The organism is Nocardia halotolerans, assembly GCF_042650145.1.
GTDB classification, from domain to species: domain Bacteria; phylum Actinomycetota; class Actinomycetes; order Mycobacteriales; family Mycobacteriaceae; genus Nocardia; species Nocardia halotolerans.
The window spans coordinates 114,868-170,202 of sequence record NZ_JBHSDL010000007.1 but is presented as its reverse complement, the minus strand read 5'-3'; the positions used below and the strand labels follow the sequence as shown (position 1 = coordinate 170,202).

Genomic DNA, 55,335 nt, shown 5'->3' with positions numbered 1-55,335 from the left:
CACCGCGATGCGAGGGTGGGTGGCGCGGGTGGTGTCGTCGCCCGGGACGACCTCGGCGGGCACCGGTTCGGCGCCGTTGCGGACCACGGCGATGCGGCCGCGATCCACGCCGAGTACCGACAGCTCCTCGGCCGAGGGCAGCGACACGGTGAGGTACTGGTTGTCGCGGTGCACGCGCGGCGACAAGGTGGACTCGATCCACCAGCCGATCCGCCCGACCAGACGCCCGGCCACCGGCCACTGCTCCCGGTGCCCGTGGTGCACCAGCACCACCGAGGGCACGCCCGTGGCGGTGGCGAAGAAGGGGATGCCGTTCTGGGTGTCGATCACGACGTCGGGTCGCAGTCCCTTCAGCGGGCCGAAACCGAGCCGACCTGCCACGATGGCGGCCAGCGCGCGCGGGTACACGGTGAAGCGCCCACCTGCGCGGCTGATGTCGATGCCGTCGATCCGCTCGCGCTCGGGCGCCCCGGGGTAACCGGCTGTCCGCAGGGTGACCTTGATGCCGCGCGCGGCCAACTGCGCGCCGACCTGCTCGAGGTACCGCTCGCTGCCCCCGCCCTGCGGGTGCCCGGTGTCACGCCAGCAGAGTAGGAGGACTTCACGCACGGTCGGGTCTCGCAATCGGTTCAGTGGCAGACAAACGTCGGCCCCCACACTAGCGGGTGTGTGCCACGCAACACGGACACATCGGCAGTGTCAGCCCAGATCAAGCGATCGGGGCAGCGCCGCGACGCCGATGCGAATGCCCCGGACGTCCCACTGTGAGCCCCCGCCCCACCAGCCACCAATACGAATGCACCGGCCGCACTGCGAGCCCCCACCAGCCACCAAATACGGACTCACCGGCCCAGTCGCACTGCGAGCTCCCACCACCACACGGACACACCGGCCCAGTCGCACTGTGAGCGCCCCCGCCCCACGAGCCACCCATGCGGACGCCCCCGGCCTCACTCGCACCGGTGGGCGCCCCAACCGAGACCCCGTCTTCCCACGCCCCCACCACCAGCGGCGTCCGAATAGGCAGCCCATAAACTCTGCGGCGTGCCGATCGCCACCCAGCCGAGAGCCGAGCAGCCCAGCGCCGAGCAGCCAGTCCGCCGACGTGACCGGTCCCGGTTCGCGCGCCGCGCCACGCTGCGCCGCTCGTTGCGCCTGCTCACCAGTTTCCGGTTCGAGCAGTCCGACCCGGCCCGCTTCTACGGTGGCATCGCCACCGACAGCGCCGAGCTGGTCGCCGACTTCTACGCCGACGTCACCGGCCGCGAGCTCACCGGCACCGTGGTCCTCGACGTGGGCGGTGGGCCCGGGTACTTCGCCGACGAGTTCAGCGCGGTGGGCGCCCGTTATGTCTCGGTGGAGCCTGACCCGTCGGAGATGCACGCGGCGGGCCTGCGGGTGTCGGGTTCGGTGCGCGGATCGGGCATGGCACTGCCCTTCCGCGACAACGCTTTCGACGTCTGTTTCTCCTCGAACGTCGCCGAGCACGTGCCGCAGCCGTGGCTGATGGCCGAGGAGATGGTGCGGGTGACCAGGCCCGGCGGCCTCATCGTGTACTCGTACACGGTGTGGCACGGGCCCTTCGGTGGTCACGAGACCGGTCTGTGGCACTACCTCGGTGGTGAGTTCGCGGCCCGCCGGTATCGGCGCAAGCACGGACGTGAACCGAAGAACAGGTTCGGCCGCTCATTGTTCGCGGTCACGGCGAAGGATGGTTTGCACTGGGCGGCAACGACTTCAGCCGATGTGCGGACCATCTTTCCCCGGTACCATCCACGCTGGGCGTGGTGGCTCGTCCGAATTCCGCTCGTCCGTGAGCTATTGGTGAGCAACCTGGTGGTGGTTGCCACCAAACAATGATCAGGCGAGCCAGCTCAGTCGTCGCGACCTGCGCACCGGTTCGGGTAACACCCTGTCCCACGGCGATTCCTGAATCGCCAAGCCGACAGTTTCCAGCGTGGTCAGGCCCACCTGGTCGGCGAGCGATCCGACCATCGCGACCGCCTCAGCGGCCTGGATGGCGGCAGTTGCCTGCTCGATCGTGAGTGTGCGGCCCGGCAGGAATGAGACAACCCATCCTCCGCTGCCCACACTTTTCGCTTGATGGTCGGTCTGGTCGCTGGTCATCAACGATCGGCCGATCACTTGCACAGCCATGAGTCGGTCTCCCCAATTCGCTGTTAAGGTCCGATGAATCGAGCGAGCTGATCAGTAGCTAAAGCATCCCCTTTTCAACAACAGAACGCAATAGTGCGTTTACCTGAAAAGCGAACCGACGAGTCGGAATTCATGCTGTTCACAGCTGTTGCGGGACAACGAATTAGAACGTGTTGCAGACAATCCGGTCGCAAAACTGTAACGTGTTCTCATGCATTACGACAGTCTGTTCATCGGCGGCAAGTGGACCACCCCGGCAGGTAGTGACCGCATTTCCGTGGTCTCACCGGCCTCAGAGGAGACCGTCGGCAGCGTGCCTGCGGTAACGAGGGCCGACGTCGACGCCGCGGTCGCCGCGGCCCGCGACGCCTTCGACAGCGGTCCGTGGCCGTCCACCCCACCACTGGAACGAGCCGAGGTGCTCACCAAGGCCGCCCGGTTGATCGAGCAACGCTCCCCCGAACTGCTCGCAGCGCTCACCGCGGAGATGGGCGTGCCGGTGTCAGCGGCCTTGACACTCAATCAGATTCCGGCCGTCGCCGCGCTCGACGCCCTGGCCACGCTCGCGAAGAGCTTCGCCTGGAACGAAACTCGGGTCGGCCTGTTCGGAACCACCCGTGTCTCACGGGAACCGCGCGGTGTGGTCGCGGCGATCACCGCCTGGAATGTCCCGTTGTTCCTCGCCGTCAACAAGCTCGGCCCCGCCCTGCTGGCCGGTTGCACGGTGGTACTCAAGCCCTCACCGCTGACCCCGCTCACCACCAACATCCTCGCCGACATCTTCACCGAGGCCGGCGTACCCGACGGCGTGCTGTCCGTCCTGCCCGCCGAGGCCGAGGCCAGCGAATACCTCGCGGGCCACCCCGGCGTCGACAAGGTGACCTTCACCGGCAGCACCCCGGTCGGCAAGCGGCTGGCCGCGCTGGCCGGCGAGCAGCTCAAGACGGTGTCGCTGGAACTCGGCGGTAAGTCGGCCGCGATCGTGCTGCCCGATGTCGACCTCGCGGCGTGCATTCCGGTGCTCGCGTTCTCCGGGTTGATGAACAGCGGGCAGGGCTGCGTCGCCCAGACCCGGATCCTCGCGCCGCGCAGCCGCTATGACGAGATCGTCGACGCGCTGGTCGCCCACGTGCGCACCATGCAGACCGGTGACCCGAACGATCCCGCGACCCAGCTCGGCCCGCTGATCAGCGCACAGCAACGCGACCGGGTGGAGGGCTACATCGCCAAGGGCAAGGCCGAGGGAGCGCGGCTGGTGCTCGGCGGCGGCCGGCCGGCCGGTCTGGAGCGCGGCTGGTACGTCGAGCCCACGATCTTCGCCGACGTCGACAACTCCAGCACCATCGCCCAGGAGGAGATCTTCGGCCCGGTGCTGTCGGTGATCCCCTACGACACCGAAGACGAGGCAGTGGCGATCGCCAACGACTCCGTGTACGGCCTGGCGGGCTCGGTCTGGACCACCGACGTCGAACACGGCGCCGAGATCGCGGCCCGCGTACGCACCGGCACCTACGCGATCAACTGGTACGCCTTCGACGCCACCGCGCCCTTCGGTGGCTACAAGAACTCCGGCATCGGCCGCGAGAACGGGCCCGAAGGACTCGACGCGTTCTGCGAACAGAAGTCGGTGCTGATGCCGATGGGCTGGACCGGCTAGTCCTGCGGCATCAGCACCCGCAGCACGGGTTGCGCAGCCACCTGCCCCTTGGCCGGGAGATCGACCACCTCGACTCGCCAGCCCGGGGGCAGGACGCTTTCCAGCCGCCCGGCCACGCGCTGCATGGGCGTGCTCGAACAGGCGTCGGGCTCGGATCGGGCCACCAGATCGGTCATGCGTCAGCCACCTCTCAGCGTCGATCACAACGGAGTTAGCTCGGGATGGTGCGACGTACAGAGAACCTGACTGGGAATATAGGTGACGGCGATTCTCATGTCCGAGCGACTCTCTGATCTTCATACAGAGGTACCCCGATCTCGTGCCCGGGAATCGCCGGATGTCGAAACGAAACCGCCCGCACCGGATTCGGTGCGGGCGGTTCCAGGTGTCCGTGTGGGTCAGCCCAGGCGCTGCTTGAGTGCCTCGAACTCGTCACGCACGCCGGCGGGGAGCTTGTCGCCGATGAACTCGAACCACTCCTCGATCGACGGGATCTCCTTGCGCCACTCCTCGGCGTTCACCGCGAGCGCCTCGTCGACATCGGCGGCCTCGACATCGAGGCCGGCCAGGTCGAGATCGGCGGCGCCGGGCACGTGGCCCACCGGGGTGGCCTCGGCGCCCGAACGACCCTCGATGCGGCCGACGATCCACTCCAGCACGCGGGAGTTCTCACCGAATCCGGGCCACAGGAAGCGGCCGTCCTCACCACGACGGAACCAGTTGACGTAGAAGATCTTCGGCAGCTTGGTCGAGTCGGCGTTCTTGCCCAGCTCGATCCAGTGGTTGAGGTAGTCGCCCACGTGGTAGCCCAGGAACGGCAGCATCGCCATCGGGTCGCGGCGCACGGTGCCGACCTTGCCCTCGGCGGCGGCGGTCTGCTCCGAGCCCATCGTGGCGCCCATGAAAACGCCGTGCTCCCAACCGAAGGACTCGGTCACCAGCGGAACGGTGGTCTTGCGGCGACCGCCGAACAGGATCGCCGAGATCGGCACACCCTGCGGGTCGTCCCACTCCGGAGCCAGGATGGGGCACTGCGACATCGGCGTGCAGTAACGCGAGTTCGGGTGCGCGGCCAGGGTTTCGCTCTCGCCGCGAACCCAGTCGTTGCCCTTCCAGTCGGTCAGGTGCTGCGGCTCGCCTTCCAGGCCCTCCCACCACACATCGTTGTCGTCGGTCTCGGCGACGTTGGTGTAGACGGTGTTGCCCGCGTCGATGGTGGCCATCGCGTTGGGGTTGGAGCTGTGGTTGGTGCCCGGCGCGACGCCGAAGAAACCGAACTCCGGGTTCACCGCGTAGAGGCGGCCGTCCTTGCCGAAACGCATCCAGGCGATGTCGTCGCCCAGGGTCTCGGCGCGCCAGCCGGGGATGGTCGGCTGGATCATCGCCAGGTTGGTCTTACCGCAGGCGCTGGGGAACGCCGCGGCGATGTAGTAGTTCTTGTTCTCGGGCGAGATCAGCTTGAGGATCAGCATGTGCTCGGCCAGCCAGCCCTCGTCGTGCGCCATCGCCGAGGCGATGCGCAGCGAGTAGCACTTCTTGCCGAGCAGCGCGTTGCCGCCGTAACCCGAACCGAAGGACCAGATCTCGCGGGCCTCGGGGAAGTGGGTGATGTACTTGGTGTCGTTGCACGGCCACGGCACGTCGGCCTGGCCCTCGGCCAGCGGGGCGCCCACGGAGTGCAGCGCCTTCACGAACGGGCGGTCGGTGCCCATCTTGTCCAGGGCGGCCTGACCCATACGGGTCATCACGCGCATGGAGACCACCACGTACTCGGAGTCGGTGAGCTCCACACCCAGCTTGGGGTCCTCGGCACCGAGCGGGCCCATGCAGAACGGCACCACATACATGGTGCGGCCCTTCATCGAGCCGCGGTACAGCTCGGTCATGGTGGCGCGCATCTCGGCGGGGTCGACCCAGTTGTTGGTGGGGCCCGCGTCCTCAGCGGTCTCGGAGCAGATGTAGGTGCGCGATTCGACGCGCGCCACATCGGAGGGGTCGGACAGGGCGAGGAAGGAGTTGGGCTTCTTCTTCTCGTCGAGCTTCTTGAAGGTGCCCGCCTCGACCAGCTGGGTCGTCAGGCGATCCCATTCCGCGTCGGAGCCGTCGGCCCAGACCACCCGGTCCGGCTGAGTGAGCTCTGCGACTTCCTGTACCCAGGCGAGCAGTTCACTGTGCTCGGTCGGCGCGGTGCCGTCGGATCCACGAAGACCAGGAATGGTCGCTGAGGTCATGAAAACTCTCCTGAGATGGGCGGTGTTCGATTTCTCGCGTCGGTCAGGCCGTCGACCAGCGCGAATCCATCGATCGCCACCGTGGCGGGAAGACGTCCACAACGACCGACCACCGCACAGCCCCTGATGGACGGCGAAGGAGGGCCGTACATGGACGGAGGCCGCGCGTCGACCGGCACGGAGCAGGACGCCCAGGTTCCTGCTGTCAAGGTTAACGCGATATGACGATCGATAAGGAATCGGGTTCGACCAAACTAGTACCCACCGGCGGGTCGGCCAATCGCGTGCGTCACATCCGGTCCAGCGTGTCGATATCGCGCTCGCACGCCGAGAGCTGCGCGGGCCGCTCGGCGACGATCCGCCGGGCCAGCGCGTCGAGTTCGGTCACGCGCCGGTCCACCGCCACCGCGCGCGCCGTCGATTCGGTCACCACATGCTCGGCCAGCTCGGCCTCCACATCCACCAGCACGGCCGCCACCCGCTGCTCGAGCTGGGCTTTCACATTGATCAGCGCCTCGCCGACCCACTGCGACATGTGGTTGCGTTCGGCGAGCTGGGCTCGCGCGCGCACCACCCAGTAGGCCGCGCCCGCACCGAGCAACAGCGTCACCGGGACGCTGGCCACGTCCAGGGTCGGCACCAGCGACAGCGGCGCGACGATCAACCGGCCGAGGCCGACACCGGCCGAGGCGCCGAGCGCGATCATGAGGTGATCTTCGACACCCCGGTGCCGCGGCGCCGGGTCGGGACCGAGCCCCGGGGCCGGATCGTGCCTGCGTACGACGGGTGCGCCGGTCCCGACGCGGCGGGCGGTCTCGGCGACGCGCTGCTCGATCGTGGCATCGACCACCACCGACAGTTCCCCGACGGCCTGCTGCAACCGTTGCGGGTAGGCGCGCAGTTCCGCGCGATCGCAGCGATCCAGTTCGGCGCGCGAACGGGTGTGCAGGGCGCGCACCATCGACCCCACCTCGGTGGTCAGGTCGACGCGCGCCAGCTGGACCTGGCTGCGTACCGCCGCCAACCCGGTCTGACGCCCGCCGTCGCGCCCGGCGAGCAACGCCACCCGCTCCTCCCGGATCCTGGCCGCCTCACCGCCCGCTCGCAGGGCGGTGACCTGCTCCTCGATCCGGGACCTGGTGTCGGCCAGGACCCGGGCGAGCACGGCGGCGCGACGTTCGGCGCCGTCGACCGGAGACTGGGCGGTGGCCGCGGCCAGGGCGGCGTGCAGACCGGCCAGCCCGGAACGGTCCAGCAACGCCGAATCGTCGGTGGCGCGGGCCGCGGCGGCCAGGCGCGCCGAGACCGCGAGCACCTCGAGGTCGGTGATGCCGCGGGCGGCGAGCAGGGCCAGGCTGCGTTCGCGGATCGCCCGCCAGTCCTGGTAGGCGTGGAAACCGTTCATGGCGAGCAGGACGGGTCGTCCGGCGGCGCGCAGGCGATCGATCAGGGCGAGCATGTCGGCGCCGATCACACTGCCCGCGTCGAACAGGATCAGCGACGCGGCGGCCTCGGGGGTGGCGGCGGGGTCGAGCAGGTCGACGCGTGGTTCGAAGCGAGCCAGCTCGGTGCGCACGAGCGTGGTGTTGGCGTCGTCGGCGGCGTAGAGCACCACCCCCGCCCCCGCGCCCGAGCCGGCCATCGCCCGCAACAACGCCTTGCCCTGCGGGTTCCACCGCGCGATGACGGCGTCGACCTCCGCGCGCAGTCCGTCGGCCTCCTCAGAGTCCGGCACTGCTCATCCGCTCCCAGGCTCTGATGTAACCGTTGTGCACCCGCAGGGCGGCACGGCGCGCGGCGGGTGGCATGTCACTGGACACCACGGCACGCCAGCGGGTAGCGCGGGACAGGGCCTCGTCGGCGTCGGCGGGTGCGGGCGCCGGGTAGCCGGCCGCCAGATGGGCCACCTCCGGGCAGGCCAGACCGGCACACAGTCCGGCCCACAGCGCTTCGTCACCGGCGAGGTAGTGCTCGATCAGGTCGCGGGCGCGCCCGCCGTCGCCGGGAATCGCGCGGGCCGCCAGCCGGACCAGCTCGTCGATCAGTTCGCCGCCGCGCACCGCCTCCACCTGCTCGTAGCGGCGATGCACCAGCCGGTGCAGGGGGTCGACCCCGCTGGCCGAGTGCAGGATCTGGATCAGCGCCGCCGAGCTCAGGTCCGGGTCGGCACGCAACGCGGTGAGCGCGCAGTCCACGCCGTAGAGGTCCCAGCGCGCGATCAGCCGCCTGCGCGCGTCCTGATCGGAACCGGCGCCGATGAACAGTTCGGCGGCCAGCAACGACGGCACATCCGGGCCGACGGCGAGCCGGCGCAGATCACTCAGATCGGCGGCGTCCACGGCGCCCGCCCGCGTCCGGGCCGCGAGCGCGGCGACCACCGGAACCACGGGCACCCGCAGCTCACGGGCATGCCGTTCCGCCGCGACCACCGCGTCACCCCAGCGCGCACCCACCGCGTCGGCCTTGTTGAGCACCACGATCGCCCGACCCGGCGGCAGCGTCGCGAGCACCCGCAGATCCGCGGCTTGGGGCGCACCGGCCAGCACGTACACCACCAGATCACCGTCGAGCACCGGGTCGGGCAGCTCCGGCTGGTCCACCGGCGCGGTCTCCTGCGCCGAGAGCAACGCCAGCGCGGCGAGCACGGTGGTGCGACCGCTCAGCGCGCGCCCGGCCACCTGGATGCGCAGTGGACGGCGACGCCGGGCGACCGCGGCCGCGAGCCGCTCGGCGACCGCCGGATCACCGCCCCGGCCAGCAGCGAGAGCCGAGATCAGCTGATCGAGCTGATCGGACGGCCGGGTCTGCGCGGTCACGGTGGCTGTCGGCATTACGTGCACCCCCTTTTCGGAGGGCATTCTGTCAGATCCGCGCCGGACGGGCCGTCGTCGAAGAATCCCGCCCGCCCGGGGCCAGACCCCGCCGCGACGCGCGGTTGGCCCCACCCGCTGTGACCGGCTGCGACGTAGCTGCGCGCATGCTGGACAATGGACGACGTGAACGACGCCGCCAACCACCCTGTCGAGCCGGTTTCCGGGCCGCCGTCCACCGCCCCGGGGCATTTGAAGCTCTCGGAGATGCCGAACGAGGCGGGCCGCCGCTCCACCACCGGCTCCCGGCTGTATCCGCGCGTCACGAGCTTCCGCTCCCGTCGCGGTGCGCTGACACCGAACCAGCGGGCCTCCTGGGAACGCACCTGGCCGGTGATCGGGCGTGACGTGTCCAACGAACCGCTCGACCCCGACACCTGGTTCGGGCGCAGTGCTCCGCTCGTCATCGAGATCGGCTGCGGCACCGGCACCGCCACCGCCGCCATGGCCACCGCCGAACCGCACCTGAACCTGATCGGTATCGAGGTCTACAAGCCCGGTCTCGCCCAGCTCGTCCAGCAGATCGAACGCGAACAGATCGACAACATCCGGCTGCTGCGCGGCGATGCCGTCGACGTGCTGGAGAACATGGTTGCCCCGGAGTCGCTGACCGGTGTGCGTGTGTTCTTCCCGGACCCGTGGCCCAAGGCGCGCCACCACAAGCGCCGGCTGCTGCAAGCGCCGACCTTCGCGTTGATCGCCAGCAGGCTGCGGCCGGGCGGTGTGCTGCACGTGGCCACCGACCATGCCGATTACGCCGAACACATTCTCGAAGTAGGCTCGGCGGAACCGCTGCTCACCGGCCTGAACGACACCACCGGTGGCGACAGCGCGGCCAACCGCGACACCGCGCCGATCGGGTTCGACCGGCCGGTCACCAAATTCGAAGACAAAGGTCTGCGTGCCGGAAGCGCGATCAACGAGTTCATATGGGGGAAGATCGACAGATGAGCGTGAGTGAGATCGCCCCCGAGATGCCGGATGCCGACCGATCAGGCGCCGGCGCCGAGGCGTTGACCAGTTCCGGGCCAGATGTCCGGCGCGTCCTGCTCGTCTGGGACGCGCCGAACCTCGACATGGGACTGGGCGCCATCCTCGGTGGGCGTCCCACCGCCGCTTACCGTCCCCGCTTCGACGCGCTCGGCCGCTGGCTGCTGGCCCGCACCGCCGAACTGTCGGTGGGCACCAAAGGCCGCGTCGAAGCCGAAGCCACCGTGTTCACCAACATCGCCCCCGGCACCGCCGACGTGGTCCGCCCGTGGGTCGAGGCGTTGCGCAATGTCGGTTTCGCCGTCTTCGCCAAACCCAAGATCGACGAAGACTCCGATGTCGACGCCGACATGCTCGCCCACATCGCCACGCGCGCCCGCGACGGCGGCCTGGCCGGCATCATGGTCGCCTCCGCCGACGGTCAAGCCTTCCGCGAACCGCTCGAAGCGATAGCGGCCAGAGGAATCCCCGCTCAGGTGCTCGGATTCCGTGAGCACGCGAGTTGGGCCGTCACTTCCGATACTCTCGAGTTCGTCGATCTCGAGGACATCCCGGGCGTATTCCGGGAGCCGCTGCCGCGGGTGAGCCTCGATTCGCTGCCCGACGAGGGCGCATGGCTGCAGCCGTTCCGGCCGCTGTCGGCGCTACTCACTTCTCGCCCTGGTCAAGGAGTCGCTTAAGTGTTCACCCGCTGGGGCGATCTGGTCTATCGGTTCCGCTTCGCCGTCATCGCGGTCGTCGGTGCCGCGATGTTGGCGCTGGGCGCCTACGGCACGGGCTTGGGCGATCGCCTGACCCAGAGCGGCTGGTTCGACCCCGGCTCCGAATCGGTGCAGGGCGCGGAGATCGCCGACGAGGCTTTCGGCCGTGACCACATGGCCGACGTCATCGTCATGTACAACGCGCCCGAGGGCAAGACGATCGATGACCCGGAGTTCCAGCAGAAGATCGTCGACAACCTGAGCACGGCCGTCGCCGAGCACCCGGACCACATCGACAAGATCAACGGCACCTACTGGAAGGTGGGCGACGCGCCCGCCGTGCCGTCGGTATTCGGGTCCAAGGACAAAAAGCACGCGTTCGCCTCGATCGCCATCGTCGGTGACAACGACACCGTCATCATGACCAACTACCGCGCCGTGCAGGATGCCTTCTACATCCCCGGTGTCGACGTGGAGGTCTCGGGCCTGCAGCCCCTCGCGGTCACCCTGACCGACACCATGGACCACGACTCCAAGCGGATGGAGATGCTGGCCTTCCCCGCGGTGGCGGTGCTGCTGTTCTTCATCTTCGGTGGCATCGTGGCTGCCGCGCTGCCGCTGATCATCGGTGGTCTCACGATCATCGGCGCCACCGGTCTGGTCATGGGGCTGACCAACTTCACCGAGGTCAACATCTTCGTCGGCGGTGTCGTGTCGATGATCGGTCTCGGTCTGGCGATCGACTACGGCCTGTTCATAGTCAGCCGTTTCCGCGAGGAGCTGGCCGAGGGTTACGACACCCGGGTCGCGGTGCGGCGATCGGTGATGACGGCTGGGCGAACAGTCGTGTTCTCCGCGACGATGATCATCGCCAGCCTCGGCGGCATCCTGATCTTCCCGCAGGGCTTCCTGCGGTCGGTCGCGTACGGCACCATCGCGGCCGTCTCCCTCGCGGCGCTGACCGCCATCACGATCCTGCCCGCGATGCTGGGCATCCTCGGCCCCCGCGTCGACATGCTCGGGCTCAAGCGGTTCCGCAAAACCAAGACCGCCGAACAGGTCGAGAACGGATTCTGGGGCAATACGACCCGCTGGGTCATGCGGCACCCGCTCAAGATCGCCATCCCGATCACCATCGGCCTGCTGCTACTGATCATCCCGGTCAAGAATCTCGCCTTCGGCGGCATCAACGAGAAGTACCTCCCGCCGGACAATTCGACCCGAACCTCACTCGAACACTTCTACGAAGTCTTCCCGCAGAAGAAGACCGACCCGATCCAGCTGGTCTTCGTGGGCGAGAACACGACCGCGATCGGTCAGATCCGGAAGGAAGCCAGCCAGGCGCCCGGACTGGCCGGCCCGTTCGACGTTCCCACCAACCCGCCGAACAACTCGGAGGTGTACCGCACCTCGGCGACCCTGATCGACCCGACCGGTGACGTGGGCCCGACCATCGATTACCTTCGCTCGATCGAAGTGCCCGACGGCATCACGATGTACGTCACCGGCCAGCCCGCCCTGATGGCCGACAGCATCAACACGTTGCTGGACCTGATGCCGTGGATGATCCTGCTGGTGCTCGTCACCACCACCGTGCTGATGTTCTTGACCTTCGGTTCGCTGGTGCTGCCGCTCAAGGCGGCGTTGATGAGCGCGCTCGGCCTCGGCTCGACCCTCGGCATCCTGACGTGGATCTTCGTCGACGGCAATGGTGCCGGGCTCCTGAACTTCACCCCACAGCCGATCAGCGCGCCGGTGTTGATGCTCATCATCGCGATCATCTACGGCTTGTCGACCGACTACGAGGTCTTCCTGCTCTCACGCATGGTGGAAGCACGTGCCCAAGGTGCGTCCACCACCGAAGCCGTGCGGATCGGCACCGCCCAGACCGGGCGCATCATCACCGCCGCCGCACTCATCCTGCTGGTGGTGACCGGCGCGTTCGCGTTCTCCGACATGGTGATGATGCAGTACATCGCCTACGGCATGATCGCGGCGCTGTTCCTCGACGCCACCATCCTGCGCATGCTCCTGGTCCCCGCCATCATGAAACTGCTCGGCGACGACTGCTGGTGGGCGCCGAAGTGGATGAAGCGCATCCAGGAGAAGATCGGCCTGGGCGAACCCATCCTCGACGACGAACGCCCGCAGCAGGGTGCCGTGGTCGACCTGGTGAAAACCACCCCGATCACCGATCCGCCGACCATGCAGATGACGGCGGTCCCCGACACCAAACTGGCCAAGACTCCGCGCCGCCCGCGCACCGTCGCCGAGATCGAGGCCGAAGCCCCGACCCAGCGCATCGACAAGGTCACCGAGCACACCGACACACCCGAACCGGTCCGTGCCCGCAAGCCCATGTCCCCGGACCCGACCCGGCCGCGCGCGTCGATGCTGTCCGGCGAGCCGACCCAGATCCTCCCGGTCGTCAAGCCCGGTGATCCCGAACCCGGTCAGGCGCAGCCTGATTCGGCGCCTGCCGATACGGGCGACAACGGCGAACAAACCCAGATCCTCCCGATCGTCAAACCGGGCACAGATCCCACGAAGTCCGCCCCCACTGATCCGACCTCGGACACATCCGAAGGCCCCGGGACATCGGCGGGGTCCGATTCCGAACCCCGTGCCCCCCACCGTCTTCCGCGCGATCCCGGCGGCCCGAACTCCGGCCTGGGCAGTCCCGGACCGAGCTCCGGCCCCGACAATCCCGGGGCGAGTTCGGGCCTCAGCAACCCCGGCGATCCGAACTCCAGCCTGGGCAACCCCGGACCGAACTCAAACCTCGGCAACCCCGACGGCGCAAGTTCCCCTCTGGGCGACCTCGGTACGAGTGGGCTCCGCGGTGACCCAAGTGGCTTCTCGCACAGTAACTCCGACGCTGGCCGCACACCCGACCTCGGCAGCGCGAGTTCCGACGCTGAGGGCCGCGGGATATCCGAAGCTCACGGTGATGCGAATATTCGCTTCGGCGGGGCGGGCGCTGCTTCCGTCGACGCTTCCGGCGACACCGGATTCAGTCTGCGCGATGCAGGTCCGGGTGCCGCGACCCCGAGCATCAGTGTGCCGGGCGACAACGGTTTCGGCGTGTCCCCCGCTCGTGGCGCCGACTCCGGTGGGTCCGAAGCGGTCCGGGGTCAGGGCTTCGTCTCGGACGGTGTGATCGGAGGCGGGTACAGCGCCGAGCCGACCGATGATGAAACCGGCGGCGCCGGTGCTGCACCACGGGGATCGGAGCGGGTGCAACCGCCTCCGGGTTATACGCCGCCCGCCCTCGGTGACGGCCCGGCCGCACCGCGAGTGTCGCCCCCGGTGGAGCCCGGCGGATTCGGCAGGGCCACAGACGAACCACGGCCCAGCATCGTGACGCCGACGCGGCCGAGCATCGTGAACACGCCACCGCCGAGCGTGGCGACCCCACCGCCCAGCATCGTCAACACCCCGCCCCCGACGCCACGTACGGCCGCGCCACAACCGCGACCGGCCGACTCCCCCGCCGGCGGAACCTTCAGCGGGTTCACCCCGCTGTCGACACCGACCGACGCACCACACGAATCCGGCAATGCGCCAATTCGCCCGTCCGGCGAGCCGCATCCCGACAACGCGCCACACGGATCCGGCGATTCGCCCATTCGCCAGTCCGGCGAGCCGTATCCCAACAGCCCGCCGCACGAATCCAGCGAGGCGCCGACTCGCCCATCCAGCGAGGCGTATCCCGGACCGCGGCAACCGGATTCACGTAGCAATGGTTCCGTGCCCCCGCGCACCGATCTCACCGCGACCCCCGGTGCCCATCGCGCCGACCTGCGCACAGACGCCACCCCAGATGTGGCATCCGCGTCAGGGTTGCCGGCCGAGTCGAACATCGCTCACCCGCGCTCCGGTTCGGATCCGTACTCGCCGAACGATGCGGGCGCCCACTCGCCGGGCGAGCCGGAAGCCACTTCGGCGCGAAGCGTTTTCGGCACTCCGGTTCCCGTCGAACCCCGTGATCCAGCGTGGAACAACCCGGTCGATCCGAACACACCGTCGGCCTTCGGCAACGGAACCGGCGACCCCAGCGCACCGACCGCCTTCACGGTCCCCGATGCCGATGGCCCTCGATTCACCCCGGTCATCCCGTCATCGGACAGCCCGACCACCGCGCCCGTGCCGCCCTCCGCCGGCCTGGGGCACGGCGAGTTCACACCGAACCCGCCTCTGCACGACGCGGATTCGCAAACGGACGCTGATACGGAACGCGGGGACGTCGCACCGAACCCGCCTCTGCACCACGCGGATTCACAAACGGGTGACGTCGCACCGAACCCGGCAGTGACGCCGCAGAGTCTGCACCCGCTCTCCGACACCGGTCGCGAGGAATCCACGGCGCCGCGACACCCGGCCAACACCGTGCGCCCCCAAGTCGCACCGCCCGGATTCACCGCAGTCACCGGCGACGAGACCGCCCAGCACCGCGACGCGGCGAGCCCGGTCGAATCGGCACCGGGTCAGGAGGAACGTCGATCCAGCACCGGACTCCCGGCCCACACGTCTGACCGCCCCGGCACCACCGATCCGGCGGGCCTGGCCGACCGGTCCGGCACGATGAGCGCCCCAGCTCCGCGCCCCAGCGCAGTGCACGATCCGAGTACGGCTGAGCAGAGCCGCACGATGGCCGACAGGGCCACATCCGGACAGAGCCACACCGCGGACGACGGAGGTACGTCCGGACCACAAGCCGCCGACGAGCCGGGTACTGCCGGCGAGCAGCGGGGCGCTGCGGGGCAGTGGCGTGCACCTTCCGGATTCACTGCTGTTCCGAATCCTGCCGCCGCGACACCGGACCCCTCATCAGAGCAGTCGTCTTCGACGGAGGGCACATCCGTTGCCGACGACAGTTCCGCCATCGACCGCAGCACCGCGACCGACGCTGATTCCACGGGCAACGGCTCGACCCCCGCGGAACCGGCTGAACCGCACGCGGACAACCGCAATGAGATCGAGAACTGGATGGCCCAGCTGCGCTCCTCGCGACGCGGCGGCGCCGCGGACGAAGGCCGCCATTCCGGGGATGAAGGCCGCACGGTGAGCGTCAACGAACTACTGCGCCGTCGCAACGACGAAACCGAGTAGTCCGGCACCACTCGCACAACACGAAACCCACGGCGGATCAGCAGCGACCACCGTGGGTTTCGTGTTTGTCAGGCCAGGTATCAGCTACCGAGAAAGCGGCGCCACTGGACCATCAGCGGGTACTTGGCGGTGACGGAGCCGAAGCGGACGCGGCCGTGGACGACCAGGTGCAGGGGGCCGATGGGTGGGCCGGTGCGGACCTTGTTGTTGGCGGTGGAGCCGACCAGGTCGAGGCCGTTGAGGTCGACGGTGGCGGCGGCGGGGACGAGCAGGGTGAGGCTGCTGCAGTAGTCGTCGATCTGGATTTCCACCACCTGGGTTTGCATGACGGCCTCGGTGAAGTCCAGGGTGACCGACGACATCAGGCAGTTCAGGTGCAGTACCGGTGGTACCTGCCAGGGTCCGCGCCGTTGCACGCTGGACAGGCGGCTGCGGATGGCGGCGGGGTTGCGGCCGCCGGGTGGGACGGGGATGTGGCGGGGGCGGGGCATGGCGGCCGGTTGCGGTGTGCCCGCCACGCGCATGCCGGGCAGGTCGACGAGGACGGCGTTGAGTTCGCCGCGCGTCTTGGCCGCGAGGGCGGTGTCCATGCGTTCGGTGAATTCGCCGAGGGAGAGCATGCCGAGGCCGACCGCGCGTTGCAGCAGTTGGCCGACGTGTTCGCGTTCGGCGTCGGAGACGCGCAGGTCACGGTCGCCGACCGGACCGGCTGCCGTGGCACCGGGGACAAAGAGGGAATCGGAACCGCCCATATTTCGAGGGTAACCACGCCTGCTGGGCGGCGCATCAGGGCAAACCCCCAATTCGGTGTGCTACTCCAGGCCGTGCTCGATGGCGTAGCGGGTGAGTTCCACCCGGTTGGCGAGCTGGAGTTTGCGCAGCGTGGCCTGGACATGGTTCTCGACGGTGCGGTGCGAAAGGCTCAGTCGCGAAGCGATCTGCTTGGCCGACAGACCCTTGGCGACCATCCGCAACACCTCGGTCTCGCGTTCGGTCAACGAGGGCCGGTGCGGCTGGTCGGGTTCGGCGGGCGCGGTGGCCATGCGGCGGTATTCGCCGAGGACCAGTCCGGCGAGACCGGGAGTGAACACCGGTTGACCGGCGGCGGTGGCGCGCACCGCATCGATCAGTTCGGCCGCCGACGCGCTTTTCACCAGGTAGCCGCTGGCGCCGGCTTTGATCGCGTCGAGCACGTCGTCGCGCTCGGCCGACGCCGAGAGCACCAGCACCCGGCTGTGCGGGGACACGCGCAGCACCTCGGCGGTGGCGGTGGCGCCATTACCGTCGGTGAGCTGCATGTCCATCAGCACCACGTCGGGTTGCGCGGCGGTGGCGCGCCGGGTGGCGGTGCCGATGCCGTCGGCGGTGGCGGGCACGGCGAAACCGGCTTCGGTGAGGTCGCGGGAGACGCCTTCGCGCCACATCGGGTGGTCGTCGACCACCATCACGGTGATGACCTGCTCGTCGGGCATCGCCACTCCTGTCTCACTCAACGCGCCGGGTGGCGCGGGATCCGGAATTCCCATTCGGTGCCGAAGTCGTCGGTGAGCAGCTCGGCGGTGCCACCGAGTGCGGTGATCCGGCCGACGATGGATCGTGACACTCCCATTCGCCCTTCGGCTTCGGCCGCCGCCAGGCGCCCGGCGGGGATGCCGATGCCGTCGTCGCGCACACTCACCACCAGCATCTCACCGGTGTCCTCCAGCAGCACATATGCTTTCGCGTCCGCCCCGGCGTGCAGTTCGACATTCGACAGCGCGGTTGCCACGGCCGCGGCGATCTCATGACCGAGCCCCCGCGTCACCGGCACCGGATCGCCGGGTGTCGCGACGGACACCTTCGGTGTGGCCTGCGTGGTGAGCAGTGGCCGCAGATCCACTTCGACGGCACCGGAATCGACCTGCTCGCCCTGCTCGGACAGCAGCACCCGCAGCGCCACTTCCTGTTCGCCGGCGCGCCGGGCGAGTTCTTGTGCGGGCCCACCGATTTCATCGCCGCGTCGTTTGATGAAGGCGAGCACTTGCAGCACTCCGTCGTGCACCTCGCGGGCCAGGCGCTCACGTTCCTGCGCCGCCGCGGTGATGCGCAGTGCTTGTTCGAGCTGCGCCTGCGCGCGGCGGGCGGTGTTGGCGGCCAGGCCGAGTGCGAGCCCGACCGACACCAGCACGGGCGCGGTCGCATCGCCCCACACGTCCTGCCCCCACTGCTCGCGCACGGTGACCACCACCGCCGACATGCCGAGGCCGGCGACGACTCCGGCGATCGGTCCGCGCAGCACGGCCATCGAGATCACCGCGTTGGCGATCCAGAGCGTGGTGGGCAGGGTCTGATGCCCGTGGTACCAGTCGTAGTCGGCGACCAGGCGGGTGGAGGCGATCAGCGCAACCGTCACCACCTGGTCGCCGAACACCACCCAGCCGCGAATTCGGCCGGCCGCCATGGGGAAGTACCACTGCGACAACAACAGCGCCGAGACACCCGACCAGATCGCCATCAACGCGATCAGCACCCAGCTCAGCTGTGGATGCTGGTAGTAGGGCACCGACGCGATCTGCTGACCGATCGCGTACAGGAGCGTGACCAGCCGGAATACCTGCGCGGCCCGCCACAGCGGCGCGGTGGCCGCCTCAGCCGAGCTCAGCTCAGCTGTGTGTGTCCGCATCGCCGGGCTCCGTCACGTTTTCTTCCCTGCGCAGCACCTTGCCCACGTCGAAGCGGCCTGGTTCGGGCTTGTCGGGTTCGGCGGTGAACAATTTGCGATCGTCGGAGCCGGCTAGTTCGCCGAACGCCTCGGCCGGACTGTCACTGAGCAGGTAGCGAATCGCGGTGTTGCCCACCGCGATCAGCGGGACGGCGAGCAGTGCGCCCGCGATCCCGCCGACGACCAGTCCGGCGGCGATCGCGAGCACCACGGCCAGCGGGTGGATGCTCACGGCCCGGCCGAGCAGCAGTGGTTGCAGCACATGGCCTTCCAGCTGCATCACCGCGACGATGATGCCCAGCACGATCAGCGCCGTCACCAAACCCTTGGTGACCAGCGCGATGAACACCGCGACGAATCCGGCGAAGAACGCGCCGATGATCGGGATGAACGCGCTGATGAACACCAGCGAAGCCAGCGGCAGGGCCAGCGGCACATGCAGAATCGCCAGTCCCGCGCCGATACCGATGGCGTCGACCGCGGCCACCGCGACGGTGGCGCGCACGAACCCGACCAGCGTCCCGAATCCCATTTCGCCCGCGGTGCGGACCTTCTCGCGGTGCGCGTTGGGGATGATCCGGGTGACGAAGTTCCAGATCTGGTCGCCGCCGTAGAGGAAGAAGATCAGGATGAACAGGATCAGGAACGCGCCGGTGAGGATGTGGCCGATGGCGGTGGCGGTGGTGAGCGCACCGTTGGTGAGGCTTTCGCGGTTGTCCTGGACGGCGCGCACGATGGTGTCACCGGCATTGCGGATCTGCTGATCGCTGAGGTGGGCCGGGCCGGTGATCAGCCAGTCCTGCACCTTCTGCACGCTGTTGGTGACCTCGTTGGTCAGCCCGGGCACACCGTCGATGAACTGTTCCACGACGAAGGTCATGATCCCGGCGAGCAACCCGATCGACCCGACCAGCGCGACGAACACCCCGAGCGAACGCGGGATCCCCACCCGCTGCATCCAGTCGACCAGCGGCGCGAGCAGCGCGGCCCCGAGCAGCGCGATCGCGAGCGGGATCACGACGGTGGCGAACTTCTGCACCAGCATGCCCACGGCGAGCAGGGCGGCGAAGATGATCAGCAACCGCCAGCTCCACGCGGCGGCTTTGCGGACCAGCGGGTGCACTGCCTCGGCATCCGAACGCCACGGTACGGACGTGGGCCCGGAATCTACCTTCTGGACGGTCACCCGAGAGAGCCTATCGGTCGCAACGCTAGATTGGTTGTCGTGTCGGCGCCTCTGGAAGCGGTCAAACAGACCATGCGAACGCGCTGGCCGCTGTATCTGACATCGGTACTGCTGGCCAATGCCTTCGGCGCGGTCCTGGTGTGGGCGTTCATCCAATACGGCCTGCCGGTGCCGGAGGGCGATCCGGGTGCCGGGCGCAGCACGGGCCTGCTCGCGCCGCTGGTGGTCTTCGGGGTGGCCGCCGTGCTCAGCATTCTCGCCGCCGCGGTGATGTTGCGCCCGGTGATGCGCTGGCAGATGCGCGGTGGACCGCCCAGCAGGCAGGAACAGATGGCGGCGCTGCACGTGCCGCTGCGCCAGTCGATCGTGCACCTGGTGCTGTGGATCATCGGCGGCGGCATCCTGGCCGCGCTGATCATTTCCGAATCGCCCGAACTGGCGGGTGCGGTGATCGTCACCGAATGTATGGCCGCCACCATCGTGTTCGGCTTCACCTACATGCTGGGCGAACGTATTCTGCGCCCGGTCGCGGCCGAAGCGCTCACCGAGGGCACTTTCGACCACACCCTCACTCCCGGCGTGGGCACCCGGATGGCGATGACCTGGGGCATGGGCACCTTCGCCCCGACCATCGCCATCGTGCTGCTGTGCGTCACCCAGATCTCCTCCGATGTGAAGTTCTCGGCGAAGTCGCTGGCGATCTCGATCCTGCTGCTGTGCGGCGTGGTGATCCTGCAGGCGCTGGCGCTGTCGATGCTCACCGGTTCCTCCATCTCCGACCCGGTGCGGCAGCTGTCCCAGGCCATCAACCGGGTGCAGGGTGGCGCGCGCGACGTGCAGGTGGAGGTCTACGACGGCAGTGAGATCGGGCTGTTGCAGGTGGGCTTCAACCGGATGATGGAAGAGGCGGCCAAGCGGCGCAAACTGCAGGAACTGTTCGGTCAGCACGTGGGTGAGGACGTGGCCCAGCGGGCCCTGGACTACGGCACCGAACTGGGCGGTGAGACCAGGTTCGTCGCGGTGCTGTTCGTCGACATGGTCGGCTCCACCGCCACCGCGGCCGAACACCCGCCCACCGAGGTGGTGAGCCTGCTCAACGAGTTCTTCCGGGTGGTGGTCGATGTGATCGACAGCCATCACGGCTTCGTCAACAAGTTCGTCGGTGACGCGGCGCTGGCGATCTTCGGTGCGCCGCTGGACCGGCCCGACGCGCCCACCGCGGCGCTGGCCGCGGCCCGCGACCTGCGCGAGGCGCTGCGCGAGGTGCGCGGCCTCGATATCGGCATCGGCGTGTCGGCGGGTCTGGCCGTGGCCGGGAACATCGGCGCGGCAAATCGTTTCGAATACACCGTGATCGGCGACCCCGTCAACGAGGCGTCGCGACTCACCGAACTGGCCAAAGATCATCCAGGCCGCGTTCTCGCTTCGGGCAGCGCGCTGTACTTCGCCGAGGAAAGCGAGCAAGACCATTGGGAAACCGGCGACGAGGTCCAGCTGCGGGGCAGACGCAGAAAAACCCGCCTTGCCTGGCCGCGGCCGCTCGCCGCGGGGCACGACGTGGACCAGGAAGAACAGTTGCGTTCGTTAGGCTGAGACGGTGACGGCCGACGGCGACCTAGCAGGCGAACCCGCCTCGCCCCCTACCGTGCGCCGCCGGTTCCGGTGGGTGAAGTGGGTCCTGGGCGGGCTGCTGCTGGTGTTGCTCGTCGGCGAAGGGGTGTATCTGTGGCCCCGCCTGCACGAATCGTGGCGCACCCTGACCGAGATCCACTGGGGTTGGGTACTGCTGTGCATCGTCTTGCAGGCGGTGTCGATGAGTGGTTTCGGCCGGGTGCAGAAGCAGCTGCTGCACGCCGGTGGCGTGGACGTGAGCCAGCGCAAATCGGTGTCGGTGGTCTACGGCGCCACCGCGATGTCGTTGACGCTGCCCGCCGGCCAGGTCTTCTCCACTGCCTTCACCTACCGCCAGACCCGCCGCTGGGGTGCGAGTCCGATCGTCGCGTCCTGGCAGCTGGTCTTCTCCGGGGTGGTCGCCGCCGCCGGACTGGCGCTGCTCGGCATCGCCGGTGCCGCGCTGGTCGGCCAGGGCATCGGGGTCAAGTTCATCGGCTCGCTGGTGGTGCTGGCGCTGGTGCTGTTCACCGGCAACTACCTCGCCCGCCATCCCGGCACGCTCGAGGCGCTGTTGCGCCGGGGGCTGGCGCTGGTGAACCGGTGGCGCAAGAAGCCGGCCGAACACGGCATCGACAAGCTGGCCGAGATCCGGGCCCAGCTCGAATCGGTGGACCTCGGCAAACGTGACGGCGCGCAGGTGGGGGCGTGGGCGCTGGTGCATCGCGTCGCCGATGTGGCGTGTCTGGGCGCGGCCTGTTACGCGGTCGGTGCCGATCCCCGGTTGGCCGGGTTGCTCATCGCGTTCACCGCGGGCAAGGCGGTGGCGTCGATCCCGTTGGCGCCCGGCGGACTCGTCTATGTGGACGCGACCCTGATCTATGGGCTCACCGCCGGTGCCGGGTTGCCCGCGTCCCAAGCTGTGGCGGCCGCGTTCGTGTACCGGTTCGTGAGCTTCATCCTGGTCGCCATCGTCGGCTGGATCGTGTTCGCGTTCCTGTTCCGGACCCCGCAGGCCGACGACGAGGAGTACGAGCAGGAGTTCAAGCAGCGCCGTTTCTGAGCGGCGCGCTCACCGCAGCACGCGGACCGCGGCCCGCCAGCCGAGCAGGAACAGTGCCAGCACGCAGCCGGCCACGATCACGAAGCTCAGCGCGACGCCCTGCCCGCTCACGGCCCGCAGCGCCATGCCGACGACGAGGGTGCACGCCCAGATCGCGACGCCACTGGGCCACAGCGTCGTCGCGTCGAAGCGGGCGCCGCGGGCGGCGAGCACGGCCAGCGCCCAACCGAGCAGCAACCCGGCGGCGAAGGGCCACACTGTCGTCAGCAGGCCGGTCAGCACCGCCTCGTCGTGACTGCGCCTGCCGATCGCACAGAACACGACAACCAGCAGGGCATCCAGGGCGAACGGCGCGAATCTCTGCACACCAGCAGCCTAGAGGTGGGCTCGGCGGCCGACGCCGACCAGGTGCTCAGACGAACGACGCGGCCCGCGCCGCTGTTACGGCTCCGGGGTGGCGAGGGACTTCAGCAGGACGGCGGCCAGCCGGGAGGTGGCGTCGCCGCTGTCGGCGTCGGCGATGTGGACGGCGAAGACCAGGTCGCCCATCGTGGCCAGCAGCCAGCCGTCGGCGCCACCGGTCGCGGCGAAGGCGGTGACATCGCGGAAACCGCGCAGTGCGGCGGTTTCCGGCTTGCCGATGCCCTCGTGCATCATCGCCCGCAACCGGTCGACCGCGGGTTTCGGCAGGTCGGGGATCGGGGTGTCGGCGGTGCTTGGTCTGCCCGCTTCGATCATCGGCGGCACCACCGAACCGCGCGAGATGGCGGCGGCGGCGATGGCCATGCCGAAGGGGCTGGCCAGTACCGCGTCCGAGCCCGCGCCCTGGCGCACCTGTTCGGTGTTGCGTCCGGGTGCGCTGATCCGGCCGGTGGTCTCGTCGAGTCCGGGCACCTTGAAGTCCACGCCCACCCCGAGCGCGGTGGCGGCGTCGGCGGCTTCTTGCACCGAGACGTCCTGGGGTGCTTTGTCCTTCATCGCGGCGGCCACGACGCGGAACAGTTCCATGGTGCCGCCGGCCGGGTACAGGCCGGTGAACGCGATCGGGCCCTTCTCCGAGGCGTAGGAGTTCTGGGCGACCGCGACCACGGCGCCGGTCGAGGGCTGGATGGCCACCACCGAGGCCGGGGTGCCCACGCTGACCACCGCGTCCTCGGCGGCGCGCTGCAGGCGCTGGTCCATGGTCGCGGCGATGTCCGGGCCCGCCGGACCCTGGTGACCGGCCACCTGTTTCACGAAACGACCGTCGGCTTCGTAGATCTGCACACCCCAGCCGGAGGTCTGCTCCTGGCTGGCCTTCCACACCTCGTGCAGTGCGTCGAGCATCGGTGACCAGGTACGGCGGTCGGCGGAGATCAGTTTGGGCTGTTTCTCCATCACCACGCCCGGCACCTTGGCCATCCGGGGTTCCAGGATCGCGAAGTCGCCCTCGCGCAGGTTCACCGCGACGACCGGCTGTCCCTGCGAGGCGGCCAGTTTCTGCATCAGCGAAGGGCCGGTGATCAGTGGCGCGACCGGTTCGATCGCCGCGGCGAGCGCGTTGGTTGAGCCGACGAGGTCGCCGGTGCGGTTCGGGTCGATCTTGATGACGTTGATCGTCTGTTCGGTCATCAGCGGCTCACCGGCCAGGTCGACGACCTTGGGCGGCGGCTTCGCCGTGGTGCGCACGAGCTTGACCGTCCGGTTGTCGGACAGCTGCGGCATCACCACCGCCGGGTCCCAGGAGATCCGCCAGCCGATGGCGAGCTTGCGGACGGTGCCCTGCAGTGTGTAGGTCCAGTCCTTGTTCTCGCCGAAGTTCCAGGCCACGTCCATGCTGAAGATGGCCGACTGCGGGTCCAGATCGATGACCTGTGTCTTCTCGTAGTCGACCGTGCCGGACTCGAGCCCTTCGAACATTTGCTTGATGGTTGCCGAGGCGGCGGCGGGGTAGGAGGTCAGGTCGGCGGCCTCGGCGTAGTCCTGATCGTCGAGGAGGTCGGTGAACCGCTGGACAACCGTCTCCGATTCACTCGGCTTCCCCTCCACTCCGCACGAGCACAACGCGAGAGCGAGGGTCGCAACCCCCGCGATCGCCATTGCGCCCCGGACGCGAAAGCGGCGGGATCCCCACACATCCATATCGCCCACTCTTCACTCTTGCCACTCCCGGTAACAAATCCACCGTACCGGAAGTTGACCCGTCTCCATGTCCCGGTAACGCGGGACGCCAGCCGACCTCAGCTCCTCGATTGTGCCCGAAATCCGTCTCGATGAGGAGTGGATTTCGATCCTCGCCCAGCCAGTGGCAACAACTCGCGCGCTCACCGTACCGACCGGCCCGTGCACTTGCGCGGATCTCGCATTGTCTGGCGATTCAATGCGAGAGTACCCAACCCCGCCGACCGCGAACCCGCACCTTCTGGACGGTAGGTGAATTCCTTCCGCAACGGGGGGAACGAACCGGGTTCGCCCGTTTTCGTACCGACAGCAAGTCGGCCTCGCCGGCCTCGCCGCCCGGTTCGCCCAGCAGTTGCCCACCGCGCCACCGGGCGCCCGCGTCGACGAACTCACCCGCCGGGTGGTGATTCCACGGCGCCGATCGTCACGGATACAGTGATCGCATGGCAGACACCGCGCAGGCCACCGGCCCGATCCTGGTACTCAACGGGCCGAACCTGAACATGCTCGGTACCCGCCAGCCCGAGATCTACGGTGCCGACACTCTCGATGACGTCGTCGCGCTGTGTGAGCGCACGGCCGCGCGGTTCGGCCGGGACGTGGTGGCGTTCCAGTCCAATCACGAAGGCGCGCTGATCGATCGGATTCAGCTGGCACGCGGACAGGTCTGCGCCATCGTGATCAATCCGGGCGGACTCACCCACACCTCGGTGGCACTGCGCGACGCGCTGGTGATTCCGGAAGTGCCGATCGTGGAGGTGCACATCAGCAATGTGCACGCCCGTGAGGAGTTCCGGCACCATTCGTTCGTCTCACCCATCGCGACCGCGGTGATCGCGGGCCTGGGCATCCAGGGTTACGCCGCCGCCATCGAATTCCTGAGCAAGGACTAGGCCAGGCGGAAGACCGGGAAACCCGGTGCGACAGCAGCCAGTTCGGCGTCGGTCGCGTCTTTGGTGATGCCGTCGAAGAATCTGCCGACTTCCCAGCCCCACTTCTCCAGGTAGAGGCGCAGCAGCGGCACCCGGTCGGCGTCGGCGAGTTCGGTGGCGGTGAAGTGTTCGGTCCGGCGCCCCAGGCGCAGTTCACCTTCGCCTGCCGCGCGCAGGTTGCGCACCCACTGGGTGTGCCCGCGCGGGGCGACCAGGTAGCGCGTGCCGTCGGCGGCGGTGAGCACGTTGACCATGGTGGTGCGCCACTGCCCGCTCTTGCGTCCGCGCACGGCGAGCAGCCGCGAGCCCGCGATGCTGATCCCGAGTTTGGGCAGCCAGTTGAGGACCTTGCCCATGATCGGGTCGATGCCGGTGGGCCTGAGGTAGCGGGTGGCGTTGTCCATGCTGATCACTCCTGAACTGTGAGCACTGCTCTCTATTTCTTCGAGCATGCTCGCACTGTTCGGCAATGTCAAGAGCAGTGCTCTCTATATTCGAAATGTCCGACTTTGCGAATGCATTGACGGGATGAAATGTAGTACTTATGCTACATATCATCGAAGGTCGATGATTGGGAGGACTCATGACTTCGAGTAACGGCGTCGTTCTCGACGTCCAGCAACTACGGATGCGCTACGACGACAACGACGTACTGCACGATGTGACATTCCGGGCCACACGCGGGGAAGTGCTCGTCATGCTCGGCCCCAACGGTGCGGGCAAAACCACCACGATCGAGATCCTCGAGGGGTTCCGCAGGAGGTCGGCCGGCCGGGTCGACGTGCTGGGGGCCGATCCCGAACACGGTGACCAGCAATGGCGAGCCCGGATCGGTGTCGTGCTGCAGTCCTGGCGCGACCACGCGAAATGGCGGGTGCGCGAACTACTCGCCCACCTGGGCACCTACTACCGCCCCTACGCCACCCCCGCCGTCGCAAGACCCTGGGACACCGACGAACTCATCGACCTGGTCGGACTCACCGAGCAGGCCGGCGCCAAGATCTCCACCCTCTCCGGCGGCCAACGCCGCAGGCTGGACGTGGCGATCGGCATCGTCGGCAGGCCCGAACTGCTGTTCATGGACGAACCGACAGCCGGTTTCGACCCGGCCGCGCGCCGGGACTTCCACGACCTGGTGCACCGCCTGGCCGACCTCGAGGACACCACCGTCCTGCTCACCACCCACGACCTGGACGAAGCGGAGAAGCTGGCCGACCGCATCCTGATCCTGGCCGGCGGGCGCATCATCGCCGACGGCTCGCCCGACGAACTGTCGCGGTCCATCGCCGGTGAAGCGCAGGTGAGCTGGACCGTCGAGGGCCAGCGGTTCGTGCACACCACCACCGAGTCGACGAAGTTCGTGCACGAACTGTTCAAACAGCACGGCGAGAGCATCGGTGAGCTCGAGGTGCGCCGCGCGTCGCTGGAAGACACCTATATGACACTGGTGCGGCAGGCCGAATCCGGCGCGACTCCGGTGCGCACCCTGGCGGAGGTCACCCGATGAACACAGCCATCCGCGCCGGACTCGCTCGTGGCGTGATCGAACTGCGGCAGAACTACACCAACGCGCCCGACCTGATCGGCCAATTCCTCACACCCGCGATCACGCTCGGTGTGCTGTTCCTGCTGCGCAACCGGTCCTATGGCGACAGCGGGCTGAGCATCGCCGAACTGGCCCTACCCGGCCTGCTCGGCTCGATCATCGCCTTCAACGGCATGTACGCCCTGCTCAATGTGCTGGTACTGGATCGCGAGGACGGCACATTACTGCGGGCCAAGGCGGTGCCGCGGGGACTGTCCGGGTACTTCGTCGGCAAAATCGTGTCCACCACGGGCTCGGTGGTCGCGCAGGTGGTTATCGTGCTCGGTGTGGGCATGGTGATCATCGGCGGCTCCTCGCTGAGCGGACTCGGCGCGGTGACGACCTTCGTCTGGGTGGTCGTGCTCGGCCTGCTCGCCGTGCTGCCGCTCGGCGCCGCCCTCGGCAGCGTGCTCGACACCCGCTCGGCGTTCCTGCTGACCATGCCGCTGATGGGTTTGATCGCCATCTCCGGCATTTTCTACCCGATCACGGCGCTGCCCGGCTGGTTGCAGGCGATCGGGCAGCTGTTCCCGATGTACTGGCTCGGCCTCGGCATGCGCTCGGCGCTGCTGCCCGCCGACGCGGTCGCCATCGAGATCGACGCGTCCTGGCGTCATCTCGAGACCGTCGCGGTCCTCGGCGTCTGGGCGGTGGCCGGGCTGCTCATCGCGCCGATAGTGTTGCGGCGCATGGCCGCTCACGAATCCGGTGCGGTGATGGCATCCCGACGGGAGAAAGCGATGCAGCGTGCCTTCTGAGGTCATCTACAACCGCATCGCGATGCTGCGCGCCGAGCGTGGCATCTCGCGGCGGGAGCTGGCCGAAGCGCTCGGGGTGCACTATCAGACCGTCGGCTATCTCGAGCGGGGCGAATACAGCCCGAGCCTGCACCTCGCCCTGCGGATCGCGGCCTATTTCGAGGTAGCCGTCGAAGTGGTGTTCTCGACCGATCCCTTCCCGCGGCTCGGTTCGGGCACCGAAACGGCGTGAGCACGAAAACCGTCCGGCACCGATGTGCTGGACGGTTTTTCGCGTGTCAGCCGCGCATCAGCCGGTAGGTCGACGACGGCGCGTTCTCGGCCCGCTCCCAGTGCGCCGAAACAGCTTCGGCCAGTGCGGTATCCACCCCGACGGCCGCGCTGGTCGCCACCACGTGCCGCGCGCCCGCCGCCATCATCCGCAGGTAGGACGGGTCGTCCAGGCCGCCGTCGCCGGCCATCTGCGCCCACGCGGCATACAGCTCGCCGAGGCTGCCCATGGAACGCTGGGCGTAGGGCACGAACCGGTCGATCGCGGAACCGGACCGGTCGATGATCGCCAGCGCGTGTTCGTAACCGAGGAGCAGCGGCAGGAACAGGGCCAGCGTCGCCTGGTAGTAGACCTGGGCCAGCCCGTCGTCGACGCCGAGGTACTCCATGGTGGCCAAGGGCCGCAACAGATCTCGATGCTTGTCGAACACCTCCGCCGGACCGCTGTAGAAGATGTAGGCGTCCGGCCCCGACAACTCCTCCGGCTGCGCCATCACCCCGCCGGCGAGGAACTCCCCGCCCCTGGCGCGGACGAACGCCGCGCCCTGCCTGGTTCGCTGCGGCGAATCCGACGACAGGTTGACCACCACCTTGCCGGTCAGATCGACGGTCGCGAGCACGGCGTCCATCGCGTCGTAGTGAGTCAGGCTGAGCACGATGAGCTCGGCCGCGGCCACCGCCTCCCCGATCGAGCCGGCGCGGTCGGCGCCGAGACCATCGGCCTTCTCGGGAGTGCGATTCCACACCGTCACCGCGACCCCGGCCGCCAGATAGGTGCGCACGATCTGCTGACCCATCGGGCCGAGGCCGATGACAGTGACTCGGGTCTGCGCTGTCATCACACGTCCTTGCCGCGGAACAGGCTGAAGGCCGAGACCGGCTTGCCCGTGGCCTCGCTCGCGGCGGCCGCCTTGCGCCAATACGACTGGGCCAGGTGCGAGAAGGCCGCGTCGACGCCGACCTCTTCGCTGGCATCGATGATGTGCTGGGCGCCCGCGTCCATCATCTTCAGCGCCGACAGGTCGGCGAAGCCGGAAGTCTTGTTCGCCTCCGCGAACTGTTCGATGAAGAACGGGTAGGCGCCGGCGGAGCGCACCGCGAACGGCACGAACTTGTCGATGTCGTGACCGGAGTTCGCGATCAACGCCATGGCCTGGTCCAGCGCGAGCATCCACGGATGGAAGGTCACGAGCAGGGCCTGGTAGAAGACCTGGGCGAGGCCGTCGTCGACACCGAGGTATTCCTGCGGGCTGAGCGGGCGAAGCAGGTCGGCGTGCGCGTCGAACACGTCCTTCGGGCCGCTGTAGAAGATGTAGGACGACGGGTGGGTGATGTTGTCACCGGCCGACATCACACCGCCGGAAAGGAATTCGGCGCCTCGCTCACGCACCCACTTCGCGCCCGCCCGCGCCTTCGCCGGCGAATCGGAGGACAGGTTGGCGATCACCTTGCCGGGCAGGTGGTCCACGGCCTGGCCGAGGACGTCGTACATGGCGTCGTAGTGGGTGAGGCTGAGAACCGACACCTGGTTGGCGTCGAGCGCTTCGGCGACGGTGTCAGCGCGCTTGGCGCCCAGCGCCACCATGGCGTCGACCTTGGCGGTGCTGCGGTTCCACACCGTCACCTCGACGCCGGCCTCCAGGAAGGCCCTGACCATGGCCTGGCCCATCGGGCCCAGGCCGAGAACGGATACAGCTGCGGTTTGCTCGGACATGAGATGTTGCCCTTCGATACTCGGTACTGGTTGGTTCGGCGCCGATTTCCATGGTGGTCGGCGCGGGTATCGTCGGGAAGACCGAACGTCGAGGTGGGGTTGCTTACCTAGAGGTCCGAAAAGTGGTCGGGAGGATGCGACGAAGATGAACAGTGACGCGAATGACAATGTGTGCGGCATGAGCTTGGCCATCGACGTCGTGGGCGGCAAGTGGAAGCTGCACCTGATGTGGGTACTCGGCGACGGGCCGCAACGGTTCGGTGAGATCCGGCGGCTGCTCGCCGGGGTGAGCGAGAAGGTGCTCACCGAGAATTTGCGTCAGCTGGAGGGCAGCGGTGTGGTGCGGCGTGAAGTTTTCGCCGAGATCCCACCGCGCGTCGAATACTCGCTGACCGCCCTCGGCGAAACGCTGCGTGACGCGCTGCAACCGCTCGAGACCTGGGGTGAGCAGCACCGTGACGAATTGCGCCCGGAGACCCCAGTCGCGCTGTGATCACAAGTGTTCCTTGGCGATGCGCTCGCCGATGCGCTCGAGCAGACCGGCCGCGCCGATGATCGAACGCGCCGAGTCCGGTTCCAGGTCACTGAGCGGATAACAGGCCGCGAAACCCGCCGCGCGAATCTCCCCGGGCGACAACATCGTTCGCCCGACCGCCGCCACCACCGGCACCCGCGCCGCCTTGGCCGCCGCGGCCACCCCGACCGGAGCCTTGCCGTGCATGCTCTGATGGTCGAGTGAACCTTCCCCGGTGACGACCAGCGCGGCCCCGTTCACCAGAGTCGGGAATTCCAGCAGCTCGAGCAGCACATCGATACCGCTGCGCACCTCGGCGCCGAGCACCGCCAGCGCACCGAACCCCGTACCACCCGCCGCCCCGGCGCCACCCACCTCGGCGTACCCCGTCCCCAGCACCGATGCCCAATTCGCCAGGCCCGCTTCGAGTTTGCCCATCATCCGCGGATCGGCACCCTTCTGCGGGGCGTACACAGCGACCGCACCCGCGGGCCCGAGCAGCGGATTGTCCACATCACAAGCCAACGTGAACCGCGCCCGCGCGACCGCCGGATGCAGCCCGCCCCGATCCACCGACCCGACCTGCGCGAGCATCGTCGCCACATCCATTGCGGCAACATCCAATTCGCGCCCATCCGGGTCGAGCAACCGCAACCCGAGCGCCCGCAACAACCCCGCACCCCCATCGGTGGACGCACTCCCGCCCAACCCGAGCACGATCTCCCGCGCCCCCGCATCCAGCGCGTGCGCGACCACAACACCCAGCCCGAACGTGCTGGCCCGCAGCGGGTCGAGCCTGCGCCCGGGAAGTTTCACCAACCCAACGGCCGCGGCCAACTCCACCACCGCGGTATCCCCACGCACCGCGTACACCGCACTCGAAGCCTCCCCCGTCGGCCCCGGCGCGTCCACCTCCACCCGCTGCCACCCCGCCGCGGCGAACGCGTCGATCATCCCGTCCCCGCCGTCAGCAACGGGCACGCAACGCACATCGGCCCCCGGCGCCCGCCGGTGAATCCCCGTGGCCAGCGCCGCCGCGACCTCGGGTGCCGACAGTGATCCCTTGAACTTGTCAGGGGCGAGCACCACGCGTTGTCCGTCGGTCATCCCGACATTCTCCGGCCTGACACCAAAACCCGCCATACCCGGTCCTACCACGCCCCACCCCCACCAACAAACCGCACCACCTCCCCGACGCGCCCACACCCCCATCACCGCCAGCTACCACCCAGCCGACCCTCACCACCCGAGTCCGCCCCCCTACCGCACTCCCGGCCCACACCAGCCCCAAGTGCGTCCCCTACCGCACTCCCAGCCCCAAGTGCGCCCCCTACCGCACCCCCAGCCCACACCAGCCCCCAAGTGCGCCCCCTAACCGCACTCCCAGCCCCACACCACACCCCACGTCCGTCCCCTCCCGCACTCCCAGCCCCGCACGACCCGACCTCGAGGAGGGTCCGCCGCGAAGCGGCGGTTCGCGGCCGGGCCGCCGGTCAGCGCTCGAAGCGCAGCGCGAAGCGCAAGTCTCGAGCGCTGACCGGCGGCCCGTGGGGGCCGCGAACACGAGCGCGCCAGCGCTCCAACAACCCTGTAGCGTCGACGCATGGTGACCGAGGTCCGCAATAACGCCGCGCTCGAGCGGTTCGAACTCACCGTTGACGGTAGCCCCGCCGGTTGTATCGAGTATCAGGACACCGGGGGTGAGCGCGCCCTGGTGCACACCGAGATCTACTCCGGGTTCGAGGGGCGGGGTTTGGCGGGCGCGTTGGTGCGGTCGGCGTTGGATACCAGTCGGGCGGAGGGGTTCGAGGTGTTGCCGATGTGTGCGGTGGTGTCGCATTTCGTCACCACGCACCCGGCTTACATTTCGTTGGTGCCGCGGCGTTCGCGGGAGATGTTCGGGCTGCCTCAGTAGCGTGCGACCGCTTCGTCGACGCCGGCTTGTAGTTCGGTTTTGACCAGGCGGGCGATGTCACCGGGGCGTGGTGGGAGTTCGGTGACGGGGGTCCGGAAGTAGACCATGGCCGAGGCCACTTCTTCGGCGCTGGGTTCGGTTCCGGGGTCGGTGCGCGGGCCGTAGCTCATGCCGATGGCGACCAGTGCGGGTGCGGCGTCGAGTTTGGCGGCGCGGAAGGCGATGTGGCCGATGCCGCTGCCGACGGGTTGCACTTTCGTGTGGTCGACGAGGTTGCAGGTGCCTTCGGGGAACACCGCGAGGTGGTCGCCGGCGGCCAGGCGGTGCGCGCAGACGTCCATCATGCGCTGGCCTGCGGCGTTGACGGCGCGGATGCCGTGGTCTTTGCCGCGGAACACCGGGATGGCGCCCATCATGTCGACTTTGCGCCGCTGGTCGGGGTCGGTGAACAGTTCGTCTTTGGCCAGTACCCGGACCCGGCCGATCTTGGTGCGCAGCGGTGAGCGCCATGCGGTGGCGGCGACGGTGTAGGGGTCGTGTTTCGACAGGTGGTTGATCGCGTAGATGACCGGGCGCCCGCTGCGGATGAGGGCTTTGAGCTGCTGGGCGGCACCGTCGGCGAAGCGTACTCGCGGCCGGAATCGGCGGGCCAGTACCGCGTAGGAGGCCAGCGCCTGCCAGCGCTTCTGCTGATGTCGCTGGTAGTAGTCGTACACGGCGTCGCTGTCGTCGAGCAGGACTTCGGGCGTGTGCATGCCGCGACCCTACCGGCGGACCCCGCTGACGGGCCGGACGAGAAATTTTCCGGTTCCGACGCGTCTGCGGGCAGCGCGCGACGCCGTTCCAATGCGATGATGGCTCGGTGGCACGCGGAGACGACCCGGACGAGCGCCGGACTCGCGACGGGCACGGCGACGACCGACGGCACGGGCGGCCTGGGCCCGCTGTTCGCGCGGGCAATCTGCTGGTGTCGGCGATCGACCTGGTCGAGCCGACTTTTCGGCGGACCGTGGTGTACGTGATCGAGCACAATGACGCGGGCAGTCTCGGGGTGGTCCTGAATCGGCCGAGCGAGACCCCGGTGGAAGATGTGTTGCCGTTGTGGGCGGAGCTGACGGCCGCACCGACCGATCTGTACATCGGTGGCCCGGTCAAACGCGATGCCGCGTTGTGCCTGGGTGTGCTGCGTGTCGGGGCCGATATCACCGATGTGCGCGGGTTGCGCCGGGTGGACGGTCGCGTGGTGCTGGTGGATCTGGACACCGATCCGGCCGACCTCGCCCCGCTGGTGGAGCACATCCGGATTTTCGCCGGTTATGCCGGGTGGTCGATGGGTCAGCTCGATGGCGAACTCGCCAACGACGACTGGATGGTGGTGTCGGCCCTGCCCACCGATCCCATCGCCTCCGACCGCCATGATCTGTGGGCGAGTGTGTTGCGCAGGCAGCCGTTGCCGTTGTCGTTGCTGGCCACGCACCCGATCGAACTCGAACGCAACTGACCGGTGGGCTCGCATGACGAACGACCCCGGAACATTTCCGGGGCCGTCGGTTGTCGCGGGTCGGGCTGTCAGTCCGCGCGGCCCGCGGACAGCCGCTTCGACCACAGGAATCCGCCGCCGGCGATCACCGCGCACCAGCCGAGCGAGACCCAGCCGTTCACACCGATCTCGGTGCCCATCAGCAGACCGCGCAGCGTTTCGGTGATGGGGGTGAAGGGCTGGTATTCGGCGAACTGCCGCAGCCCGATCGGCATGGTGTCGGTGGCTACGAGCCCACTGCCGAGGAACGGCATCATCACGATGGGAAATGGTGCGTTGCTGGCGCTTTCGGCGTTGGGTGAGAGCAGTCCGAGGGCGATGGCGAACCAGCTGAAGGCGAAGGTCACCAGCATGAGCAGGCCGAGGGCGGCCACCCATTCGACCGCGTTCGCGTCGGGCCGGAAGCCGATCAGCAGGGCGACGGCCGTCATCGCGAGGATGCCGCCGACCGCTTGGAGCAGCGCGCCCAGTACATGCCCGGTGAGCATGGAGGACTGCGAAATCGACATCACCCGAAAGCGATTCACGATTCCCTTGCTGGCGTCGGTGGCGATCGAGACGGCCACCGATACCGTCATGTACGCGGGCAGCAGCAACATCATTCCTGGCGCGAGGTAGTCGATGTAGTTGCCACCCGATGACTTCTCGAGCGCCCCGCCGAACACATAGTTGAACACGAGCAACAGCACGATCGGCATGATGACGATGCTGAAGGTCATCGAAGGGTAGCGCTTGGCATGAATGATGTTGCGGCGCAACATAGTCATGGTGTCGGCGAAGGGGTGCGGCTGGATGGTTCGGGTGGTCATCGCACAGACTCCTGCTCGGTGGTGATGTCGCGGCCGGTGAGGGTGAGGAATACGTCGTCGAGGTTGGGCGTGTGCACGGAAATGCCGCCCGCTTCGATGTTTTCGGTGTCGAGCACGTCGAGTACCGCGCGCAGTGAGCGCACCCCGCCGTCGCTGGGCACGGCGAGGGTGAGCCCGTCGCTGCCTTCGAGCACGTGGGCGGTGGAGCCGAGGGCGTAGCGGGCGGCGGTCAGTTCGGCTTGTGCGGCGAAGTCGATGCGGATGTGCCCGCCGGGGATGAGCCGTTTCAGTTCCGCCGCAGTGCCTTCGGCGACGATGCGACCGTTGTCGAGTACCGCGATGCGGTCGGCCAGGTGGTCGGCTTCTTCGAGGTATTGGGTGGTGAGGAATACGGTGACGCCGCGTTCGTCGACCAGGTTGCGGATGATGTCCCAGATGGAGCGTCGGCTGCGCGGGTCGAGGCCGGTGGTCGGTTCGTCGAGGAAGATCACCCGGGGGTCGCCGACCAGGGTCATCGCCAGGTCGAGGCGGCGGGTCATGCCGCCGGAGTAGGAGCTCACCTGCTTGTCGGCGGCTTCGAGCAGGTCGAAGCGTTCCAGCAGTTCGGCGGTGAGCCTGCGGGTTTCGGAGCGGGGCAGGTGGTTCAGGTCGCCCATCATCTGCAGGTTTTCCCGGCCGGTGAGCAGTTCGTCGACCGCGGCGAACTGTCCGGTGACGCCGATCAGTTCACGCACTTGCTTCTGCTCGGTCCGCGCATCGAATCCGCCGACGCTGATCTGGCCGTCGTCGGCGCCGATCAACGTGGTGAGGATCTGCACGGTGGTGGTCTTGCCCGCGCCGTTGGGGCCGAGCAGGGAGAAGATCGTGCCCTCGGCGACGGTGAGGTCGATGCCGTCGAGGACCGTGTGTTCGCCGTAGGCCTTGTGCAGGCCGCGTGCGGTGATGGCCGAGTTGACCATGGTCGTCCCTTTCCAGAGAATTGCATTCATTGCTGCGAATATGTGCATGAGTTATCGACACAGCCCCCAGGGGGCTGCGGTGCTGGTGTGTGTATGTGGTTGTGGGCGAGGGCCTCAGATGTCGAGTTCCTCGATCATCGGGTGCGCGGTCATGTCCTCGACCTTGCGGTACAGCTTGTCGGGGATGCGGCCCTTCAGGCCCGTCAGCTCGTCGAAGATTTCGTATTCGTAGTCGCCCCAGTCCCAGGGGTGGTCACCGATGCCGAGGAAGCGGCGCCAGTACTTCCATTCCTTCATGTCACCGGCGGCTTCACCGACGGGGTAGTCGGTCCACTTCGCCGTGTGCGTATGGAGTAACAATTTGCCCTTGCGGGTGCGGTAGACCTGCTGGCGCAGGGCCTGCTTGTCGCCTGCCTCGTGCCATTCGCCCAGCAGCGCGCCTTGGAAACGCACTTGCCGGACACCGTCGCGGCCCACTTGCAGGACGACCTCCTCGAGGCCGGCCTCCCGCCCTTCCGCCAATTCGATGAGCCTGCGCAAGGCACTGACCACGGTGCTGGACAGGTTGCCACCCACGAGTTCCTGTGCCCGCTGGAAGACGGGGAGGTCGTCGTCGGATACGTAGATCGTCTTGTTGGGCATGAACCCAATATACGTATATGTCTACGTATATAGCAAGGGTCAGTTTCCGAGGCCGTTCGGATCACGCGTCATCGCAGGTCCGCGCCGCACTCACACCGGCCGACGCGAAGGTGGTTACATGACGGCATGATCCGGCGGCGCTCCCGCGAATTCCACCCCAACCCGGCACCGGCGGTCGGCACGGCCAGCCGGACTCTGCTGCGACTGCGGCTACCGGGCCGCGAGCTCCTGATCCGCCGCACCCGCATCGCCCCCGGCGGCACCAGCGGCTGGCACTACCACGACGGCACCCTGTTCGTACTGGTCACTCACGGCACCCTCGACCACCCCTACCTCTCCCGGGGCCCCGCCGAATACCGGCGCTTCCGCGTCTTCCGCGAGCCGAGCGGTCCCGCCAACACCCACGTCGCCCGCAACAACGGCACCACCGAGGTCCGCATCCTCGTCGTCTACGTCAATCCCCCGAAGAGCGCGCTGTCGCACCAGGTCACGCTGCCACCCGGCCCAATCTGATCGGTCCCGGCCGCTTGCCTGCCACCGGATCCGCGGTGGTCAGCCGCCGCCGCAACCTCCGCCGCCACAACCGCCGCCACCACCGCAACCGCTTCTACCGCTGTCCCCGCCACTGCCGCTGTCACTGCCCCCACCGCTGTCGCTGTCACTGCCGGCGGCCCAGCTGATGTATCCGGCCGAGCCGGCGGCTCCCCCCGCACGGCCGGCAGCTCGCTGACGCCCAGTCGAGCGGCGCATGACCCCGAGCACCACGAGATACACCGCACCGCCCAGTAATGCGATGCCGAGGAGTGGCAGACGGTCGGCAGCGATCAGGCCCACCGCACCGACAACGATCGCGGCCCCGAAAAACTTCATGATTCCCCCGGTTGATTCCTATTGATGTTCTACCGGATAGGAACTGGAACAACCAGGTCTACTGCGCACGTGGCCAGGATCAGCCGGTGGGGGCGCAGGTGTCGCGCAGCGAGCAACTTCCGCACGAGGAGCCGCAACCACCGACCGGGGCGGGGGGCATGAGGGGTTCGACCGCCCGGGCGGCGGCGTTGGCGCCCGCGCCGAGGGTGAACACCGCGATCACGACGACGACGGCCGCCACGCCCAGGGCCGCGAGCCCACCGGCGAACAACGCGACCAACCCACCGGCGAACAGCAGCGCGCCCGCGCCGACGGAAGTGGGGGCGGCGATGCGGTTGGCGATGCGGAAATTGTCGTCGCTGTGCAGCGCCGCCTCGGTGGTGACACCGAGGAAACGGTTACGGGGCAATTTGCCGAGCAGTCCGAGCACGCCGGTCACGATGGCGACCGCGGCCAGCGCGAACAAAAGGAAAGCGACGACGACCATTCTTGCAGGCTAGCGCACCTGCGTACGGTGCGATCGGGAGCTCCCCGCGAAGGTGACCGCCCACACAATGGCCGGTTGCGCGCGGTAAACGCCCGCCGGCGGCCGATGGTGTCCGGCCACGCGGAACAGCCGCGGTTGTCTCGGCCCATGAGAAATGCCTGGCGGCGACGTTCTACCCTGTTGGGAAGTATTTGAATGGTTGATCCGGATCGGCGAGAACAAAGAAGGCGGTACCGTGCAGGACACTCGTGCAACCGAGAGTGACGTACCTCAGCACCGGTACAACGCCGAGCTGGCCGGGCGCATCGAACGGCGCTGGCAGCGCAACTGGGCCGAGCGCGGCACCTTCGAGGCCCCCAACCCGGTCGGCCCGCTGGCCGGTGAGACCCCGGCCGACAAACTGTTCATCCAGGACATGTTCCCGTTCCCGTCGGGCGCGGGACTGCACGTGGGCCACCCGCTCGGCTACATCGCCACCGACGTGTTCGGCCGCTACCACCGCATGCGCGGACGTAATGTGCTGCACGCGCTCGGCTACGACGCTTTCGGCCTGCCCGCCGAGCAGTACGCGGTGCAGACCGGTGCGCACCCCCGGGTGACCACCGAGTCCAATATCGCGACCATGCAGCGTCAGCTGGACCGGTTGGGCCTGGGCCACGACCCACGTCGTTCCTTCGCCACCACCGATCCCGAGTACTACCGGTGGACGCAGTGGATCTTCCTGCGCATCTACAACGCCTGGTACGACCAGGAAGCCGGTCGCGCGCGGCCGATCGCCGAGCTCGAGGAACAGTTCGCCACCGGCGCGCGCCGGGTGCCCGACGGCGACTGGAACACCCTGGGCGCCGCCGAGCGTTCCGCACTGCTCGACTCGTATCGCCTGGTGTACCAGTCGGATTCGATCGTCAACTGGTGCCCCGGACTGGGCACGGTGCTGTCCAACGAAGAGGTCACCGCCGACGGGCGCAGCGAGCGCGGAAACTTCCCGGTGTTCCGTAAGCGCATGTGGCAGTGGATGATGCGCATCACCTCCTACGCCGATCGCCTGGTCGACGATCTGGACGCCCTGGACTGGCCCGACAACGTGAAGTCCATGCAGCGCAACTGGATCGGTCGTTCACGCGGGGCGCAGGTGCGGTTCGACGCACCGGGTGGGGCGACGATCGAGGTGTTCACCACCCGGCCCGACACGCTGTTCGGCGCGACCTATGTGGTGCTGGCACCCGAGCACGAGCTGGTCGACGCGCTGACCGCCGCCGCCTGGCCCGCCGACACCGATGCCCGCTGGACCAACGCGAGCGTCACCCCGGCCGAAGCCGTTGCGGCCTACCGCAAGTCGATCGCGGCGAAGTCGGAGCTGGAACGTCAGGAGAACAAGGAGAAGACCGGTGTCTTCCTCGGCTCCTACGCCACCAACCCGGCCGACGGCAAGCAGGTGCCGATCTTCATCGCCGACTACGTGCTGAGCGGCTACGGCACCGGCGCCATCATGGCCGTGCCCGGCCACGACCAGCGCGACTGGGACTTCGCCTCCACCCTCGGCCTGCCGATCGTCGAGGTGATCTCCGGCGGCGACATCACCGAGGCCGCCTGGAACGGCGACGGTGAACTGGTGAATTCCGGCTTCCTGAACGGGCTTGCGGTCGAGGAGGCCAAGGCCACCATGATCGGCCATCTGGAAGCCGAGGGGCACGGCACCGGCACCATCCAGTACAAGCTGCGTGACTGGTTGTTCGCCCGTCAGCGCTACTGGGGCGAGCCGTTCCCGATCGTCTACGACGCCGACGGCGCCGCCCACGCACTGCCGGAATCCATGCTGCCCGTGCGGCTCCCGGAGATGGAGGACTTCGCCCCGGTCACCTTCGACGCCGACGACGCGAACTCCGAACCGTCACCGCCGCTGGCCAAGGCCACCGACTGGGTGCACGTCGAACTCGACCTGGGCGACGGACCCAAGCAGTACCGCCGCGACACCAACGTGATGCCCAACTGGGCAGGCAGCTCCTGGTACCAGCTGCGCTACGCCGACCCCACCAACCCCGACACGTTCTGCGCCCAGGACAACGAGCAGTACTGGCTGGGTCCGCGCCCGGCCGAGCACGGCCCCGACGACCCGGGCGGTGTCGACCTGTACGTGGGCGGTGTGGAGCACGCGGTGCTGCACCTGCTGTACGCGCGGTTCTGGCAGAAAGTGCTGTTCGACCTGGGTGATGTATCGGGCAGCGAACCCTACCGCCGCCTGTTCAACCAGGGATACGTACAGGGTTACGCCTACACCGACTCCCGTGGCGCGTATGTGCCCGCCGCCGAGACCGTGGAGCGCGACGGCAAGTTCTTCTGGACCGGTCCCGACGGTGTCGAGATCGAGGTGTTCCAGGAGTACGGCAAGATCGGCAAGTCGCTGAAGAACGCCATCTCCCCCGATGAGATGTGCGACCTGTACGGCGCCGACACCTTCCGGTTCTACGAGATGTCGATGGGACCGCTGGACACCTCACGCCCGTGGGCGACCAAGGACGTGGTGGGCGCGCACCGGTTCCTGCAGCGGGTGTGGCGCCTGGTCGTCGACGAGGAGACCGGCGCGGTGAAAGCCACCGACGCCCCCGCCTCCGACGACACCCTGCGGCTGGTGCACCGCACCATCGCCGGCGTCGACGAGGACCTGGCCGCGCTGCGCGACAACACCGCCGGCGCCAAGCTGATCGAGCTCACCAATCACCTCACCAAGAACTACCCCGACGGCGCCCCCCGCGCCGCCGTGGAGCCCTTGGTCCTGATGCTGGCACCGCTGGCCCCGCACATCGCCGAGGAACTCTGGGAACGCCTGGGCCACACCACTTCCCTGGCCCACGGCCCCTTCCCCACCGCCGACCCCGCGCTGTTGGTCGCGGAGTCGGTGGAGTACCCGATCCAGGTGAAGGGCAAGGTGCGCAGCCGGATTCAGGTGCCCGCCGACGCCGACCCGGCCGCGATCGAGGCGGCCGCGCTGGCCGACGAGAAGGTGATCGCCCTGCTCGAGGGCGCCGCACCCCGCAAGGTGATCGTGGTGCCCGGCAAGATGGTCAACATCGTCCCGTAGTCGGGTTCGTCAGGGCGCGACCTGCAGGACGTCGTTCAACGTCACCAGGGACAGGTTGCGTTCGTTGATGATGTCGACGAGTTGGCCGTAGCAGTGGGTGACCGGGGCGAAATTGGCGTGGCCGATGATGATGGTCTGGGCGGCGAAGTACTTACGGGCACATTCGATCAGGTACTCCTCGGTGATGAGGCCCGAGTCGGACAGGGAGCCGTACCACATGGTGGGGACGGTGTAGCCGAGGTCGGCGGCCACCTTGTCGACTGCGGCGTTGTGATAGCCGAAGGGCGGTCGGTAGAACGGGGTGCCGTCGACACCGAAGTTGTTGCGCAGGAAGGTTTTCGTTCGGCCCAGCTGGTCGGCCACGGCGGTGGAGCCGATCCCGGTCAGGGCGGCGTGGTCCCAGGTGTGGTTGCCGAGCTGGATCTGGCCGGAGTCGACCAGGGGGCGCAGGGCGTCGCGGTGGATGGTCCAGGCTTCGAAGGCGCCGGTGACGAAGAAGGTGAATCGGGCGCCGGTGTCCTCGGCCCACTGGATGTAGGCGGCGACGACTTCGGGGTTGGCGCCGTCGTCGACGGTGAGCGCCATCGACCGGCCCGGACCGGGCAGTGCGGTGATGGTGCCGGGGGAAATGATCGACCTGGGTCCGCCCGGCGGCGGCGCGAGCCCGGGTTCCGCCGGTGGCGGGGCGGGGATCTCGCCACCGGCGGCACCGGCTTCGACGGGCTCGCCCTCGGCGGTGGCGCAGCCGGTCAGCGCGACGGCGGTACCCGCGGCCAACATTGCCAGCATTCGACGTCTGTCCACGTTCGAACCCCTGTCCGGACCGGATGCCGCTCGACCGTTCGGCCGAGCAGATCTGTGGAAGTTTCGGGAATCCTGCACGCATGCGGGCCCCGTGGGTCCGCGCGTCGTGACATTACCTTTCGCGCAGGTCGCGACCCGGGAACCGGCTGGCGAAACCGTGCGATCGGCGTGGTCGGCGATCAATTCTCCGACTGGAATCGCACGATCAGACCGGGCGCAGCACGATTTCGGTCGGATGGCAGTCGCGCGGAGTGTCGACCGCGTTGCGGACCGCCAGTGCCACCGTCTCGGCGGTGAGGAATTCCTCGGGGCGGTATTCGCGGCCCTCGTCGGCGACGATCGAGCGCTGCATATCGGTATCGATGCGGCCGGGGAAGATCGAGGTCACCCGCAAGGTGGGTTCCTCCTGCCGGACCGCGTCGGCGAAGGCGCGCAGACCGAACTTGCTCGCGGCATAGGAACCCCAGCCCGGGTGCGCGCGCAGACCGGCGCCCGAATTGATCAGCACCACATGCCCGTTCGCGGCACGCAGCGCGGGCAGCAGCACCCTGGTCAGCTCGGCGACAGCGATCAGATTGACCTCCAGGGTCTCGCGCCACTGTTCGACCGAGGACTCCGCCACGGTGCCGAGGTCGGCGATCCCCGCGTTGTGGACGAGCACATCGAGTCGCGAGAGCTGCGCGGCGGCCGCCGCCACGGCCGGGTAGTCGGTGAGCGGGACCGGCCAGCCGGTCGCCGCAGGCAGCTCGGTGAGGATGGGCCGCAACGCCTCGGCGGATCGGGCGCCGAGCAGCAGGTCGTGGGTGGGGGCGAGCTCGCGGGCGATCGCCGCGCCGAGTCCGCGGCTGGCGCCGGTGATGAGGGCGGTCGGGGCGGGCGTACTGGTCACCGTCATGGGTTCCACGCTATCCGGCGCACAGATCTCGACACCCTGCACGTTTCCGCGCGCGGATGACAGCAACGGCTAGTACCGTCGGACTATGACCGATCCCCGGTACAACTACGACCCGCAGTACCCCCACCAGGGGCAGCCCCAATACTCCCAGGGTCAGGGGCAGTACTCCCAGGGGCAGTACCCCCAGGGCCCGGGTGAGCCGCCGGAACCCAAGATCAACGTCGGCAAGCTGTGGGCCGGTGGCATCGGCACGGCCGTGGTCGCCGCGCTGCTGGTGGTCGTCGCGATCATGCTGGTGCGCGGGGTGCTCGGCATCGCGATCCTGTCACCGGAAGGCGCTGGGGCCTACGGCACCGTGTCCACCACGTCCTACGCTATCGCCGGCGCGGCCGCCGCGCTGCTGGCCACCGCACTGCTGATGGTGCTGCTGCTGGCCATGCCCAGCCCGCTCACCTTCTTCACCTGGATCTGCCTGCTGGTCACGGCGGTCGCGGTGATTCTGCCGTTCACGCTGGTCGCCGACCTGGATGCCAAGATCGCGACCGCGGCGATCAATCTGCTGGTCGGGTTGGCCATCACCACCATGCTCAGCTCGGTGGGGTCGGCGGCGCAGTACCCGGCGCGTCAACCCGGGTACTGATCGTCACAGTCCTGCCGAGATGCCACAGCGGCAGCTCGGCCGGAGAATAGGGAGATGGTCGACCCCGGTTTCACCCCCACGCAGCTCGCGGCCCGCGCCGCCTACCTGCTGCGCGGCAACGACCTGGGCACCATGACCAGTGCCGCGCCGCGCCTGTACCCGCACATGTGGAGCTGGGACGCGGCCTTCGTGGCGGTGGGGCTCGCGCCGCTGAGCGTGGAGCGCGCGGTCGTGGAGCTCGACACGCTGCTCTCGGCGCAGTGGAAGAACGGGATGATCCCGCACATCGTGTTCGCCAACGGGGTCGACGGGTACTTTCCCGGGCCCGCGCGCTGGGAATGCCGCGAGCTGGCCGCGAACGCCCCCGAGGGCCCCGACACCTCCGGCATCACCCAGCCGCCCGTGCACGCCATCGCCGTGCAACGCATCCTCGACCATTCCCGCAGGCACGGCCGCACCACCCGGGCGGTCGCCGAGGAATTCCTGGATCGGCGCTGGCCGGATCTGGTGCGCTGGCACCGCTGGCTGGCTCACGCCCGCGATCCCAAGGAGAACGGCCGGATCACGATCTATCACGGCTGGGAATCGGGCATGGACAACTCGCCGCGCTGGGACCGCGCCTACGCCAACGTGGTGCCCGGCGAGGACCTGGTTCCGTATCTGCGCGCCGACACCGCCATCATCGCCGACCCCACCCAGCGCCCCACCGACCACGAGTACGACAGGTACCTGTGGCTGGTCGAGCAGATGCGGCGGGTGAACTACGACGATTTCCAGCTGAACTCGGTGATGAGTTTCGCGGTGGAGGACGTGTTCGTCTCGGCGATCTTCGCATTGGCCTGCGACGTACTCGCCGACATCGGCGAAGAGTACAAACAGCCGCTCGCCGACGTGCGTGACCTGCACGGCTGGGCCGCCCGGTTCCGCAACGGCGTGATCGCCACCGCCGACGAGAGGACCGGCGCCGCAAGGGATTACGACGTCCGCCTACGTCGCTGGATCAACACCGAGACCCTGGCCATGTTCGCTCCGCTGCTCGCGGGCGGGCTGCCCCGGCACACCGAACGCGCACTGCTCAGCACTTTCGAAGGTCCCCGTTTCTGCGGCCACCCCGACCTGCGCTACGCCCTGCCGCCCTCCACGTCCCCCGTCTCCAAGGATTTCCGGCCGCGCGAATACTGGCGCGGACCGGTCTGGCCGGTGATGAGCTGGCTGTTCTCCTGGGCCTTCGCCCGCCGCGGCTGGGCCGAACGGTCCCACATGCTGCGCGCCGAAGGGCTGCGCCAAGCCGCCGACGGCTCCTTCGCCGAATACTACGAGCCATTCACCGGCGCCCCGCTGGGCAGCATGCAGCAGTCCTGGACCGCCGCCTCGGTGCTGGACTGGCTTGGTTGAGCATCGACCGCGCATGACAAAGCCGCCACTCGCCCAGTCGAGTAGCGGCTTCGTCAGCAGGTCGGGTGCCGGCTAGACGCCGATGCGACCGCCGTTCTTCTTCCAGACCACCGCCACCGAGGGGCGGGGTTGGGTGGTGCCGCCGTCGGGCCAGTGCGACAGGGGCTCGTCGGGAGTGGCTTCGTCGCCCTCGCCGGGGTGCTGGACGCAGACGACGACCTGCTTTTCGGTGACGATCGGACCGCAGGTTTCACCGCCGCGGGGCACGGTGAGGAACTGCTTGGTCGCACCGCGGTCGGGGCCGTCCAGGACCACCGAGAACAGGCCGTCGTTGGATTTCAGGGCGTTGCCGTCGGTGGAGACCCACAGGTTGCCGTACGGGTCGAAGGCCAGGTTGTCCGGGCACGAGATCGGGCTCACCTCGGACTTGTCGAAGCCGCCGAAGTAGGTGTCGGCGGCGGCGGGGTCGCCACAGACCAGCAACAGCGTCCAGGTGAAGTCGGTGCCGGTGTGGTCGTCGGTGAGCTCGAGGACCTGGCCGTTCTTGTTCAGCTTGCGCGGGTTGGCCTCGTCGACGCCCGGGTAGTCGTCCTTGGCGCGGTTCTTGTTGTTGGTGAGCGCGACATAGACCTTGCCGGTTTTCGGGTTGGTCTCGAAGTCCTCGGGGCGGTCCATCTTGGTGGCGCCCACCTTGTCACCGGCCTGCCGGGTGAACACCGCGACCTCTTCGGCCGACATGCCGTCGACCAGGGACTTGCCCTTGCCGTCGGCGCCGGTCTCGAGCAGCGGGATCCACTGGCCCTTACCGGTGAAGCCGCCGTCGGGGACCTTGCCGGAACCGTCGATCTCGGCGGCGTGGTCGCCGGTGAGCTTGGCGACGTAGAGGGTGCCTTCGTCGAGGATCGTCATGTTGTGGCGCATGGCCGACGCGCCGACACCCGACTGCACCTTCTTGGTGGAGACGAACTTGTACATGTAGTCGAAGCGTTCGTCGTCACCGCTGTAGGCCACCACGCTGCCGTCACCGGTGACGTGGACGGTCGCGGCCTCGTGCTTGAACCGGCCGAGCGAGCTGTGCTTCACCGGTGCCGACTTCGCGTCCCACGGGTTCACCTCGACGACGTACCCGAACCTGTTGACCTCATTGGGTTCCCGCGCAATGTCGAAGCGGGGATCGAACTGCTCCCAGCGACGCTCGGACGCGCCGCCTTCCACGCCGTAGCGCTTCAGGCGCGCGGCGGCGGCGGGCTCGGTGACCGACTCCGCATTGCCGAAGTACTGATTGAAGTTCTCCTCACCGGAGAGCACAGTGCCCCAGGGTGTTACACCACCGGAGCAGTTGTTGAGGGTGCCGAGCACCTTGGTGCCGGTGGGGTCGGCCTCGGTCTTCAACAGCGCGCTGCCCGCCGCCGGGCCCCGCACCTCGAACTCGGTGGTGGCAGTGATGCGCCGGTTGTACTTGCCGAACGCGGGTGCGAGCCGGCCCGAACCGGACTCGCCGTGCACCTCGACAACACTCAAACCGTGCGAGGCCAAAGCGATCTCGAACTGCTCACGGGTCGGCGCGTCCTTGTCGTACCCGCGGAACATCATCGGCTCGGTGCTGTACTCGTGGCTCACGACGAGCAGGTACTTGTCGGCTTCGCCATCGATCGGCAGCAGGCCGGCGAAGTCACAGTTGTAACCGAACTGCTGGGCGGCCGCGGCGGCGGTCTGGGCGTCGAAGTCGAACTGCGGGGCGCCTTCGACGACCGCGTCGCCCCAGCGGATCAGCACCGACTGCTCGTAGCCTTCGGGCACCACGATCGCGTCCTCGGTGTTCGGCGCGACGGCGGTGAAGCCGGTTCCGGTACCGGTACCGGAGCCCGTCGGCGCCGAACCCGAGTCGGCACTGTCGTCGCCACAGGCGGCGAGCGCGGAGGCGGCACCGACAGCGAGCACCGCGGCCGCCCCACCCTTGATCAGACCACGCCGGTTGAGCCGGGCGACGATATCGCCGAAGTACTCACCGTCGGAGTTGTTGGGCACCTCGTGAAAGCAGGCGCTGCCGCACTTGTAAGCGCAGGTGATGGCGGCTCGTGACGACTGACCGTCGTGCTTGACGAACAGTGCGAGCGGTTTCAGACTCACGGTGACTCCTGAGTAGTACGGACTCGGGCACCGTAAGCAGCCCAGGCAAGCCAGCGGGAACGCGAAGATGAACGCCTGACCAAAACTCGGCGGACTGCGACCGAGCCCCACAGCCTTCCGTGCCGTCACCGGCACAGCGGGGACCGATCGACGCCGATTCGAGACCACAACACCTTGTTTCGATATACCATTCATGTTATGAATTGGGGAGAGGTAGAGCTCGAGCCAGAAGTTGACGCATGGTTCGATTCACTCGTTCAGAGCGACCAGGAAACCGCCGTGTTCTACGTCGACCTCCTCGCCCACCAAGGCGCGCTGTTGGGCGAGCCATACACCCGACAACTGCAAGGAAAGTTACGCGAGCTCCGGTTTCATCTCGACCGGCAGTCGGTGCGGATTACATACTGGATCGCCCCGGGCAGGCGCATCATTCTGCTCACAGTATTTCGGAAGCAGCGGATGCGGGAGCATGCCGAAGTGCGTCGAGCTGCACGGGTAATGCAGCGGTGTATCGAAGAAGCGCACACCGCGGAGGAGGAATGAGAAGCATGAGCGAGCGGACGAGCTGGGCGCAGAAGCGGTCGGAAATCCTCGGGCGCCCTGGCGCGGGCGCGGCCTATGACGCCGCGCAGTTGAGATTCGAACTCGGCGCTGCGGTGCGCAGCCGCCGAGAGGAGCTCGGCCTCACCCAGTCGGAGCTGGCTGATCGCGCAGGCATGCGGCAGCCTGCGGTGGCCCGATTCGAAGCCGGCGGGACCACACCGACCATCCCCGTGCTCGAGCGTCTCGCTGACGCACTCGAGCTGCATCTGCGTGTGGAATTCGAACCGACCAGAGCGGCCGGCTAGCCGCGCTCGACCGACTCAGGACATACCCCGCGGCGCGGCGGTCGGACGGCCCGCAGGCCATCGATGATCGACGAGCCCGCGGGCTTCGGGGCAAGTGGGTCAGTGGTCGTCGTAGTGGCCGTCGTGGGCGGCGTGGCGGTGGCCGTCGTGGATGTAGTCGACGTGGTCGTTGTGTGGGACGGCGACGTGGCCGCAGCCGGGGCCGTGGGTGTGGTCGTGGGTGGGGTGCTCGACGTGCGCGGTCGGCTCACACTCGTCGAAGTGGCCGTCGTGTTCGCGGTGCAGGTGACCGTCGTGCACATAGTCGACGTGGTCCTGGTGTGGGACGGCGACGTGGCCGCAGGTGGGGCCGTGGACGTGGGTGTGCTGCGGGTGTTCGGCGTGTGTGGTGGTCATCGGCTCTCGCTTTCCGGATTCCCGGAGACTGGTCCGGTACTGATCGAATGGAGCTGAAGCACTTCCGACATTAGCAGTTGCGCATGAATTGCTGCGACCCCCCGGAAACTGGTCAGAGGACCTGGTCGAGGAAGCGGCGCAGCCGCGGGGTCCGGGCGTCGTCGAAGAGGGCGTCGGGCGTGCCGGTCTCCACGACCATGCCCTGATCCATGAACACCACACTGTCGGACACACTGCGCGCGAAACCCATCTCGTGGGTCACCACGACCATCGACATGCCGCCCGCCGCGAGGTCGGCCATCAGCGCGAGCACGCCCTTGACCAGCTCCGGGTCCAGCGCCGAGGTGGCCTCGTCGAAGAACATCAGCTCCGGCTTCATCGCCAGTGCGCGGGCGATCGCCACCCGCTGCTGCTGACCACCCGACAGCGCCGCCGGCCTGGCCTCGGCCTTGCCCGCCAGGCCCACGATCTCGAGCTGCTCCATCGCCACTGCCCGCGCCTGCTCGGCGGTCAGCCCCCGCAGCTTGCGCGGGCCCAGCGCCACATTCTCGACAACGGTTTTGTGCGGGAACAGGTTGAACTGCTGGAACACCATGCCGATGCGCTGACGCAGCCTGTCGGGGTCCTCGCGCAGTACCGATGCGCCGTCGAGCAGCACGTCGCCGGAGTCGGGTTCGTGCAGGCGGTTGAGCACGCGCAACAGGGTCGACTTGCCCGAGCCGGACGGTCCGATGACGGTGGTGGCGTGCCCGGCCTCGACGTGGATGTCCACGCCACGCAGGATGTGGTTGTTGCCCAGCGTGAGGTGGAGTCCGGTGCCGGTCAAGGATGCACTCATGCGCCCCGTCCTTCTGTGATGACAGCCTGCTCGATCGGGTCGGCCGGGGTGGGTCGGCCGGTGCGCATCCGCCGGTCCGCGTAGTTCACCAGGTGCGTGAGCGGGATGGTGAGCACCAGGTACATCAGGCCCGCGGCCACCAGCGGCGACAGGTTGCCGGTCTGGGCGTTGAGGTCGCGGCCCACCGCGAACAGCTCACGCTGGGAGGCGAGCAAGCCGAGGAAGTAGATCAGCGACGAGTCCTTGATCAACGCGATGAACTGGTTCATCAGCGCCGGCAGCACCCGGCGCACCCCCTGCGGGATCACCACCAGCGTCATCGCCTGGCGATACCCGAAACCGATGGCGCGCGCCGCCTCGAGCTGACCGGGCTCCACCGACTGGATGCCGGAGCGGAAGATCTCGCCGATGTAGGCGGCCGCCAGCAGGGCCAGGGCGACCGCGCCGAGCCAGTACGGGTTACCGCCGGTGAGGTTGTGCACCACCGGGCCGATGCCCAGGCCGATCAGCAGGATGATCACCACGGCGGGCAGGCCACGGAAGATGTCGGTGTAGATGCGAGCAGGCCAGCGCAACCAGCGGGTCCGGGAGATGCCCATCACCGCGAGCACCATGCCGAACACCGTGCCGAGGACCCCTGAAACCACCGCCAGGATCAGGGTATTGGGCAGCCCGGTCTTCAGCAGATCGGGAAACGCCTTGCTGTACAACGACCAGTCGAAGAACGTGTCCTTCAACTGATGCAGGGTCGACTTCTGCGCCACCTGTTCGGTTTCGCGGGGCGCACGCTCGGCGGCGATGGCCGCGAAGTCCGGGAGTTGCGGCGCCGGCGCAGCTTTGGATCCCGGTTTCCAGCCCGGGGGTAGTTCGCGCGGAACCCAGTCGGCGTAGAGGCGGGCGTAGGTGCCGTCGGCGATCACCGCGTCCAGGCCGGAGTTCAGCGCGTCGATGAGCGGCTGGTTGTGCTCGGCGACGGCATAACCGACGAAGTTGTCGAGGCTGAAGGTGTTCTGTGAGACGACGATTCCGTCGCCGGGCACGATCGCGCCCTCGGCCTGTGCCGACGGGGCCACCCAGGCGTCGACCTGACCGGACTTCAGATTCGCGTAGGCGGTGTTGTAGTCGGGGAACTTCACCGGTTCCAGGCCCAGCTGGTTCACCACGAACTCGTCTTGCACCGTGCCCTGCACCACCGCGATGCGCGTGCCCTGGGACAGGTCGTCGAAGCTGTCGAGCGCACTGCCTTGTGGCACCACCAGCGAGAAATAGCCGAAGTCGTAGCCGTTGGTGAAGCCGACGAGTTGGCGGCGGGCCTCGGTGGTGGTGATGTTGGAGGAGCCGACATCGAAGCGCTGCCCCGCGACCTGCGCGAGCAGCCCCGAGAATTCCGTACCCGAGAACTCCACTTGCAAGCCGAGTTTCGCGGCGATCGCGCGCAGCAGTTCGTTGTCGAAACCGGTGAAGCTGCCCTGACCGTTCACACAGATACTCGGCGGCGCGTCCGAGAGCGTGCCTACGCTGAGCTTGCCGGGAGAGAGCAGGCCGAGCCGGGCGGTGTCGATCGACTCGAGCGGGACCGTGGTGGCGGTGGTGTAGCGGTCGGTGCCCGCGGTTTCCGAGGCAGCCAGGTTGGCCGGGGCCGCGGCGGCCGCGCTCTGTCCGGGCGGGGCGCACAGATCGCGCGTCGCCGTGTCGCCACCGGAGCCGCCACACCCGGTCGCGAGGGCACCCACGAGGAGCAACAGCGCGGCTATCCGCGCCCGGGTTCGCACAGCACGCACACCTGCCATGCCGATAGACCCTAGCGGCAAGCACACCGGCCAACCGTCACACGCACCGCACGGTGGCGCGGATCAGCTGGTAGCAGGGCTCTACGCCAGTCCTTCGAGCAATTCCGGGTTCACTTCGTCGCGCCACTCGATCGCGTTGCGCACCTCGGTGAGGTCGTAATCCGGGCCGGAAACGGGGAGGGTGAACAGGCTCACCCCGGCCGCCCGCAACGCGTCAGCCTCGGCCCGGCCCTGCCACTGCACCGACCGTTCGATCCGGGATTCGTCGGTGCCCACCGCCGCGGCGTGCTCGGCCAGGACCTTGTTCTTGTGCGCCAGGGTCGACAGGTCGGCGAAGGAATGCCAGATGTCGGCGTATTCGGCGACCAACCGCAGCGTTTTGCGTTCGCCGCCGCCACCGATGAGGATCGGAATATCGCGCACCGGTGCCGGATTCAGCTTCCCGAGCCGTGCGGTGAGCCGAGCCATGTTGCCCTTCAACAGGTTCAGCCTGCTGCCCCGGGTACCGAACTCGTATCCGTATTCGGTGTAGTCGCGCTGGAACCAGCCCGCCCCGATCCCGAGGATCAGCCTGCCGCCACTGATGTGGTCGACCGTGCGGGCCATATCGGCCAGCAGATCCGGGTTGCGATAACCCCCACCGGTCACCAGCGCACCGAAGTCGACCCGCTCGGTCTGCTCCGCCCAGGCGCCGAGCATGGTCCAGCATTCGAAATGCGCACCGTCCGGGTCACCGGTGAGCGGAAAGAAATGATCCCAGTTGAAGACGATGTCGACCCCCGCGTCCTCGGCACGCAACACCGCATCGCGAATGAGCCCGTACTCGGGCGCGTGCTGGGGCTGAAGCTGAACTCCGATACGAACTGGACGACGCATACCGTGCTCCTCGGTACTCGGGTTGCCTCCGCCTGCGAGGCTACCCGGAAACCAGCAACTCCCGGCATCACCAGCAACACCCCCAGGTCCGCCACCTCCCGCACTCCCAGCCCCGCACGACCCGACCTCGAGGAGGGTCCGCCGCGAAGCGGCGGTTCGCGGCCGTCCCGACGATCAGGCGCCGTGGCGTACGCGACGAAGGAGCAAGCCACGGCGCCTGATCGTCGGGACGTGGAGGCCGCGAACCTCGAGCGCGCCAGCGCTCCAAAGATAGAGCTACGATCCCTGCGACCTGTTCTCGGATCGTCCGGCACGTTCCTGCCGGGATGGGATGAATGATCTACGCATGGCTACCGTGACCTTCGATCGTGCCACTCGGCTCTACCCTGGCGCGACCAAACCCGCTGTCGACGCTCTCGACCTGGATATCGAAGCGGGTGAGTTCCTGGTTCTCGTCGGTCCTTCCGGTTGCGGCAAGTCGACCTCGCTGCGCATGCTGGCCGGCCTCGAGGAGGTCAATGCCGGGCGCATCCTGATCGGTGACAATGATGTGACCCACGCTGAGCCCAAGGATCGCGATATCGCGATGGTGTTTCAGAATTACGCGCTGTATCCGCACATGTCGGTTGCCGAGAACATGGGTTTCGCGCTCAAGCTCGCGAAGGTGGCCAAGGCTGAGCGTGACGAGCGGGTGTTGTCGGCGGCGAAGCTGCTCGATTTGGAGTTGTATCTCGATCGCAAGCCCAAGGCGCTCTCCGGTGGTCAGCGGCAGCGGGTGGCCATGGGGCGGGCGATCGTGCGCCAGCCGCAGGTGTTCTTGATGGATGAGCCGTTGTCGAATCTGGATGCCAAGTTGCGGGTGCAGACTCGCACCCAGATCGCGCAGTTGCAGCGCCGGCTCGGCACCACCACCGTCTATGTCACCCACGATCAGGTCGAGGCGATGACGATGGGCGACCGGGTGGCTGTGCTCAAGGACGGGTTGTTGCAGCAGTGTGCGTCTCCGCGCAATCTGTACCGGGATCCGGCGAACATGTTCGTGGCCGGGTTCATGGGTTCGCCCGCGATGAATCTGTTCACCCTGCCCGTGGATGACGGCGCTGTCACCATCGGTGGTTACCCGGTACGGGTACCGCGCACAGTTGTCGAGGCGGGTGAGGGCACGGTGGTGCTCGGTATGCGGCCCGAACATCTCGAGATCGGTGCCGGGGGCATGCGGATGGAGGTGGACGTGGTGGAGGAACTGGGTTCCGACGCGTACGTCTACGGTCGCGCCCTGTCGACCGGTACCAGCGGGCAGTCCGGGGAAACGGTTGTGGCGCGGGTGGATTGGCGCAACCCGCCGGCCAAGGGCGAATCGTTGTGTCTGACCGCCGACCCTGAGCACCTGTACTTCTTCAGCGCGCAGGACGGGCGCCGGCTGCGCTGAGCCCGGCCGAGGTGCCGGTCGCTTTGGCCGGCACCTCGGTCAGGTCGTGCCGGGTCGTTTGCGTGCGCGCAGGTAGTCCTGGTTGACGCGGACGGCGAGCCGTTCGAGTTCCACGGCGGTGCCGTCGGCTGTGCGCAGGTCGGCGGTCACCGGGGCGCCGGATTCGGCGTCGACCCGCAGCAGTGGCGGTGGGCCGGGTTGCAGGTACTTGTCGCCCCATTGCCAGAGCGCGACCACGGCGGGCAGTAGGTCGCGGCCCATCTCGGTGAGCACGTATTCGTGGCGGGTGCGTTTGCCTTCTTCCTGGTAGGGGCGCTTTTCGAGGAGACCGGCCGTGGTGAGTTTGCGGAGCTGGCTCGCGGCGGCGGCGTCGGTGATGCCGACGCGGCGGGCGAAGCCGTCGAAGCGGCGCGTGCCGTAGTAGGCCTCGCGCAGGATGAGCACGGCCGAGCGGGTGCCGATCAGGTCCATGGCTTTGCCGATGGAACACTCCGCGGAGCTCCATCGGCTCAGATCGGCCAGGGCGCCTTCCATCACTGCTGCCATGGGACCAGCGTACCTCCACCTGACTTGAGGGTTCGGTAGTCAGCGCACCCGGTCATCTCATTCGTGAGTACCCGGCAGTCGGCCCATTAGGCTCGCCGGGGTGGATACCGAGACGTTCGTCTATGCGATTCCGTTGCGTACGCGGTTCCGGGGGATCACGGTGCGCGAGGGCATGTTGATCCGGGGACCACTCGGGTGGGGGGAATTCTGCCCGTTTCCCGAGTACGACGACCGGGAGGCGACGGGCTGGTTGGCCACGGCTGTCGAGCAGGCGACGGTGGGGTGGCCGGCGCCGGTGCGGGATCGGGTGCCGGTGAATTGCACTGTGCCCGCGGTCGACCCGGATCGGGCAGCGGAGATCGTGCGGGCTTCCGGCTGTGCGACAGCGAAAGTCAAGGTCGCCGACAGTTCCGGTTCGCTGGCCGAAGATCTGGCGCGGGTGGCCGCGGTACGGGAGGCGATCGGGGCCACCGGGGCGATTCGGGTCGATGCGAACGCGGTGTGGGACGTGGACACCGCCGTGCGCTGCATCCACGAACTCGACACTGCCGCAGGCCGGTTGGAGTACGTCGAGCAGCCGTGCCGCACCATCGAGGAGCTGGCCGAGGTGCGGCGCCGGGTGGACGTGCCGATCGCTGCGGACGAATCCATTCGACGTGCCGAGGACCCGTTGCGCGTTGCCGTCGCGGGAGCCGCCGATGTGGCGGTGCTCAAATGCACGCCGCTCGGTGGGGTGCGCCGGTCGCTGACGGTGGCCGCCGCGGCCGGACTGCCGACCGTGGTCTCCTCGGCATTGGAGACGAGCGTGGGTTTGTCGGCCCAGATCGCACTGGCCGGAGCATTGCCTGACCTCGAATTCGCGTGCGGCCTCGGTACTCTCGCGCTTTTCGAGGGCGACCTGGTCACCGAGTCGTTGCGCCCGGTGGATGGCTGGCTGACCGTCCCCACCGCCGCACCGGAACCCGACCCGGCCCTGATGCAGAAGTATCGGCACCCGGACGCCGACCGGGTCGAGTGGTGGCTGCAGCGGTACGAGCGAGTGCGCGCTTTGCTCGACGGAGCCTGACCTGACGCCGGCCCCGGAGCGCACAGCGAACACCCACTTGTTAGTTGTGCACAATTTAATTGTGCGCTACGTTGGTGTCATGACCGACGGACTCACCCTCGACGAGCAACTCTGCTTCCCGCTGTACGCGGCCTCGCGGGCGATGACGGCGGTCTACCGGCCGAAGCTCGAGCGCCTCGGGCTCACCTACCCGCAATACCTGGTGATGCTCGCCCTGTGGGAGCGCGACGCCCAGAGCGTCGGCGAACTCGGAAAGGTCCTCGACCTCGATTCCGGAACCCTGTCTCCGCTGCTCAAGCGGCTGGAGGCGACCGGTTACATCGAGCGGCACCGGGCCGTCGACGACGAACGGCGCGTCGACATCGTGCTCACCGAACACGGACGGTCGGTGCGCGCCGAGGCGTGCCGCATCCCGGCCGAAATGGCCGAGAGCGCCGGGCTGTCCCCCGCCGAGATCACCACCTTGCGCGCCCTGCTGCGCACCCTGACCGAATCCCTCACCGAGAAATGAGATCCCACGTGCAGACTCTCTACACCGCCGAAGCCCTGGCCACCGGCGAAGGCCGGACCGGCTCCGCCCGCACCTCCGACGGCAAGCTCGAGGTGACTCTCGCCCCGCCGAAGGAAATGGGCGGTACCGGCGAAGGCACCAACCCCGAACAGCTCTTCGCGGCCGGCTACGCGGCCTGCTTCCACTCCGCCTTGCGCCTGGTCGGCAAGAAAGCGGGCGCGAACATCGACGATTCCGCCGTCGGCGCCCAGGTCTCCATCGGCCCGAACGCCGAAGGCGGCTTCCAACTGGCCGTAACCCTCGAAATAACCCTCCCCCACCTCCCCACCCCCGAAGCCCAAACCCTCGCCCACCAAGCCCACCAGGTCTGCCCCTACTCCAACGCCACCCGAAACAACATCGACGTCCAACTCAACGTCACCCAGGACTAACACTGGACAACTGATCATCAGGCTCTGGTGGTGGCAACGGCCGAGAGGCGAAAACCACCAGAGCCTGATGATCTAGATCAGCCCAGGGTGACGCCGCAGGCGGTGTAGGTGGCGCGGAGGAGGAGGGCGGCTTCGGGGGCGATTATAGATTCTGTGAGAGTGGTGTAGCGGGTGCAGAATTCGGGGCCGTGGGGGGCTTCGGATTCGGTGGGGGCCAGGTGGTGGGC

The 55,335-nt window shown here is 68.1% G+C and carries 54 protein-coding genes (2 of these 54 cut by a window edge); 24 read left to right on the top strand and 30 right to left on the bottom strand.

Annotated features, from left to right (window positions below; genetic code table 11):
• On the bottom strand, positions 1-609 hold the 5' portion of the coding sequence (locus tag ACFO5K_RS08005) for a glycosyltransferase family 4 protein (RefSeq protein WP_378558176.1). The gene continues 576 nt to the left of window position 1, outside the view; the window shows 609 of its 1,185 coding nt (coding positions 1-609); the start codon lies at positions 607-609; its stop codon lies beyond the left edge, outside the window.
• A gap of 528 nt (positions 610-1,137) precedes the next feature.
• Between ACFO5K_RS08005 and ACFO5K_RS08000 the strand changes: the two genes are divergently transcribed.
• Positions 1,138-1,860 carry a class I SAM-dependent methyltransferase gene (locus ACFO5K_RS08000; protein ID WP_378558581.1) on the top strand — a complete coding sequence of 241 codons (723 nt, stop codon included), beginning with the start codon at positions 1,138-1,140 and terminating at the stop codon, positions 1,858-1,860.
• Here ACFO5K_RS08000 and ACFO5K_RS07995 read toward each other — a convergent pair whose 3' ends face one another.
• Positions 1,861-2,127, bottom strand: coding sequence for a hypothetical protein (locus ACFO5K_RS07995; RefSeq protein ID WP_378558173.1), 267 nt, complete (start codon positions 2,125-2,127; stop codon positions 1,861-1,863).
• Positions 2,128-2,368: 241 nt separating this feature from the next.
• On the opposite strand from ACFO5K_RS07995, the gene ACFO5K_RS07990 reads away from it, so the two are divergent.
• Complete coding sequence (locus ACFO5K_RS07990) at positions 2,369-3,814, top strand: aldehyde dehydrogenase (RefSeq protein WP_378558171.1); 1,446 nt, start codon at positions 2,369-2,371, stop codon at positions 3,812-3,814.
• Here ACFO5K_RS07990 and ACFO5K_RS07985 read toward each other — a convergent pair.
• From ACFO5K_RS07985 to ACFO5K_RS07970, 4 genes are all read right to left on the bottom strand, one after another.
• Positions 3,811-3,990: a hypothetical protein gene (locus ACFO5K_RS07985; RefSeq protein WP_378558168.1), complete on the bottom strand. Its 180-nt coding sequence runs from the start codon at positions 3,988-3,990 to the stop codon at positions 3,811-3,813. The two genes, ACFO5K_RS07990 and ACFO5K_RS07985, sit on opposite strands and share 4 nt — an antisense overlap.
• Positions 3,991-4,212: 222 nt before the next feature.
• Complete coding sequence (locus tag ACFO5K_RS07980; protein ID WP_378558165.1) at positions 4,213-6,045, bottom strand: phosphoenolpyruvate carboxykinase (GTP); 1,833 nt, start codon at positions 6,043-6,045, stop codon at positions 4,213-4,215.
• A gap of 289 nt (positions 6,046-6,334) precedes the next feature.
• Positions 6,335-7,780, bottom strand: coding sequence for a hypothetical protein (locus tag ACFO5K_RS07975; protein ID WP_378558162.1), 1,446 nt, complete (start codon positions 7,778-7,780; stop codon positions 6,335-6,337).
• Complete coding sequence (locus ACFO5K_RS07970) at positions 7,767-8,876, bottom strand: hypothetical protein (RefSeq protein ID WP_378558159.1); 1,110 nt, start codon at positions 8,874-8,876, stop codon at positions 7,767-7,769. Before ACFO5K_RS07970 ends, ACFO5K_RS07975 begins: the two co-directional genes overlap by 14 nt.
• A gap of 246 nt (positions 8,877-9,122) precedes the next feature.
• Here ACFO5K_RS07970 and trmB point away from each other — a divergent pair, with 246 nt between their 5' ends.
• The 3 genes from trmB to ACFO5K_RS07955 are packed head-to-tail and all read left to right on the top strand — an operon-like array spanning position 9,123 to position 15,718.
• On the top strand, positions 9,123-9,866 hold the full coding sequence (gene trmB / locus ACFO5K_RS07965) for a tRNA (guanosine(46)-N7)-methyltransferase TrmB (RefSeq protein ID WP_378558577.1): 744 nt from the start codon (positions 9,123-9,125) through the stop codon (positions 9,864-9,866).
• Positions 9,863-10,585: an NYN domain-containing protein gene (locus tag ACFO5K_RS07960; protein WP_378558156.1), complete on the top strand. Its 723-nt coding sequence runs from the start codon at positions 9,863-9,865 to the stop codon at positions 10,583-10,585. The genes trmB and ACFO5K_RS07960 overlap by 4 nt, the downstream gene beginning before the upstream one ends.
• Positions 10,586-15,718, top strand: a complete 5,133-nt coding sequence (locus ACFO5K_RS07955; RefSeq protein WP_378558153.1) for an MMPL family transporter — start codon at positions 10,586-10,588, stop codon at positions 15,716-15,718.
• A gap of 80 nt (positions 15,719-15,798) precedes the next feature.
• Here the strand turns inward: ACFO5K_RS07955 and ACFO5K_RS07950 are convergent, their stop codons facing one another.
• The 4 genes from ACFO5K_RS07950 to ACFO5K_RS07935 are packed head-to-tail and all read right to left on the bottom strand — an operon-like array spanning position 15,799 to position 19,605.
• Positions 15,799-16,470 carry a DUF1707 SHOCT-like domain-containing protein gene (locus ACFO5K_RS07950; RefSeq protein WP_378558150.1) on the bottom strand — a complete coding sequence of 224 codons (672 nt, stop codon included), beginning with the start codon at positions 16,468-16,470 and terminating at the stop codon, positions 15,799-15,801.
• A 60-nt stretch (positions 16,471-16,530) separates the two neighbouring features.
• Entirely contained in the window at positions 16,531-17,190 is a 660-nt protein-coding gene (locus ACFO5K_RS07945; RefSeq protein ID WP_378558147.1) for a response regulator, read from the bottom strand.
• 17 nt (positions 17,191-17,207) lie between these two features.
• Entirely contained in the window at positions 17,208-18,380 is a 1,173-nt protein-coding gene (gene macS / locus ACFO5K_RS07940) for a MacS family sensor histidine kinase (protein WP_378558144.1), read from the bottom strand.
• Complete coding sequence (locus ACFO5K_RS07935; RefSeq protein ID WP_378558141.1) at positions 18,361-19,605, bottom strand: AI-2E family transporter; 1,245 nt, start codon at positions 19,603-19,605, stop codon at positions 18,361-18,363. Before ACFO5K_RS07935 ends, macS begins: the two co-directional genes overlap by 20 nt.
• Before the next feature lie 72 nt (positions 19,606-19,677).
• Here ACFO5K_RS07935 and ACFO5K_RS07930 point away from each other — a divergent pair, with 72 nt between their 5' ends.
• Both ACFO5K_RS07930 and ACFO5K_RS07925 read left to right on the top strand, forming a co-directional pair.
• Positions 19,678-21,198, top strand: a complete 1,521-nt coding sequence (locus tag ACFO5K_RS07930; protein ID WP_378558572.1) for an adenylate/guanylate cyclase domain-containing protein — start codon at positions 19,678-19,680, stop codon at positions 21,196-21,198.
• A 4-nt stretch (positions 21,199-21,202) separates the two neighbouring features.
• On the top strand, positions 21,203-22,279 hold the full coding sequence (locus ACFO5K_RS07925; RefSeq protein WP_378558138.1) for a lysylphosphatidylglycerol synthase transmembrane domain-containing protein: 1,077 nt from the start codon (positions 21,203-21,205) through the stop codon (positions 22,277-22,279).
• A gap of 9 nt (positions 22,280-22,288) precedes the next feature.
• Here ACFO5K_RS07925 and ACFO5K_RS07920 read toward each other — a convergent pair whose 3' ends face one another.
• Together ACFO5K_RS07920 and ACFO5K_RS07915 are read right to left on the bottom strand one after the other, a co-directional pair.
• The gene (locus ACFO5K_RS07920) at positions 22,289-22,645 is read right to left on the bottom strand and encodes a DUF3054 domain-containing protein (protein ID WP_378558135.1); all 357 of its coding nucleotides are present in this window, start codon (positions 22,643-22,645) and stop codon (positions 22,289-22,291) included.
• Between the two features lie 75 nt (positions 22,646-22,720).
• Positions 22,721-24,307, bottom strand: coding sequence for an NTF2-like N-terminal transpeptidase domain-containing protein (locus tag ACFO5K_RS07915; protein WP_378558132.1), 1,587 nt, complete (start codon positions 24,305-24,307; stop codon positions 22,721-22,723).
• Positions 24,308-24,882: 575 nt separating this feature from the next.
• Between ACFO5K_RS07915 and aroQ the strand changes: the two genes are divergently transcribed.
• The gene (gene aroQ, locus ACFO5K_RS07910; protein ID WP_378558129.1) at positions 24,883-25,332 is read left to right on the top strand and encodes a type II 3-dehydroquinate dehydratase; all 450 of its coding nucleotides are present in this window, start codon (positions 24,883-24,885) and stop codon (positions 25,330-25,332) included.
• Here aroQ and ACFO5K_RS07905 read toward each other — a convergent pair.
• Complete coding sequence (locus ACFO5K_RS07905; RefSeq protein ID WP_378558125.1) at positions 25,329-25,823, bottom strand: nitroreductase family deazaflavin-dependent oxidoreductase; 495 nt, start codon at positions 25,821-25,823, stop codon at positions 25,329-25,331. The genes aroQ and ACFO5K_RS07905 overlap by 4 nt on opposite strands.
• Positions 25,824-25,954: 131 nt before the next feature.
• Between ACFO5K_RS07905 and ACFO5K_RS07900 the strand changes: the two genes are divergently transcribed.
• The 3 genes from ACFO5K_RS07900 to ACFO5K_RS07890 are packed head-to-tail and all read left to right on the top strand — an operon-like array spanning position 25,955 to position 27,946.
• Positions 25,955-26,878, top strand: coding sequence for an ABC transporter ATP-binding protein (locus tag ACFO5K_RS07900; protein WP_378558122.1), 924 nt, complete (start codon positions 25,955-25,957; stop codon positions 26,876-26,878).
• Positions 26,875-27,714 (top strand): ABC transporter permease, encoded by an 840-nt coding sequence (locus ACFO5K_RS07895; RefSeq protein ID WP_378558119.1) that lies wholly within the window; start codon positions 26,875-26,877, stop codon positions 27,712-27,714. The genes ACFO5K_RS07900 and ACFO5K_RS07895 overlap by 4 nt, the downstream gene beginning before the upstream one ends.
• Complete coding sequence (locus tag ACFO5K_RS07890) at positions 27,704-27,946, top strand: helix-turn-helix transcriptional regulator (RefSeq protein WP_378558116.1); 243 nt, start codon at positions 27,704-27,706, stop codon at positions 27,944-27,946. Before ACFO5K_RS07895 ends, ACFO5K_RS07890 begins: the two co-directional genes overlap by 11 nt.
• A 46-nt stretch (positions 27,947-27,992) precedes the next feature.
• Here ACFO5K_RS07890 and ACFO5K_RS07885 read toward each other — a convergent pair whose 3' ends face one another.
• Positions 27,993-28,823, bottom strand: coding sequence for an NAD(P)-dependent oxidoreductase (locus ACFO5K_RS07885; protein WP_378558113.1), 831 nt, complete (start codon positions 28,821-28,823; stop codon positions 27,993-27,995).
• Positions 28,823-29,698: an NAD(P)-dependent oxidoreductase gene (locus ACFO5K_RS07880; RefSeq protein WP_378558110.1), complete on the bottom strand. Its 876-nt coding sequence runs from the start codon at positions 29,696-29,698 to the stop codon at positions 28,823-28,825. The genes ACFO5K_RS07885 and ACFO5K_RS07880 overlap by 1 nt, the downstream gene beginning before the upstream one ends.
• A 145-nt stretch (positions 29,699-29,843) precedes the next feature.
• Between ACFO5K_RS07880 and ACFO5K_RS07875 the strand changes: the two genes are divergently transcribed.
• Positions 29,844-30,191 (top strand): winged helix-turn-helix transcriptional regulator, encoded by a 348-nt coding sequence (locus ACFO5K_RS07875; protein WP_378558107.1) that lies wholly within the window; start codon positions 29,844-29,846, stop codon positions 30,189-30,191.
• Here the strand turns inward: ACFO5K_RS07875 and ACFO5K_RS07870 are convergent, their stop codons facing one another.
• On the bottom strand, positions 30,192-31,319 hold the full coding sequence (locus tag ACFO5K_RS07870; RefSeq protein ID WP_378558104.1) for a glycerate kinase: 1,128 nt from the start codon (positions 31,317-31,319) through the stop codon (positions 30,192-30,194).
• A gap of 496 nt (positions 31,320-31,815) precedes the next feature.
• Between ACFO5K_RS07870 and ACFO5K_RS07865 the strand changes: the two genes are divergently transcribed.
• The gene (locus tag ACFO5K_RS07865) at positions 31,816-32,127 is read left to right on the top strand and encodes a GNAT family N-acetyltransferase (protein WP_378558101.1); all 312 of its coding nucleotides are present in this window, start codon (positions 31,816-31,818) and stop codon (positions 32,125-32,127) included.
• Here ACFO5K_RS07865 and ACFO5K_RS07860 read toward each other — a convergent pair.
• Entirely contained in the window at positions 32,121-32,882 is a 762-nt protein-coding gene (locus tag ACFO5K_RS07860; protein ID WP_378558098.1) for a lysophospholipid acyltransferase family protein, read from the bottom strand. The two genes, ACFO5K_RS07865 and ACFO5K_RS07860, sit on opposite strands and share 7 nt — an antisense overlap.
• A 107-nt stretch (positions 32,883-32,989) precedes the next feature.
• Here ACFO5K_RS07860 and ACFO5K_RS07855 point away from each other — a divergent pair, with 107 nt between their 5' ends.
• Positions 32,990-33,628 (top strand): YqgE/AlgH family protein, encoded by a 639-nt coding sequence (locus tag ACFO5K_RS07855; protein WP_378558095.1) that lies wholly within the window; start codon positions 32,990-32,992, stop codon positions 33,626-33,628.
• Between the two features lie 68 nt (positions 33,629-33,696).
• Here the strand turns inward: ACFO5K_RS07855 and ACFO5K_RS07850 are convergent, their stop codons facing one another.
• The 3 genes from ACFO5K_RS07850 to ACFO5K_RS07840 all read right to left on the bottom strand — a co-directional run bounded on the left by ACFO5K_RS07850 (position 33,697) and on the right by ACFO5K_RS07840 (position 36,077).
• Complete coding sequence (locus ACFO5K_RS07850) at positions 33,697-34,476, bottom strand: ABC transporter permease (RefSeq protein ID WP_378558092.1); 780 nt, start codon at positions 34,474-34,476, stop codon at positions 33,697-33,699.
• Positions 34,473-35,435, bottom strand: coding sequence for an ATP-binding cassette domain-containing protein (locus ACFO5K_RS07845; protein ID WP_378558568.1), 963 nt, complete (start codon positions 35,433-35,435; stop codon positions 34,473-34,475). Before ACFO5K_RS07845 ends, ACFO5K_RS07850 begins: the two co-directional genes overlap by 4 nt.
• A gap of 114 nt (positions 35,436-35,549) precedes the next feature.
• On the bottom strand, positions 35,550-36,077 hold the full coding sequence (locus ACFO5K_RS07840; protein ID WP_378558089.1) for an EXLDI protein: 528 nt from the start codon (positions 36,075-36,077) through the stop codon (positions 35,550-35,552).
• A gap of 126 nt (positions 36,078-36,203) precedes the next feature.
• Here ACFO5K_RS07840 and ACFO5K_RS07835 point away from each other — a divergent pair, with 126 nt between their 5' ends.
• Positions 36,204-36,590 carry a cupin domain-containing protein gene (locus ACFO5K_RS07835; RefSeq protein ID WP_378558086.1) on the top strand — a complete coding sequence of 129 codons (387 nt, stop codon included), beginning with the start codon at positions 36,204-36,206 and terminating at the stop codon, positions 36,588-36,590.
• 436 nt (positions 36,591-37,026) lie between these two features.
• Here the strand turns inward: ACFO5K_RS07835 and ACFO5K_RS07830 are convergent, their stop codons facing one another.
• On the bottom strand, positions 37,027-37,434 hold the full coding sequence (locus ACFO5K_RS07830) for an SdpI family protein (RefSeq protein ID WP_378558083.1): 408 nt from the start codon (positions 37,432-37,434) through the stop codon (positions 37,027-37,029).
• A 235-nt stretch (positions 37,435-37,669) separates the two neighbouring features.
• On the opposite strand from ACFO5K_RS07830, the gene leuS reads away from it, so the two are divergent.
• Entirely contained in the window at positions 37,670-40,513 is a 2,844-nt protein-coding gene (leuS, locus tag ACFO5K_RS07825; RefSeq protein ID WP_378558080.1) for a leucine--tRNA ligase, read from the top strand.
• Between the two features lie 9 nt (positions 40,514-40,522).
• Here leuS and ACFO5K_RS07820 read toward each other — a convergent pair whose 3' ends face one another.
• The gene (locus ACFO5K_RS07820) at positions 40,523-41,302 is read right to left on the bottom strand and encodes a polysaccharide deacetylase family protein (RefSeq protein WP_378558077.1); all 780 of its coding nucleotides are present in this window, start codon (positions 41,300-41,302) and stop codon (positions 40,523-40,525) included.
• 220 nt (positions 41,303-41,522) lie between these two features.
• Positions 41,523-42,212: an SDR family oxidoreductase gene (locus ACFO5K_RS07815; RefSeq protein ID WP_378558074.1), complete on the bottom strand. Its 690-nt coding sequence runs from the start codon at positions 42,210-42,212 to the stop codon at positions 41,523-41,525.
• Between the two features lie 85 nt (positions 42,213-42,297).
• Between ACFO5K_RS07815 and ACFO5K_RS07810 the strand changes: the two genes are divergently transcribed.
• The gene (locus tag ACFO5K_RS07810; RefSeq protein WP_378558071.1) at positions 42,298-42,852 is read left to right on the top strand and encodes a DUF6069 family protein; all 555 of its coding nucleotides are present in this window, start codon (positions 42,298-42,300) and stop codon (positions 42,850-42,852) included.
• Between the two features lie 54 nt (positions 42,853-42,906).
• On the top strand, positions 42,907-44,247 hold the full coding sequence (ggh, locus tag ACFO5K_RS07805) for a glucosylglycerate hydrolase (RefSeq protein ID WP_378558068.1): 1,341 nt from the start codon (positions 42,907-42,909) through the stop codon (positions 44,245-44,247).
• 72 nt (positions 44,248-44,319) lie between these two features.
• Here the strand turns inward: ggh and ACFO5K_RS07800 are convergent, their stop codons facing one another.
• Positions 44,320-46,377 (bottom strand): PhoX family protein, encoded by a 2,058-nt coding sequence (locus ACFO5K_RS07800; RefSeq protein WP_378558065.1) that lies wholly within the window; start codon positions 46,375-46,377, stop codon positions 44,320-44,322.
• 198 nt (positions 46,378-46,575) lie between these two features.
• Here ACFO5K_RS07800 and ACFO5K_RS07795 point away from each other — a divergent pair, with 198 nt between their 5' ends.
• Both ACFO5K_RS07795 and ACFO5K_RS07790 read left to right on the top strand, forming a co-directional pair.
• Positions 46,576-46,920, top strand: coding sequence for a type II toxin-antitoxin system RelE/ParE family toxin (locus ACFO5K_RS07795; protein ID WP_378558062.1), 345 nt, complete (start codon positions 46,576-46,578; stop codon positions 46,918-46,920).
• 5 nt (positions 46,921-46,925) lie between these two features.
• Positions 46,926-47,225, top strand: coding sequence for a helix-turn-helix domain-containing protein (locus ACFO5K_RS07790; RefSeq protein WP_378558059.1), 300 nt, complete (start codon positions 46,926-46,928; stop codon positions 47,223-47,225).
• Positions 47,226-47,324: 99 nt separating this feature from the next.
• On the opposite strand, the gene ACFO5K_RS07785 is transcribed toward ACFO5K_RS07790, so the two are convergent.
• From ACFO5K_RS07785 to ACFO5K_RS07770, 4 genes are all read right to left on the bottom strand, one after another.
• Positions 47,325-47,621, bottom strand: coding sequence for a hypothetical protein (locus ACFO5K_RS07785; RefSeq protein WP_378558056.1), 297 nt, complete (start codon positions 47,619-47,621; stop codon positions 47,325-47,327).
• A 112-nt stretch (positions 47,622-47,733) separates the two neighbouring features.
• Positions 47,734-48,459 carry an amino acid ABC transporter ATP-binding protein gene (locus ACFO5K_RS07780; protein ID WP_378558053.1) on the bottom strand — a complete coding sequence of 242 codons (726 nt, stop codon included), beginning with the start codon at positions 48,457-48,459 and terminating at the stop codon, positions 47,734-47,736.
• Complete coding sequence (locus ACFO5K_RS07775) at positions 48,456-50,249, bottom strand: ABC transporter substrate-binding protein/permease (protein ID WP_378558050.1); 1,794 nt, start codon at positions 50,247-50,249, stop codon at positions 48,456-48,458. The genes ACFO5K_RS07780 and ACFO5K_RS07775 overlap by 4 nt, the downstream gene beginning before the upstream one ends.
• Positions 50,250-50,330: 81 nt before the next feature.
• Positions 50,331-51,125 (bottom strand): LLM class F420-dependent oxidoreductase, encoded by a 795-nt coding sequence (locus tag ACFO5K_RS07770; protein ID WP_378558047.1) that lies wholly within the window; start codon positions 51,123-51,125, stop codon positions 50,331-50,333.
• Positions 51,126-51,471: 346 nt separating this feature from the next.
• Between ACFO5K_RS07770 and ACFO5K_RS07765 the strand changes: the two genes are divergently transcribed.
• Positions 51,472-52,554: an ABC transporter ATP-binding protein gene (locus ACFO5K_RS07765; RefSeq protein ID WP_378558044.1), complete on the top strand. Its 1,083-nt coding sequence runs from the start codon at positions 51,472-51,474 to the stop codon at positions 52,552-52,554.
• A gap of 39 nt (positions 52,555-52,593) precedes the next feature.
• Here the strand turns inward: ACFO5K_RS07765 and ACFO5K_RS07760 are convergent, their stop codons facing one another.
• Entirely contained in the window at positions 52,594-53,100 is a 507-nt protein-coding gene (locus ACFO5K_RS07760) for a winged helix-turn-helix transcriptional regulator (protein ID WP_378558041.1), read from the bottom strand.
• 100 nt (positions 53,101-53,200) lie between these two features.
• Between ACFO5K_RS07760 and ACFO5K_RS07755 the strand changes: the two genes are divergently transcribed.
• The 3 genes from ACFO5K_RS07755 (at position 53,201) to ACFO5K_RS07745 (ending at position 55,108) form a co-directional block, all read left to right on the top strand.
• Positions 53,201-54,166 carry an o-succinylbenzoate synthase gene (locus ACFO5K_RS07755; protein WP_378558038.1) on the top strand — a complete coding sequence of 322 codons (966 nt, stop codon included), beginning with the start codon at positions 53,201-53,203 and terminating at the stop codon, positions 54,164-54,166.
• A gap of 79 nt (positions 54,167-54,245) precedes the next feature.
• Positions 54,246-54,677 carry a MarR family winged helix-turn-helix transcriptional regulator gene (locus tag ACFO5K_RS07750; RefSeq protein WP_378558035.1) on the top strand — a complete coding sequence of 144 codons (432 nt, stop codon included), beginning with the start codon at positions 54,246-54,248 and terminating at the stop codon, positions 54,675-54,677.
• Between the two features lie 8 nt (positions 54,678-54,685).
• Positions 54,686-55,108, top strand: a complete 423-nt coding sequence (locus ACFO5K_RS07745; protein WP_378558032.1) for an organic hydroperoxide resistance protein — start codon at positions 54,686-54,688, stop codon at positions 55,106-55,108.
• Between the two features lie 77 nt (positions 55,109-55,185).
• On the opposite strand, the gene ACFO5K_RS07740 is transcribed toward ACFO5K_RS07745, so the two are convergent.
• A protein-coding gene (locus tag ACFO5K_RS07740) for a TIGR04338 family metallohydrolase (RefSeq protein WP_378558029.1) crosses the window boundary here: on the bottom strand, positions 55,186-55,335 show its final stretch. 378 nt of this gene lie beyond the right edge of the window; only the last 150 of its 528 coding nucleotides appear in the window; the start codon falls outside the window, past its right edge; the stop codon is at positions 55,186-55,188.

What these genes read in the sequence shown, in the direction of transcription:
- ACFO5K_RS07885 (WP_378558113.1), bottom strand. Translation starts at nt 28,823, where the DNA reads ATGACAGCGCAGACCCGAGTCACTGTCATCGGCCTCGGCCCGATGGGT.
- aroQ (WP_378558129.1), top strand. Translation starts at nt 24,883, where the DNA reads ATGGCAGACACCGCGCAGGCCACCGGCCCGATCCTGGTACTCAACGGG.
- ACFO5K_RS07870 (WP_378558104.1), bottom strand. Translation starts at nt 31,319, where the DNA reads ATGACCGACGGACAACGCGTGGTGCTCGCCCCTGACAAGTTCAAGGGA.
- ACFO5K_RS07760 (WP_378558041.1), bottom strand. Translation starts at nt 53,100, where the DNA reads ATGGCAGCAGTGATGGAAGGCGCCCTGGCCGATCTGAGCCGATGGAGC.
- ACFO5K_RS07990 (WP_378558171.1), top strand. Translation starts at nt 2,369, where the DNA reads ATGCATTACGACAGTCTGTTCATCGGCGGCAAGTGGACCACCCCGGCA.
- ACFO5K_RS07795 (WP_378558062.1), top strand. Translation starts at nt 46,576, where the DNA reads ATGAATTGGGGAGAGGTAGAGCTCGAGCCAGAAGTTGACGCATGGTTC.
- ACFO5K_RS07995 (WP_378558173.1), bottom strand. Translation starts at nt 2,127, where the DNA reads ATGACCAGCGACCAGACCGACCATCAAGCGAAAAGTGTGGGCAGCGGA.
- ACFO5K_RS07750 (WP_378558035.1), top strand. Translation starts at nt 54,246, where the DNA reads ATGACCGACGGACTCACCCTCGACGAGCAACTCTGCTTCCCGCTGTAC.
- trmB (WP_378558577.1), top strand. Translation starts at nt 9,123, where the DNA reads ATGCCGAACGAGGCGGGCCGCCGCTCCACCACCGGCTCCCGGCTGTAT.
- ACFO5K_RS07840 (WP_378558089.1), bottom strand. Translation starts at nt 36,077, where the DNA reads ATGCCCAACAAGACGATCTACGTATCCGACGACGACCTCCCCGTCTTC.
- ACFO5K_RS07830 (WP_378558083.1), bottom strand. Translation starts at nt 37,434, where the DNA reads ATGGTCGTCGTCGCTTTCCTTTTGTTCGCGCTGGCCGCGGTCGCCATC.
- ACFO5K_RS07865 (WP_378558101.1), top strand. Translation starts at nt 31,816, where the DNA reads ATGGTGACCGAGGTCCGCAATAACGCCGCGCTCGAGCGGTTCGAACTC.
- ACFO5K_RS07815 (WP_378558074.1), bottom strand. Translation starts at nt 42,212, where the DNA reads ATGACGGTGACCAGTACGCCCGCCCCGACCGCCCTCATCACCGGCGCC.
- ACFO5K_RS07960 (WP_378558156.1), top strand. Translation starts at nt 9,863, where the DNA reads ATGAGCGTGAGTGAGATCGCCCCCGAGATGCCGGATGCCGACCGATCA.
- ACFO5K_RS07810 (WP_378558071.1), top strand. Translation starts at nt 42,298, where the DNA reads ATGACCGATCCCCGGTACAACTACGACCCGCAGTACCCCCACCAGGGG.
- ACFO5K_RS07780 (WP_378558053.1), bottom strand. Translation starts at nt 48,459, where the DNA reads ATGAGTGCATCCTTGACCGGCACCGGACTCCACCTCACGCTGGGCAAC.
- ACFO5K_RS07845 (WP_378558568.1), bottom strand. Translation starts at nt 35,435, where the DNA reads ATGGTCAACTCGGCCATCACCGCACGCGGCCTGCACAAGGCCTACGGC.
- ACFO5K_RS07880 (WP_378558110.1), bottom strand. Translation starts at nt 29,698, where the DNA reads ATGTCCGAGCAAACCGCAGCTGTATCCGTTCTCGGCCTGGGCCCGATG.
- ACFO5K_RS07875 (WP_378558107.1), top strand. Translation starts at nt 29,844, where the DNA reads ATGAACAGTGACGCGAATGACAATGTGTGCGGCATGAGCTTGGCCATC.
- ggh (WP_378558068.1), top strand. Translation starts at nt 42,907, where the DNA reads ATGGTCGACCCCGGTTTCACCCCCACGCAGCTCGCGGCCCGCGCCGCC.
- ACFO5K_RS07785 (WP_378558056.1), bottom strand. Translation starts at nt 47,621, where the DNA reads ATGACCACCACACACGCCGAACACCCGCAGCACACCCACGTCCACGGC.
- ACFO5K_RS07900 (WP_378558122.1), top strand. Translation starts at nt 25,955, where the DNA reads ATGACTTCGAGTAACGGCGTCGTTCTCGACGTCCAGCAACTACGGATG.
- ACFO5K_RS07905 (WP_378558125.1), bottom strand. Translation starts at nt 25,823, where the DNA reads ATGCTCGAAGAAATAGAGAGCAGTGCTCACAGTTCAGGAGTGATCAGC.
- ACFO5K_RS07930 (WP_378558572.1), top strand. Translation starts at nt 19,678, where the DNA reads ATGCGAACGCGCTGGCCGCTGTATCTGACATCGGTACTGCTGGCCAAT.
- ACFO5K_RS07835 (WP_378558086.1), top strand. Translation starts at nt 36,204, where the DNA reads ATGATCCGGCGGCGCTCCCGCGAATTCCACCCCAACCCGGCACCGGCG.
- ACFO5K_RS07985 (WP_378558168.1), bottom strand. Translation starts at nt 3,990, where the DNA reads ATGACCGATCTGGTGGCCCGATCCGAGCCCGACGCCTGTTCGAGCACG.
- ACFO5K_RS07775 (WP_378558050.1), bottom strand. Translation starts at nt 50,249, where the DNA reads ATGGCAGGTGTGCGTGCTGTGCGAACCCGGGCGCGGATAGCCGCGCTG.
- ACFO5K_RS07790 (WP_378558059.1), top strand. Translation starts at nt 46,926, where the DNA reads ATGAGCGAGCGGACGAGCTGGGCGCAGAAGCGGTCGGAAATCCTCGGG.
- ACFO5K_RS07945 (WP_378558147.1), bottom strand. Translation starts at nt 17,190, where the DNA reads ATGCCCGACGAGCAGGTCATCACCGTGATGGTGGTCGACGACCACCCG.
- ACFO5K_RS07850 (WP_378558092.1), bottom strand. Translation starts at nt 34,476, where the DNA reads ATGACCACCCGAACCATCCAGCCGCACCCCTTCGCCGACACCATGACT.
- macS (WP_378558144.1), bottom strand. Translation starts at nt 18,380, where the DNA reads ATGCGGACACACACAGCTGAGCTGAGCTCGGCTGAGGCGGCCACCGCG.
- ACFO5K_RS07895 (WP_378558119.1), top strand. Translation starts at nt 26,875, where the DNA reads ATGAACACAGCCATCCGCGCCGGACTCGCTCGTGGCGTGATCGAACTG.
- ACFO5K_RS07765 (WP_378558044.1), top strand. Translation starts at nt 51,472, where the DNA reads ATGGCTACCGTGACCTTCGATCGTGCCACTCGGCTCTACCCTGGCGCG.
- ACFO5K_RS07770 (WP_378558047.1), bottom strand. Translation starts at nt 51,125, where the DNA reads ATGCGTCGTCCAGTTCGTATCGGAGTTCAGCTTCAGCCCCAGCACGCG.
- ACFO5K_RS07950 (WP_378558150.1), bottom strand. Translation starts at nt 16,470, where the DNA reads ATGGGCGGTTCCGATTCCCTCTTTGTCCCCGGTGCCACGGCAGCCGGT.
- ACFO5K_RS07860 (WP_378558098.1), bottom strand. Translation starts at nt 32,882, where the DNA reads ATGCACACGCCCGAAGTCCTGCTCGACGACAGCGACGCCGTGTACGAC.
- ACFO5K_RS07820 (WP_378558077.1), bottom strand. Translation starts at nt 41,302, where the DNA reads ATGCTGGCAATGTTGGCCGCGGGTACCGCCGTCGCGCTGACCGGCTGC.
- ACFO5K_RS07970 (WP_378558159.1), bottom strand. Translation starts at nt 8,876, where the DNA reads ATGCCGACAGCCACCGTGACCGCGCAGACCCGGCCGTCCGATCAGCTC.
- ACFO5K_RS07980 (WP_378558165.1), bottom strand. Translation starts at nt 6,045, where the DNA reads ATGACCTCAGCGACCATTCCTGGTCTTCGTGGATCCGACGGCACCGCG.